This window comes from Amycolatopsis sp. cg9 (genome assembly GCF_041346945.1).
Classification (GTDB): domain Bacteria; phylum Actinomycetota; class Actinomycetes; order Mycobacteriales; family Pseudonocardiaceae; genus Amycolatopsis.
Map to the genome: position 1 here is coordinate 2,642,679 of NZ_CP166850.1, position 55,535 is coordinate 2,698,213.

The window sequence follows — 55,535 nt, forward strand, 5'->3', positions numbered from 1 at the left end:
CATGAAGCAGGTGGCGCGGCAGCTGAACACCGACGCCGCCGCGGACTGGCTCTTCCTGTTCCCCAACGTCATCGTGGCGAAGGCCAAGGTCGGCGGGTTCGTCCAGAACCAGGTGAGCGAGTCGTTCGACCTCACCGGACTGGCCCCGCGATGACCGCCAAGGTGCTGCGCAGGGTGGCGATCTTCGTGGTCAGCGTGCTGGTCGCGTCGATCGTGGTGTTCCTGTTCATGGCCGTGCTGCCGGGCGATCCGGCGCAGGTCGCGCTCGGCGTCAACGCGACACCGGAGCTGCTGGCCAAGACGCGCGCGGAGTTCGGCATCGACCGCCCGCTGGTCACGCAGTACTTCGACTGGATCGGTGGCGTGCTGCACGGCGACTTCGGCCGTTCCTACGTCACGCGCGACTCGATCGGCCCGCAGCTGCTCGACCGCCTCGGCGTCACGCTCTGGCTGGTCGGCGCGGGGATGCTGGTGGCGCTGGTGATCGCGATTCCCGCGGGCACGTTCGCCGCGGTGAAGCACCGGAAGGCGACCGGCGCCGGCGTTTCCGGGCTGTCGCAGATCGGCGTCGCGATCCCCGCGTTCCTGGCCGGGATCATCCTCGTGCAGATCTTCGCGGTGCAGCTGCGCTGGCTGCCGTCCGGCGGGTGGACGCCACCGGACCAGGACTTCGGCGAGTTCGTCCGCGGCCTGGTCCTCCCGGCGTTGTCGCTGGGGTTGGTGCAGGGCGCGGTGCTGACCCGGTACGTCCGGTCGGCCGTGCTCGACACGCTCGGCCAGGACTACCTGCGCACCGCGCGGTCCAAGGGCCTGCGGCCGGGACAAGCGCTGGTGCGCCACGGCTTGCGCAACGCGTCGGTCCCCGTGGTCACCGTGCTCGGCCTGCAGCTGGCGACGCTGCTGATCGGCGCGGTCGTCGTCGAGCGCGTGTTCGTGCTGCCGGGCCTGGGCTCGATGCTGCTGGACGCCGTCGCGTCCCGCGACCTGCTGACCGTGCAGGGGATCGTGCTGGTCCTGGTGGTCGGCGTGCTGCTGGTGAACTTCGTCGTCGACGTCCTCTACACCGTGCTCGATCCGCGATTGCGGGGTTCGTGATGCGCAATCTGGTGCTGGGCGGGGTGCTCGTCGGCTTGGTCGTGCTGGCCGCGGCGCTCTCGTTCGTCTGGACGCCGTTCGACCCGGTCAAGGTCGACGCGGCGAACCGGCTGCTCGGCTCGAGCGCGGCCCACTGGTTCGGCACCGACAAGTTCGGCCGCGACCTGCTGAGCCAGATCATGGTCGGCGCCCGCACGACGTTGTACGTCGGAGTCGTCGCGGTCGGCATCGCCGCCGTGATCGGCACGCCGCTGGGCATCCTCGCCGGGATGTCCCCGCGGTGGCTCGGCGAGTTCGTCATGCGGGTCAACGACCTCGTGCTCGCGTTCCCCGCGCTGCTGCTGGCGATCATGTTCGGCGCGGTGTTCGGGGCCGACACGCTGACCGCGATGGTCGCGATCGGCATCGCCACGATCCCGTCGTTCGCGCGGATCGCCAGGTCCGGGACACTGCAGGTGATGAGCACCGAGTTCGTGCTCGCCGCGCGGGCCGGCGGCCGGTCGCGGCCGAACATCGCCGTGCGGCACGTGCTGCCGAACATCTCCGGCCTGCTGATCGTCCAGTCTTCGGTGTCCTTCGCGATCGCCGTGCTCGCCGAAGCGGCGTTGTCGTTCCTGGGTTTCGGCACGCGGCCGCCGACGCCGTCGTGGGGCCGGATGCTGCAGGAGTCCCAAGAACTCCTGACCGTGCACCCGCGGCTGGCGCTGGTGCCGGGCATCGCGATCGCCGTCGCCGTGCTCGGCTTCAACCTCCTCGGCGACGGCCTGCGCGACCGCCTCGACCCCCGGTTGGCGGCCCGCGTATGACTCTTTCGGTGCGTGGCCTCAGCGTTTCTTCGCTGGTCCGTGACGTCTCGTTCGAGATCGGCGCGGGGGAGCGCGTCGGCCTGATCGGCGAGTCCGGGTCCGGGAAGTCGTTGACGGCGCTGTCGATCATGGGCCTGCTGCCGGAGGACCTCCGCGCGTCCGGCTCGATTTCCCTGGACGGCCGCGAACTGCTCGGAATGTCCGAAAAGGACTTTTCTCGCGTGCGCGGCGACGAGCTGGCCATGGTGTTCCAGGAGCCGATGACGGCGTTGAACCCGGCCATGCGCGTCGGCCGCCAGGTCACCGAGCCCGGCCGGATCCACGGCCGCCGCCACCGCGCCGAAGACCTGCTTTCCGCGGTGGGCCTGGCGGGGACGGCCCGCGCGTACCCGCACCAGCTCTCCGGCGGCCAACGGCAGCGGGTCGTACTGGCGATGGCGCTCGCCAACGAGCCGTCCCTGCTGATCTGCGACGAGCCGACGACCGCGCTCGACGTCACCGTGCAAGCCCAGATCCTCTCCCTGATCAAGACGGCACTTTCACGTGAAAGTGCGCTCCTGTTCATCACGCACGACCTCGCCGTGGTGGCGTCGGTGTGCGAGCGCGTGCTCGTGATGCTGGACGGCGAGATCGTCGAAGCGGGCTCGACGCGCGAAGTCCTGACGGCGCCGAAGCACGAGTACACCCGCAAGCTCCTGGCCGCTTCGGACCTGGAGGCCCGCCGATGAGCATCGTCGAAGTCCGCGACCTCGAACGCCGGTACGCCCGCCGGGACGTCCACGCGCTACGCGGCGTCAGCTTCGACGTCGAGGCGGGGCAGCGGTTCGGCATCGTCGGCGAGTCCGGCTCGGGCAAGTCGACGCTGGTCCGGCTGCTGGCCGCGCTCGACAAGCCGACCGCGGGCACGGTCTCGTTCCAGGGGCGACGTGTCGACAACCTGCCGGAGCGCCGGCTCGGTTTCCTGCGGTCGGAATTGCAGATCGTCTTCCAGGACCCGATGGGCTCGCTCGATCCCCGCATGCGCGTGCGCGACATCATTTCCGAACCGCTGGGCCGCCGCGAACCCGATCGCGTCGCCGAACTGCTCGCCGCCGTCGGCCTGCCCGTCGACGCGGCCCAGCGCTACCCGCACCAGTTCTCCGGCGGTCAGCGGCAGCGCATCTCCATCGCCCGCGCGCTGGCGCCCAACCCGAGCGTCCTGATCGCCGACGAGCCGGTCAGCGCGCTCGACGTCTCCGTGCGCGGCCAGATCCTCGACCTCCTGGCCGAGCTGGTCGAGCAGTTCGCGCTGACGCTGATCTTCGTGTCTCACGACCTCGGCGTCGTCCGGCACGTCTGCGACCGCGTCGCCGTGATGCGCCGCGGCGAGATCGTCGAGCTCGGCGCCGTCGAGGAGGTCTACGGGGCGCCACAGCACGAGTACACGCGGGAACTGCTGGCCGCCGCGCCGAACCTGCGCGCCGAGCTGGCCCGGCTGAGCGGAGGCGACGATGGCTGAGTACCCCGGCGGCCTGCCGGTCGGAGCGGGCTGGGTGTCCACTGTGGATGCCGAGGAAATCGTTTTCCCCTTCGACGGGAGCGTCATCGGCACCGCGCCGGTCGGCACTCCCGAGCTGGCTCGGCAGGCCGTCGACGAAGCTGTCGCCATCGCGCGTGAAGTGGCTTCACTGCCTTCGCGGGTCCGGCGTTCGCTGCTCAACGACGTCGCTTCGGCGGTGCGGGAGCGGCGCGAAGAGTTCGAGAACCTGCTCGTGCTGGAGACCGGCAAGCCACTGGTCGACTGCCGCGTCGAGGTCGCCCGCACGATCGTCACCTGGGAAGCCGCGGCCGAAGAGGTGTCGCGGCTGCACGGCGAGACCGTGCCGCTGGACCTCCTGCCCGCGGGCGACGGCCTGGTCGGGTTCTGGAAGCGCAAGCCGATCGGCGTGGTCGTCGGCATCGCGGGCTTCAACTACCCGCTGCTGCTGGCGTCGCACAAGATCGCGCCCGCGATCGCCGCGGGCTGCCCGGTGATCGTCAAGCCGGCGCCCCCGACGCCGCTGGCCACGCTGTGGCTGGTGCACCTGGTCCGGACGCTCGCGCCGGTGCCCGCCATGGTCCAGCTGGTCACCGGCGACGCGGCCGTCGGCGCGGCGCTGACGACCGACCGGCGGATCGGCGCGGTGTCCTTCACCGGCTCGGCCGCGGTCGGCCACCGGATCGCCCGCGACGCGGCGCCCACGAAGACGCTGCTGGAGCTGGGCTCGAACGCGGCCTTGGTCGTCGCCGGCGACGCCGACCTGGACGCGGCGGTGGACGCCGTGCTGCGCGGCGGGTTCTACGCGTCCGGCCAGGCGTGCATCTCGGTGCAGCGGGTCCTGGTCGTCGCGTCGGTCGCCGAGGAGTTCACCGAACGGCTGCTGGCGCGGCTCGACGAGGTCGTCGCCGGCGACCCGCGGGACGAGAAGACGCGGGTGTCCGCGCTGATCGACCCCGCTTCCACCGAGCGCGTCGCCGCGTGGATCGAGAAGTCCGGCGCCCGTCAGGTCGGCGGTGGCGTCGACGGGACGGTGCTGCGGCCGACCGTCCTGCTCGACGTCCCGGACGGCGTCGAAGCCTGGGACGAAGAGATCTTCGGCCCGGTCGTCTGCGTGCGCACGGTGTCCGATGTGGACGAAGCGTTCGCCGCGGTCAACGCGTCCCGCTACGGCCTCCACGCCAGCGTCTACAGCAAGTCCTTGAACACGGCGTTCCGCGCGCTCGACGAGCTGGAGGTCGGCGGCGTCGTCGTCAACGAGGTGCCCGGCTTCCGCTCGGACACCATGCCCTACGGCGGGGTGAAGGACTCGGGCATCGGCCGCGAAGGACCGCGGTTCGCCGTCGAAGAGCTGACCGTGACCAGGATGGCGGTGCTGCGCCCGTGAACTACTCGACGTTGTTCCGCTTGGACGGCCGCCGGGCCGTGGTGCTCGGCGCCGGCGGCATCGGCCGCGAAGCCGCCCGCGCGCTGGCCGCGCACGGCGCCGACGTGGTGTGCGCGGACCGCGACCTCGAAGCCGCGCGCGAGGCCGGCGTCGGCGAGGCGTACGAGCTCGACTTGCTCGCCCCCGGCGCCCTCGACCAGGCCGCGAGCGACCTCGGCCCGCTCGACGTCGTCGTGCTGACCGCCGCGACGAACGTCCGCAAGCGCCTGCTGGACTACACGCGCGAGGAGTTCGACCGCGTCATCGCGCTGAACCTCGGCGTGGCGTTCGAGGTCGTGCGCGTCTTCGGCGCCGACATGGTCGCGCGCGGGCGGGGGAGCATCATCGGCTTCTCGTCGATCCGCGGGACGACCGTCGAGCCCGGCCAGGGCCCGTACGCGGCCACGAAAGCGGGACTCGTCCAGCTGTTCCGGACGGCGGCGGCGGAGTTCGGCCCGGCCGGCGTGCGGGTCAACGCGATCGCGCCCGGCGTCGTCGAGACGCCGTTGACCGCGCAGATCAAGGCGAACCCGGAGTGGTACGACGCGTACGCGGCGAAGGGCGCGCTAGGGCGCTGGGCGCGTCCGGACGAGCTCGCCGGCGCGGTCGTGTACCTCGCCTCGGACGCTTCGTCGTTCGTCACCGGCTCCGTGCTCGCGGTGGACGGCGGCTGGACCGCCGTCGACGGCCGCTTCGAACCGCCTGCCTCGTAAGGAGCGCGCATGACCGAGTTGCCCGACCTGACCGCCGTCGAACTCGTCGCGCAATACCGCGCGAAGACGCTCTCGCCGGTCGAGGTGACCGAAGCGGTGTTGAACCGCATCGACGCGCGCGAGCCGGAGCTGCACGCGTTGTACGCGTACGACCCCTCAGGCGCTCTCGACGACGCGAAGGCGTCCGAAGCCCGATGGGCGTCCGACGAGCCGCTGGGTCCGATCGACGGCGTCCCGCTGACGCTCAAGGAGAACATCGCGACCCGCGGCACCCCGGTCCCGCTGGGCACGGCGGCGACCGCGCTGACCCCGGCCGTCGAAGACGCCCCGGCGGCCGCGCGGGTCCGCGAGTCCGGCGGCGTCCTGCTGGCCAAGACGACCATGCCGGACTACGGGATGCTGACGTCCGGGCTGTCGAGCTTCCACGAGACGGCCCGCAACCCGTGGCTGACCTCGGCGTCCCCGGGCGGCTCGAGCGCGGGTGCCGGCGCGGCGGCCGCGGCGGGCTACGGACCCCTGCACGTCGGCACGGATATCGGCGGCTCGATCCGGCTGCCCGCGGGCTGGTGCGGCCTGACCGGCCTGAAGCCGAGCTTCGGCCGCGTCCCGGTCGACCCGCCGTTCCTCGGGCGGGTGGCGGGCCCGATGACGCGGACGGTCGCGGACACGGCGTTGCTGATGAGCGTCCTGGCGGCGCCCGACGAGCGTGACCACCTGAGCCTGCCGCCGGCGGACCTGGACTGGTCACTCGAGGTCTCGTTGGCGGGGCTGCGCATCGGCCTGCACCTCGACCCCGGCGTCGGCCTCCCGGTCGACCCGGCCACCCGCGACGCCATCACCGCGGCGGCTCGTGCCTTCGAGGCCGCGGGCGCGGTGGTCGAGCCGGTCGGCCCGTTCCTGACCCGCGAAATGCTCGACGGCCTCGACGTCTTCTGGCGCACCCGCGCCTGGTCGGACCTGCAGGCCCTGCCGGAAGAGCGGCGCGCGAAGGTCCTCCCGTACATCGCGGACTGGGCCACCGGCGGCGCGGACGTGGCCGGCGTCGACGTCTACCGGGGCTTCGCCCAGATCGACGCGATCAGCGTCGCGGCGCTGCGCGCGACCGCGGCGTTCGACTTCGTGCTGTCCCCGGCCTGCCCGGTCGCGGCCCCGCCGGCGGAGTGGGCGTCCCCGACGAACGACCCGGCCCGCCCGTTCGAGCACATCGCGTTCACCGTCCCGTACAACATGTCCGGCCAGCCCGCGGTCTCGCTGAACTGCGGCTACACCGACGACGGCCGCCCGATCGGCCTCCAGATCGCGGGCCGCCGCTTCGACGACGTCGGCGTCCTGCGCGCCGCTGCCGCGTACGAAGGCCTTCGCGAGCCGCAGCGACCCTGGCCGATCGGGTAGGGAAGAAGATCCGGGCCCGCGGCGAAGTGGTGGTGAAGCTGTCGCCGAAGGGAAGGATCTCCATGACCGAGGCAGCCCCGGTGACCGGCGCCGACCAGTTCACCGAGGTGCACGACCGCCACTTCGCCGGGATCTACCGCTACGTCGCCGGTCGCCTCGGCGCCCAGGCCGCGGAAGACGTCGCGGCGGAGACGTTCCTCGTCGCCTACGACCGCCGGACGACGTTCGACCCCGCGCGCGGTGACCTGCGGGCCTGGCTGTTCGGCATCGCGACGAACCTCGTTTCACGCCACCGCCGCAAGGAGGCCCGCCACTACCGCGCCCTCACCCGGATCGAGCTGCCCCGGCCGGTCGAGGGCCACGAGAACCGCGTCGTCCTCAGCGGGCAACTGGCGAAAGCGCTGGCGCGGTTGACCACGGGCGAACGCGACGTCCTGCTGCTCGTGGCCCTCGCCGACCTCGGTTACGCCGAAGTCGCCGAAGCGCTCGGCATCTCTCCCGGCACGGTCGGCTCCCGGCTGACGCGTGCCCGCAAGAAGCTCGCCCCTGTTCTCGCCCCGGAGGCCTCCGATGGATGACCTGCAGACGCTGCGGGCCGCACTGCTGCCCGCCGAACCCGGCCAGGACGTCGTCGACCGCAGCCGCCACCGGCTGCGCAACCACGTGCTCGGCGGCCGCCGCAGGCGCGTCCGCCCGTTCGTGATCGGTGCCGGGCTCGCCGCCGCGACGGCCGCGGCCGCCGTCGTGGTCGCGACCCTGCCCGGCACCCCGGTCCCACCGCCGCCACCCCAGGCGGTGGCGCCGGTCGACACCCGCCCGGCGGTCCTGCTGGCCGCCGCCACGGTCGCCGAGCACGCCCAGGTCGGCACCGGCAAGTACTGGCACTCGACGACGAAGGTCGGCAAGGAGACCTGGGAGTACTGGACCACCACCGACGGACAGGAGTGGTACCGCGGCGAGAACACCCACGGCAAGGCGGTGCTCATGCCTCGCCCGCGGCCCATCCGGCTCAACGGCGACGACGACGTCACCCTCAGCCGGATCCTGACGCTCCCCGCCGACCCGGCGGCCCTGCGCGACTGGCTCGCGGAAGGGCTGACGCGGCACGGGATCCCCGCGAACCAGCGGGACACGGCGGTGCTCCAGTCCCTGATCGACCTGGTGTCGACCGTGCCATCGCCCCCGGCGGTGCGGGCGGCGGCATTCCGCGCGATCGCCGCGTACCCGGGCGTGCACGCGCTGGACAACCGGAGCGTCCACCTCCCCGGCGGCGGCCGCCTGGTCGTCGACCCGGCGACCGGCCAGGTCGACGGCTCATCGGTGTTCTTGGGCCCGGACGGCAAACCGGCCACGGACGCGAACGGTGCCACGTACGCGGTCAGTGCCGAGTGGACGGACGACCTGCCGAAGTGAGCCACCGGTGGCCGGGCGCACCACCCGGCCACCGGCGTGGCGGATCAAGGCTCGATGGTGTCCAACGTCGACAACCACTTGTCCAAGTGAGGGCATTGCGCGCGAAGGGGTTCGATGCCGAGGTCGGCGATCGCCAACGGACCGTCGTTCACCTTCGAGTAGGCCTCGCAGTAGGAGATCAGGCGCTTGGAAGGTGCTGTCGCCGGGTCGTCATTGACCAGCTCCGGACCACCCGCGTCTGTCGCGTCGGCTTTGAGCCGCTCGGTCAATCCGGGATCGGGCAGCAACCACCCCAATTGCTCGGCGGCCGCGAAGACCCAACGCGTAGAAATCGAACAAAGTGGTCAGAACGGCCAGGCCGGTGTCCTGGAGGAGGAGCCGGATCTCTCGTTCGAGCTTCGCCCAGCTGGTCACTCCACCGCGGTGGCTCGAACCAGACGCAGATCGCTTCGTGACGACGATCGACCACGTTTCGTACGACGATCTCTTCGCTCTGCCCCTCCACCAGGACGTGCATCCGCCGGTAGTGCGTCGTCATGCGCCGGCTGGCTCTTCCCGGCCGGGGCGTCCGCCGAGCAGGTTCTTCTCCCAAAGCTCACCCAGGGAATACTCGTCGAGCCACTCCTGCAGGGTGGCGAGATCGGGCCGCGTGAACTCGGAAGCGCCGGCCTTGCGTTCGACGACGATCAAGTCTTCGATCTCGAACTGGTTCATGAGTGTCACGGATTGCGTGGCGATCAGCACTTGGCTGCGTGCCGAGGCCTGCCGCAGCAGTCCCGCGAGCTGAACGATCGCGAACGGGTGCAGGCCGAGCTCGGGCTCGTCCAGCACGACCAGAGCAGGTAGCTCCGGCTGGAGCAGCAACGTCGCGAGGCAGACGAACCGGAGGGTGCCGTCCGACATCTGGTTGCCGGAGAAAACCGCGTCCGAATCTTGCTGCTGCCAGCGCAGCAGGATCCGGTCGTTGCTGTCGGGGCGCAGCACAAAATCTCGGAAGAAGGGCGCCACCAGTTGCCCGCGTCTTTGCGCAGTGTCAGGTTGTCGGCCGTCGGCACCAGCCGCTTCACCGGTGCGTCGGCACTGGTGTCGTGGAAGTGGAAGACCTCGCAGCCTTTGAGCAGCTGGATGACGTGCGCCGCGATCCGGCCCGGCCGGCGCTCGGCTTCTTCGACCAGCCGGGTCTCCCGGTGCCCGTGCCCGAGCACTTCCGTCGCCGGTGAGCAGGGCGGAAGCTCCGCCGTTGAGGCCGACGAAAAGGCCGAGTTCGCCATCGACGATCCTGCCGAGCAGTTCGAGCGCTTGGACGAAGTTGCTCTTTCCGGCGCCGTTGGCCCCGACGAGGATGTTGAGCTGACCGAGTGCAACGGTCGCCGATCGGATCGAGGTGAAACCCTCGATCCCGATCGACTTCAGCGGCTGCGTGGCCATGGCCTCACTCTACGGGCGACCACCGACATCCGCGTCAGCTCTTGACGGCCTCGGCCAGCGCCAGCACCCGCCGCGCGTTGTCGACGTGCAGGTTCTCGATCATCCGGCCGTCCACGGTGACCACCCCGCGGCCCGCGGCGCGCGCCTCCTCGTACGCCTCGATGATCCGCCGCGACCGGTCGATCTCCGCCTCGGACGGGGCGAAGATCCGGTTGCACGGCTCGACCTGCGCCGGGTGGATCAGCGTCTTCCCGTCGAACCCGTACTGCCGGCCCTGCTCGCACTCCGCTTCGAACCCCTCAAGGTCCTTCACGTCGTTGTAGACGCCGTCGAGGATCACCTTGCCGGTCGCGCGCGCGGCCAGCAGGCACAGCGAAAGCCCGCCCAGCAGCGGCCCGCGGCCCGGGACGAACTCCGCGTGCAGCTCCTTGGCCAGGTCGTTCGTGCCCAGCACCAGCACGGTCAGCCGGTCGGACGCCGCCGCGATGTCCGCCGCGTGCAGCATCGCGATCGGCGTCTCGAGCATCGCCCAGATCTTCGTGTGCTCGGGTGCGCCGCCGAGTTCCAGCGCGCGCTCGATGTTGTGCACCTCGGCCGCCGAATTCACCTTCGGCACGACCACCGCGGCCGGGCCGGCGGAGGCGGCCGCGCGCAGGTCGGCGTCGTGCCACTCGGTGTCCAGGCCGTTGACCCGGATCGTCACCTCGCGGGAGCCGTACGAACCGACCGCCGCGCACACGCGTTCGCGCGCGGCTTCCTTGGCGTCGGGGGCGACGGCGTCCTCGAGGTCGAGGATCAGCGCGTCGGCCGGGATGGTCTTGGCCTTCTCCAGCGCTCTCTCGTTCGCGCCGGGCATGTAGAGGACAGAGCGCCGAGGCGTGGTCATCCGAGGATCTCCTTGGTGGCCGCGTCGTACGCCGCGGCGAGTTCGGGGTCGTCCGCCGCGAGGGCGTCGGCCAGTTCGGCGACCACGCGGCACTGCTTCACCGACGCGTCGTCCTGCATCTTCCCGTCGATCATCACGGCGCCCGTGCCGTCGCCCATCTCCGCGATGACGCGCCGCGCCCAGGCCACATCGGACGGCGAAGGCGAGAACACCTTCTTCGCGATGGCGATCTGCACCGGGTGCAGGCTCCACGCGCCGACGCAGCCGAGCAGGAACGCGTTGCGGAACTGGTCCTCGCACGCGACGACGTCGCGGATGTCCCCGAACGGCCCGTAGTACGGCAGGATCCCGTGCATCGCGCAGGCGTCGACCATCCGCGCCACCGTGTAGTGCCAGAGGTCCTGCTGGTAGGTCGTCCGGCCCGCGGTCAGGTCCTCGCCGGTCGGGTCGGTCCGCACCAGGTAGCCCGGGTGGCCGCCGCCGACGCGGGTCGTCTTCATCCGGCGGCTCGCGGCCAGGTCGGCCGGGCCGAGGGAGATGCCCTGCATGCGCGGGCTCGCGCCGGCGATCTCCTCCACATTGGCCACGCCGCTCGCCGTTTCGAGGATCGCGTGCACCAGCAACGGCTTCGTCAGGCCGGCCCGCGCTTCGAGCTGGGCCAGCAGCCGGTCGACGTAGTGGATGTCCGGCGCGCCCTCGACCTTCGGCACCATGATCACGTCGAGCTTGTCGCCGATCTCGGTGACCAGGGTGACCAGGTCGTCGAGCACCCACGGCGAGTCGAGGCTGTTGACCCGCGTCCACAGCTGCGTCTTCCCGAAGTCGTTGGCCTTCGCGATCGAGACGAGCCCGGCGCGCGCGGCCTCCTTGCGGTCGGCGCGGACGGCGTCCTCGAGGTTCCCGAGCAGGACGTCGACCTTCTTGGCGATGTCCGGCACCTTCGCGGCCATCTTCTCGTTGCCCGGGTCGAAGAAGTGGATCATCCGGGACGGCGTCACCGGGATCTCGCGCACCGGGGCGGGCGCGCCCAGGGCGAGCGGGGCGAAGAAGTCCTTCGGGGAGCGCATCGGTCCTCCACGGCGACGACTAAGTGACTGATCGGTAACTTTAGTCGCGGGCGCCCGTCACCGCTGCGGCGTAGCTCACCGCCGGCCGGGTGACGGCGGACAACCGCAGCTCAGCGCCCTGCGTCCACTGTGGATTTTGCCGGGGTTGCGCCGAACGGGCTAGTCGGGCCGGACCGGGGTGTTCGGCCCCGGGTAGTCGGTCGCGGGCGGACGGTAATGCCACTCACCTCGCGATCACTCGGTTGGCCGCACCGTTCGACCGAAGTCGGATGACCGCCTACCGACCGGTCATCGACCGCTGAGCGCCGCCGATCGCAGCCACGCGCCTTACCCGGCGACGCCGCGCCGCCGCGCTGTTAGACAAGTGAGGTGCCGGTTTTCACCGGTCACGAAGCGGTGCAGGTAAGAAGGAGGCGGACTCGTGGCGGCTACACCTCAGAACACCGAGCGCTCGACGGTCGCCGGTGGCGCGAAGCGCAGCCGGTCGATGCCGAGCCGCGTGGTGCCGCCGATCGAGCTCCCCGCGAGCGTCGACGAACTCGCCCGCGCCGCCGCGGCCCAGCTGGGCTGGAACGGCGTCGTCCTGCCCGAGACCACGATCCTCGGCCGCAAGGTCTGCGTGGTCGCCAAACTCCGCACCGACGTGCACGCCGAGCGCATCGCGATGGGTGCCGGCCCGGTGGCCGACCGTGCCACCGTCGACACCTGGACCTGGCCGGAGCTGGCCGGAACCGCCCCCGCCCCGGCCGCCGAGATCGTCGGCGTCCTGGCCGTCGCGCGCCACTGGCGCACCGCGATGGCCTCCGCGGTTCCGTTCGCCCGCTACGGCGAGGCCGCGATGGTGCTCCCGTCGCCGGCCGTCCTCACCGAGGACTACGTCGGCAACTGTCTCCCGCGCGCTCGCGCGTACGGCCTCGCCGTCGTGACCGCCGACCCGAACGCGGTCGTCGACCTCGACCTCGAAGGCCGCACCGAGCGCGTGCTGCTCGCCGAGGACCCGGTCTCCCGCCTGGTGAACGAGCTGGTCTACGACCACCTGCTCCGGACCGCAGAGGCGCCCGCTTCGCACTAGGGTCGGCTCCATGCGAGTCGTCATTGCTGGTGGACACGGTCAGATCGCGCTGCGGCTGGAGCGGCTGCTCGCCGCGCGCGGTGACGAAGCGGTCGGCATCATCCGAAACCCCGCCCACGCGGCGGATCTCGAAGCCGCCGGCGCCCAAGGCGTGGTGCTGGACCTCGAGAACTCCGATGTGGACGCCGTCGCCGAAGTGCTGAAGGGCGCTGATGCTGCGGTGTTCTCCGCGGGCGCCGGGCCGGGTAGCGGCACCGCTCGCAAGGACACTGTGGACCGTGGTGCCGCCGCGCTGTTCGCCGAAGCGGCCGAGCGGGCCGGGGTCCGGCGGCACATCCAGGTCGGCTCGATCGGCGCCGACAACCCGGAGAACCCCGACGTCACCGAGGAATTCCGGCACTACCTGCGCGCCAAGCGGGCGGCGGAAGACGACCTCAAGGCTCGCGATCTCGACTGGACGATCCTCCGGCCGGGATCGCTCACGGACGACCCCGGCACCGGCCTGGTGCTGCTGGCCGAGCAGACGGGCCGCGGTCCGATCCCGCGCGACGACGTCGCCGCGGTGCTCGTCGCCCTGCTCGACGCGCCCGAGACCGCGCGGCGCACCCTGACCCTGATCTCGGGTGAGGACGCCATCGGCGAAGCGATCGCCGCGCTGTGATCAACGAGGCTTCGAGAGAGATCGCCGTCTTCAGCGGCAGCGCACACCCCGAACTGGCCGAAGAGATCTGCGCCCACCTCGGCGTCCCGCTGCGGCCGGCCGAGGTCCGGCGGTTCGCGAACGACTGTCTCGAGGTGCAGTTGCAGGCGAACTGCCGCGAACGGGACGTCTTCATCATCCAGCCGCTGGTCAAGCCGGTGCAGGAGCACCTGGTCGAGCTGCTGCTGATGCTCGACGCGGCGCGCGGCGCGTCGGCGTCGCGGATCACCGCCGTGATGCCGCACTACTCGTACGCGCGCTCGGACAAGAAGGACGCGCCGCGCATCTCCATCGGCGGCCGCCTGGTCGCCGACCTGCTGACGACGGCCGGCGCCGACCGCGTGCTCGCGATGACCCTGCACTCGCCGCAGGTGCACGGCTTCTTCAGCGTCCCGGTCGACCACCTGCACGCACTGCAGGAGCTGGCCAAGCACTTCCGCCAGTACGACCTCTCGCGGACCACCGTCGTCTCGCCCGACCTGGGCAACGCGAAAGAGGCGTCGCACTTCGCCCGGCTGCTCGGCGTCCAGGTCGCGGCCGGCGCGAAGGAGCGCTTCCCGGACGACCGCGTCCAGATCTCTTCGGTGATCGGTGAGATCACCGGCCGCGACGTCATCGTCCTCGACGACGAGATCGCCAAGGGCAGCACGGTCATCGAGCTGCTCGACAAGCTCGCCGAGCTGGAGCCGCGCTCGATCCGCGTCGCCTGCACGCACGGGCTGTTCGCGGCGAAGGCCATCGAGCGCATCGGCGGCCGGCCGGAGGTGCTGGAGATCGTCTGCACGAACACCGTGCCGGTGCCGGAGGAAGAGCGCACCGAAAAGCTGAAGATCCTCTCGATCGCGCCGGCCATGGCCGAGGCGATCCGCCGGATCCACAACGGCGAATCGGTGTCCGCCCTGTTTTAGGCGGAGCCCAGCACCCGGTCCAGGTAGGTGTTCGTGAAGACGCGGTTCGGGTCGGTTTCCTTGCGCACGCGCAGGAAGTCGTCGAAGTGCGGGTAGCGCGAGCGGAGGACGCCGGCGTCGAGGTCGTGCATCTTGCCCCAGTGCGGGCGGCCGCCGACCGCGCCGGCGATCTTCTCGAACGCGCTGAAGTACTCGCGGTACGGCATGCCGACGAACTGGTGGATGGCGATGTAGGCGGAGTCGCGGCCCTGCGCGGTCGACAGCCAGATGTCGTCGGCCGCGGCGACCCGCACCTCGACCGGGAACATCACCGGGTCCTTCAGCTTCGGCACCACGGACCGTAGCTCGGCGAGCACGTCGAGCACTGATTCACGTGGAACAGCGTATTCCGTTTCGGTGAAGCGGACGTTGCGCGCGGTGACGAAGACGCGGTGGGAAGTGTCGCTGTACTCGCGCGCGGAGAGCATGTTCGACGCGAAGTTGTTCAGCGGGCGCACGAGCCGCGGCATCAGCCGGCCGGTCCGGCAGAGTCCGCCGAAGGCGACGTTCTCCATGATCTGGTAGTCGACGAACTCGCGGACCTTGCTCAGCGGCTCGGCCGTCTCGCAGCGGTTGTTGCGCTTGACCAGCGCGTTCTTGCCGTACGGGAACCAGTAGAACTCGAAGTGCTCGTTCTCGTCGGCGAAGTCGTGGAAGCCTTCGAGGACCTGCTCCAGCGGCTCGGGCCGTTCCTGCGCGCGCAGCACGAACGACGGCTCGCACTGGAGCGTCACGGTGGTGATCACGCCGAGCGCGCCGAGGCCGACGCGGGCGGCGGCGAAGAGGTCCGGTTTTTCGGCCGCCGAGCAGGTGACGACCGAGCCGTCCGCGAGGACGAGCTCGAGCGCGGCGATCTGGGTGGCGATGCCGCCGAGCTTCGCGCCGGTGCCGTGGGTACCGGTGGAAATCGCGCCGGCGATGGTCTGCGCGTCGATGTCCCCGAGGTTGGTCATGGCCAGCCCGACTGCGTCGAGGGCGGCGTTGAGCTGCTTGATCGTCGTTCCGGAGCGGACGGTGACGAGCCCGGTTTCGAGGTCGACGCGCTCGATGCCGGTCCAGTACCGCAGGTCGAGGGCGTCGGAGTCGGCGACGGCGATCGCGGTGAAGGAGTGCCCGCTGCCCCAGGGGCGCACGGTCCGGCCGGCCGCGGCGACACCTTCGACGGCTGCGGCGATCTCGGCCACGCTGCGCGGCTGGTGAACGTGCTGCGGCGAGGCGGACGCCGTGCCCGCCCAGTTGGTCCACCGGGTCATCCGCGCGCCCTCCATCGGTCGAGTGCTCGAAACAGTAAGTGAATAGTATTCGCGTTTCAAGCCTTCGTGTCGTACTTTAGACCTCGTGACCAGTGCGACGGTGTACGACTTGGCGACCAAGGACCTCGATCCGCCCTTGGCCGTCGTCGACTTGGCGGCCTTCGACGCGAACGCCGACGACCTCCGCCGCCGCGCGGCGGGCAAGCCGATCCGCGTGGTCAGCAAGTCGGTCCGCTGCCGGGCGCTGCTGGAGCGCGTGCTCGCGATGCCGGGCTTCGAAGGCCTGATGTGCTACTCGCTCGCCGAAGCCGTCTGGCACGTCGAGCAGGGCACGACCGATGACATCGTCGTCGCCTACCCGACGGCCGACCACGAAGCCCTCCGCCGCCTGGCCGCCTCCGACGAAGCCCGCGCGGCGATCGCGATCATGGTCGACTCGCCCGAGCACCTGGACCTGGTGGACGCGGCCCTCGGCCACGGCCACCCGGAAATCCGCGTCTGCCTGGAACTGGACGCGTCCTGGCGCCCGCTGCCGGGCGTCCACGTCGGCACGCGCCGCTCGCCGGTGTTCACCCCGAAGCAGGCGTCGGCGCTGGCCCGCCGGATCCTCGCCCGCCCGGGCTTCCGCCTGGTGGGCGTGATGGCGTACGAAGGCCAGATCGCCGGCCTCGGCGACGCGGCGGGCGCCCGCCTCAACCGGGCGGTGATCGGCTGGATGCAACGCCGCTCGGCGGCCGAGCTGAACCGCCGCCGCGGCGAAGCGGTCCGAGCGGTCCAGGCCGTGACCGCGCTGGAGTTCGTCAACGGCGGCGGCACCGGCAGCATCGAGTCGACGGGCGCGGACGCGGTCGTCACGGAGATCGCGGCCGGCTCGGGCCTGATCGGCCCGACGCTCTTCGACGGCTACACGAAGTTCACACCCCGCCCGGCCGCGCTGTTCGCCCTCCCGGTCGTCCGCCGCCCGACCCGCACCATCGCCACCCTCTTTTCCGGCGGCTACATCGCTTCCGGGCCGACAGGCGCTTCGCGAGTCCCGCAGCCGTACCTGCCGACGGGCCTGAAGCTGCTCGGCTTCGAAGGCGCGGGCGAGGTCCAGACCCCGGTCACGGGCCGAGCGGCCCGCACCCTGAAGCTCGGCGACCGGGTGTGGCTGCGCCACGCGAAGGCGGGCGAGCTGGCCGAGCGCTTCACGCACTACCACCTGGTGCAGGGCGACCGGGTCGAGCGCACCGTCCCGACGTACCGGGGCGAGCACCAGAACTTCGGCTGACGCCGGTACCGCGTCCGCGCGGCAGAACACCGGCCTCGCCGCCGCGGTCGCCGTGTTGTCCCAACCCCGGACGGGTGAGTTCCCGCCCGAATCAGCCCGGATGTGTCGTGGCCGCGCGGTCTGTCCGGCGGCGCGGCGATGTCATGAAAGGGTCGTTCATGACGTCTGGTGAGGTGAACGACCCCTTCATGACGTGCGGGCGGCCGGATCGTTCACGGCGTCGGCGCGGAGACAATGCGGTCCGGTCGAGGCCCTTGCGCCTGACAACCGGCCCCCGCGCGCGCCCCGCCCTTCCCTGGGGGAACCCCCGCTTCCAGTCTATCGGCGCCCACCGACGACCCGGGCCCGAACCACGGGGTTGTCCACAGCCGTGCATACCTGTGGACAACTTCTGTGGACAACTACGACTGTTCCCCGAACCGGGCCGCCAGGTACCCCTTCACCACGTACTTGGCCTCCGCGACGATCTTCTCGTCCCCGCTCGGTTCCTTCCGGAAGGCCAGCTTCAGCAGCGCGTCGGCCACCTCGTTGGCGATGCCGATCGCGAACCGCAGGTCCTCGACCGGCCGGTCCACCTGCGTGGACACCAGGTCCGTCAGCGAATCCACGATCACCGCGTTGTTGTCACGGGTCTCGTCCAGGAGCTGGCGGTCGATGATGTCGCCGAAGTGGACCTTCGAGAAGCCCGGGACCGAGCGGTGCATCTCGAGGTAGATGTCGAGGATCGAGTCGACGACGTCCCACCAGTGTTCGGGGCCGAGCTGCTTGAGGCGCTCGTTCACCGCGCCCACGAACCGTTCCAGGTTCCGGGCGGTGAGCGCTTGCACCACCGCGCGCTTGTCGGGGAAGAACTGGTACAGCGACCCCACGGCGACCCCGGCGCGCTTGGCGATCAGGGTGGTCGTCAGCGCGTCGTAACCGAGCTCGTCGATCAACGCCGCGCTCGCGTCGAGCATCTGCTCGACGCGCTTGGCGCTGCGTTGCTGAACCGGCTGCCGGCGCAAAGGGGTGGCTTCTGCCGGCACCTTCGCGGCCTGGATGTCGGACACGGCGCTCCTCCTCGTCTGATCTGGGACTTTATCGTGCCGACGGGGTTCCCCACGGACGAGTGAAGACCTAGTATATGAGAACTTTTCATGTTCACCCGTACGGGTGTCCTGACGAAGGGGTCAGCAGCCGGTGCAGAACCCGAACTTCCCGCCCGACTTCCTCTGGGGCGTTTCGACCTCGGCGTTCCAGATCGAGGGCGCCACCAGCGAAGGTGGGCGCGGACCGTCCATCTGGGACACGTTCACCGCGACCGAGGGCAAGATCGCCCGCGATGAGACCGCCAACGTAGCCGCCGACCACTACCACCGCTACCCCGAAGACATCGCGCTGATGGCGGAACTCGGGGTCGGCGCGTACCGGATGTCCATCGCCTGGCCCCGCATCCAGCCCGACGGCAAGGGCGCGCCCAACCCCGAAGGCCTCGGCTTCTACGACAAGCTGCTCGACGCCTTGTGCGAGGCGGGCATCGCTCCCGCCGTCACGCTCTACCACTGGGACACCCCGCAGGCGGTCGAAGACGACGGCGGCTGGCTCTCCCGGGACACCGCTGAGCGCTTCGCCGAGTACGCCCGCATCCTCGGAGAGCGCTTCGCCGATCGGGTGAAGCTGTGGATTCCGCTCAACGAGCCCATGGTCATGTCGATCTACGGCTACGCGATCGGGGAGTACGCGCCCGGGCAGACCCTCCTCCTCGACGCCATTCCGACCGCGCACCACCAGAACCTCGCCCACGGCCTCGCCGTCCAAGCCCTGCGCGCGGCCGGGGCGACGAACATCGGCACCGCCAACAACCACTCGCCGATCTGGCCCGGCGACGACGGTGACCGCGACGCCGCCGAGTGGCTCGACGCGCTCATCAACCGGCTCTACGCCGATCCCGTGCTGCTCGGCAGCTACCCCGAGCAGCTCCACGCGCACCTGCCCGCCGGGTTTGCCGACGACCTGCCGACGATCGCGCAGCCGCTCGACTTCTACGGCGTCAACTACTACGAGCCGCAGGGGGTCGCGAAGCCCAGCCCGGGGAACCCGCTGCCGTTCGACCTTCGCCCGATCGAGGGCTACCCGATGACGACGAACGACTCGCCGATCGTCCCGCACGCGTTGCGCGAGCTGCTGCTCGGCTTCCACGCCCGCTACCGCGACAAGCTGCCGCCGATCCACATCACCGAAAACGGCTGCAGTTTCGCGGACGAGGTCGCCGAAGACGGGGGCGTGCACGACCCCGAGCGGATCGACTTCCTGCACAGCCACCTGGTTGCGCTGCGCGAGGCGATGGACGCCGGCGTCGACGTCCGCGGCTACTTCTGCTGGTCCCTGCTGGACAATTTCGAGTGGTCCAAGGGTTACGCGCCGCGCTTCGGCCTGGTGCACGTCGACTACGAGACCCTGCGGCGGACGCCGAAGGACTCGTTCCACTGGTACCGGAAGCTGGTGCGCCATGAGTGAAACGACCCGAGCCGTCCCGGAGGCGCTCGCCGAACCCGTCGTGCGGGTGCGGCCCGGCTGGATGAGCCTGCTGTTCTTCGCGAACATCGCGCTCTGGCTGGGGATCTACGCGCCGATCCAGGTGCTGCTGCCGCAGCAGGCCGAGCTGCTCGACCAGGTGAACAAGGAGTTCGTGCTCGGCCTGGTGATGGGCGTCGGCGCGATCGTCGCGCTGGTCGTCAACCCGGCGGTCGGGCTGCTGTCGGACCGGACGTGCTCGCGGTTCGGCCGCCGCCACCCGTGGACGGTGATCGGGGCGGCGGTCGCGGCCGTCGGGCTGCTGGTGCTGGCGTTCGCGCCCGACGTCGCCCTGATGATCACCGGCTGGTGCCTGGTGCAGGCCGGGCTCAACGGCATGCTCGCCACCCTGATGTCCGCCATCGCCGACCGCGTCCCGGTCGGCCAGCGCGCGCAGGTCGGCGGGCTCGTCGGCATCGCGCAGATGCTGGGCACCGTGCTGGGCGCGGTCGTGGTCGTCGTCATGCTCGGCATCGCCGGGCTGCCGCTGGCCTACGCGGCCTGCGCGGGGATCGTCCTGGTGGGGGCCGCGTTCTTCGTGCTCCGGACGCCGGACGCGCGCCTGCCGGTCGAGTTCCGGCCGTCGTCCGACGCCGGTGAGGTCCTCCGCAACCTCTGGGTCTCGCCGCGGCGGCACCCGGACTTCGCGTGGGCGTGGTCGTGCCACTTCATGATCAACCTCGGCAACGCGTTCGGGACGCTCTACCTGCTGTTCTTCCTCAAGGACGCGGTGCACTACCCGGACCCGGACACCGGGCTGCTCATCATGATGGCGCTCTACGGTGTCGCGCTCGTGTTCGGCGCGGTGCTCGCCGGCCACTTCTCCGACAGGTCCGGACGGCGCAAGCCGTACGTCCTGGCGGCCTCCGGCGTGATGGCGTTGGCCGCTTTGCTGCTGGTGCTGTGGCAGAGCTGGCCGGTGGCGCTCGCCGCGTCCCCGCTGCTGGGCGTCGGGTTCGGCGCGTACATGGCGGTCGCGCTGGCGATGCTGACGCAGGTGCTGCCGACGGCGCAGGACCGCGCGAAGGACCTGGGCGTCATCAACATCGCGAACTCGCTGCCGCAGGTGGTGGCTCCGCTGGTGACGCCGCTGGTGCTGTCCTACCTGGGCGGCTACCCGGGCCTGTTCGCGGCTTCGGCAGTCGCGACGCTGCTGGCCGCGGTGCTCGTGCTGCGCGTGAAGGCGGTTCGCTGAGAGAAGTTTGGAACCGCGGGCCGGTGCCGGTCGGGGGAGGGGAGTGCAACGGCACCGGCCCGCGGAATTCAGGGACCGCCCGAGCGGGCGGATCGCCGCGGTCGAACCAGTGGTCCATACCGCAGCTTGATGATCAATCTAGCGGGGGATTACCGCCCCGGCTAGGGCTAACGCGTAATTTTTTCGATTAATCGCGGTGGGGACCGGGATGATGGCCGAGGGCTGGTTCGCACTGCTCGGGGGTGCGGGCGAAACAGCCCTCGGCCGGGCGAGTGCCGGCACGGGTCCGATGGGGCGATCGGCCGGCCGCGCTCGCCGGATCGAGGTGGGCCGCCGGAGTGGCACTTTCCCTATGAAAGTGCCGTCTCTTCACGTCGGTTTCACGTGGCGACGGCCCGGGTGGCTCAGGCGGTGACCGCTCGGCGCGGGTTCACGAGCGCGTGGCGACCGGTGGTCTCGGCCGCGGTGGGGGCCGGGTGGACCGGGACCGGGCTCTTGCGGCGGCCCTGGAGGCGGCGGTCCGACGGGGCCTGCTGCTGCGGGGCCAGTCCGCCGGCTACCAAGTGTTCGTGCGCGACCTGCCAGACCGAGCACGGCGCCTTGCAGCGGTGCCACCGGGTCGAGCAGGTCGGGCAGTCGCCGCGCTCGTCGGGCTCGTGCATCTTCAGCATCGCGCGCCACGCCTCCGTCAACCGGGGCAGTTCGCTGCGCGCCACCGAGACGAGCGACTGGGCGTCGGCGCGGTTCGCCAGGTCGGTCAGCATGTCGAGGCGTTCCCAAACCGCGTTGCGGAGGACCTGCCCGAGTACCTGATCCATGTCAGCTCACCGTTACCTTTCCGCCATCTTGGCGGCTTCGTTGAGCGCGGCGCGCAGCTGGCCGAGCTGGCCGGACGTCAGCCGCGCGGTCTCGCCGGGGGGCGAGACCAGTACCACCTGGTTGTCTTCGACGAACACCGTCACCGCGCGTTCCCGGCTGATCAGGTCGCCGCACTGCACCCGCCACACGAGCTGACCGCCCTCGTAGTGGCGGACGCTCGCGGTGCGGGGGTCCACCGCGGCGGCCGGGGTGACGGGACGGACGGCGGAGACGGGAGAGACCGTCGCGATCGCCGGCCGCACGGCGCGGGTGGCCGTGCCGGCATGTCCTCCTGCGAACGAGTCCACGAACTCCACGCCCTTCTCCGCTCTGTCGAAAGTCCTTCGAAGATGCCTTCTGCAACATCCCTGCGGTTTTCGTAGCTCTCCGTGATCGCTGCCGGTGTCCGGGCGGTGACGGAGATCTGACAACTACAGTGAGGTGCAACCGGCTGCGATAGAAGGTCGAAATGGCGTCATAGCGGTGACCGGACTCGGTTCCACGGTAAGCGGTCAACGGACTTCGCCCGGGCCGATCAGGGCGCCAGTTCGGCAGTTCACACGGTTCACCAGGTTTGCCTACGCTGTTTCACAGACGCCCGACCGGACAGTGGAGGGGGCGCGATGGACGCCAGTAACGGTGGCAGTGCCGACGCCCGGCAGAGCCACGCAGTTCCCGCTGACGCGTGGGAGCAGCCCGAGATGAGAGCTGCTCTCGCGTCGCGCGAGATCAGCGGTGTCTACCGCCTCTTGCGCAAGCACGGTGTCTCGCAGCGCCAGATCGCCGCGATGACCGGCCAGTCCCAGTCCGAGGTGTCGGAGATCCTCAAGGGTCGCCAGGTCATGGCCTACGACGTCCTCACGAGGATCGCCGACGGCCTGGGTGTCCCACGTGGATACATGGGCCTCGCCTACGACGAGGCCACGGCGATACGCGTCGTCGGCTCCGCCGACGGCCAGCAGGCTGAGGAGGACGAGTCCGTGAAGCGACGGAGGTTCCTCGCGCACGCCGCCCAGGTCACGATGGGTGCGGCGGTGTTCGGTCCGGAATCGGGCACCTGGTCGGCGGGACCGGCGCGCACGCCGGCGCCGGGCCGGATCGGCATGACCGACGTGCGCCAGGTGGAGGCCGCGACGCGCGCGCTCCGGGCGCTGGACTACCAGTACGGCGGCGGGTTCTGCCGCGACGCCGTCGTGGCGCAGCTGTCCTGGGGGCAGCAGATGCTCGAGGCGCACGGCACCGACATCGTCAAGAACCGCCTGTACGTGGCACTGGCCGACCTTCACTCGCTGGCCGGCTGGACCTCCTTCGACACCGGCCTGATGGACTCCGCCCGCGGGCACTTCGCGAACGCGCTGGACCTGGCCAAGCAGGGCGAGAACCACCCGCTGGTGGCCAACGTCCTCTACCGCATGGGCCGCGTCTACCTGCACCAGGACGCCCCGAACGACGCGCTGAAGCTGTTCCAGCTCGGCCAGATCGCCGCCCAGGAAAGCGGTTCCGAGCTGGCGGTTTCCGTGCTGTGCGCGAACGAGGCCTGGGCCTACGCGATGATGGGCAACGAAGAGCAGGCGGTGAAGCTGCTCGGCCGGAGCAAGGACGAGTTCGAGCGCGCCAACCTGGCCGAGGCCGAGTCCTGGGTGAAGTTCTTCACCGAGACCGACGTCTACGCCATGGTCGGCACCGTCCACACGGTCCTCGCGCAGAAGAACGCCGAGCACACCAAGTACGCGATCCCGGCGCTGACCAGGGCCGTCGACTCCTACGACGACGAAATGGCCCGGTCCAAGACGTTCATGCTGAGCGCGCTGGCCACCAACCACCTGCTGGACGGCGACCTCGACCACGGCGCCAAGGTCGGCGGCAAGGCCATCGACTGCGCCGAGGGCATCAAGTCCGAGCGGGTCAAGGACCGGATGCGGCCGCTGCAGGAAGAGGCGGAGCGCCGCCGCAACAACGCCGACGCGCGTGACCTCGCCGATCGCCTCCACGCTTTCTACGCCGCATAACGCCGGGGGCGGCGGGGGCACCGGGGCTGTCTTGGCCGGCCGGTTCACAGCCGGGAAACTGCGCGGCGTGCTGGCGGAGACGTGCGCCCTGCTGGGGGTCGACCCGGCGGGCGCGCGGCTGCTGCGGTTCACGAACAACGCGGTGTACGCGCTGGTCACGGCCCCGCTCGTGATCCGGATCGTCGGGTCCACGCAGCTGCGGCACCGGGTCGGGACCGTCGTGCGCGTCGCCCGGCACTTCGAACGCCACGGCGTCCCCGCGATCCGGCTCCTCGGCGACGTCGAGCAGCCCTTGTCGGTCGGCGGGCACCTGGTGACCGTGTGGCACCAGGTGCCGAGCATCGGCCGGCCGGCGACCGCGACCGACCTGGCCCGGCTGCTGCGCCAGGTGCACGCGCTGCCCGCGCCCGACGGCCTCGCCGAGTGGGCGCCGTTCGCCGCGGTGCGGGCCCGGGTGTCCGACGCCGAAGAGCTCGGCGACGCCGACCGCGAGTTCCTGCTCGAGCGCTGCGCCGACCTCGAAGACCGGCTGGCCGGGCTGGAGTTCCCGCTGCCCAGGGGCCTGGTCCACGGCGACGCGTACCCCGGCAACGTCATCCCCGGCCCGCACGGCCCGGTGCTCTGCGACTTCGATTCGTCGTGCGTCGGCCCGCCGGAGTGGGACCTGACGCCGCTGGCCGTCGGCCGCGAGCGGTTCGGGGACCCGCCGGTGCACTACCGGACGTTCGCCGCGGCGTACGGCTTCGACGTGACGTCGTGGTCCGGGTTCGCGGTGCTCCGCGGCATCCGCGAGCTGAAGCTGACGACGAGCGTGCTGCCGATCCTGCGCAGCCGGCCGCAGGTGCGGCCCGAGCTGTTCCGCCGGTTGGCCGACCTCCGCAGCGGCCGGACGGACGTGCGCTGGACGCGTTACCGCTGAGCCGGGACTGTCACATGATGTGACCGGCACCACAACCTGCACGTGCATTCGCCGACTGCAAATGACCGTTCGTCGCTTCGGAAATGCGGTCCGCTCAGGGTAGAAAGTTCGGCCCGACCGGTCGCCCCCAATGGTCTACCCGTCATCCCAATGCGCAAGTTGCAGCTACTCGCCGTGACTCCGCAGCGGTCTCACCTGCGGGGAAGGGCTTTCAAGACGCGACGACCGGCGCCCGCGTCAGCACGACGGCGAACCCGAAGGCCAGCCCCATCACGGTCAGCTCCAGCGTCGCCCACGCGGCGAGCGCGGTCCGCTGGTGCCGGACGATCTGCGGCATCAGCCGCCAGCGGACGTTCGCGCCCAGCAGCGCGATGACGCCGGTGCACACCGTCTTCAGGATGAGCAGCTGCCCGTACGGCGTCGTGAAGATCGCCGCCCAGAACCCGATGGTCGGGTTGAGCGAGATCTCGACCAGACCGTTGAACAGGCCGGTCGCCGCGGAGATGACCAGGCAGAGCGTCGCGAGCTTCGAGAACCGGGGCAGCGCGTGCGCCAGCAGCGTCCGGTTCGCCAGGAGGAGCACGGCCATCGCGCCGAGGCCGCCGGTCCAGGCGACGGCGCTCATGACGTGCAGCTCCATCGAGATCATCGTGTAGTCGTGGTAGTTCCAGTTCGACGCGTGCCCGGTGACCGGCAGCGGCAGCAGCGCGAACAGGCCGAGCCCGACGCGCACCTCCGCCGGCACCTTCTCGCCGAACCGCAGTGCCAGCGCGCCGATCCCGGCGTGGGCGAGCGCGAGCACGGCGACGATGACGAGCGCCTTCCCGGCGCCGACGTCGACGATGTACTGCCCGATGTCCGACGGCGAGAGCGTCGACGAGCCCGGCTTGTACTCCGCGGTCTGCAGGATCAGCGCGACGACCGCGGTCGTGGCCCAGACGAGCGCGGCCGCGACGCCGGCCGGGCGGGCCAGCCGCAGGATCGGCTCGGTGAGCTTCGGCCGGTCGTAGCCGACGAGCACGGACAGCAGCGCGAGCCCGATGGTCGTGACCGCGGCCAGGTCGAGCAGGACCCGCACGACCGGGATGCCGGCCGAGACCACCGCGTCGGGCTGCACCACGCCGGGGACCGGCGCGGTGGCGGTGAGCGCGACGCCGATGAGGGCGCCGAGCAGTCCCGCCGTGACGACGCACAGCAGCGTCGAATAGCGGACGTTCGTGGTGGTCTCGGCCTGCGTCATCAGTTCTTCTCTTCGACTTTGCCGCCCGAGCGCAGGGCGACGGTCAGCCCGATGGCCAGCAGCACGACGGCGCCGGCGATCCAGACCCAGATCGGCACCCCGGTGGACGACGACTGCTGCGGCGACGCCGAGGACGAGCCGCCCGGCGAGCGGGCCGCGTCGACGGTCGCCGGCGTGCCGGTGCCCGCCGCGGTCAGGGTGAAGGTGAGCTCACCGGTCACCGGGTGGCCGTCCGCGGAGAGCACCCGGTAGCCGACGGTGTACTTCCCCGCCGGGCCGAGCGGCCGCAGCGGCGCGCTGATGACGTTGTTCACCACGCTGATCGGTCCCTCGGCCCACTGGCCGCCGCCGGGGCCGGTCACCGCGATCTGGTTGACGTCCGCGCCCTGCACGTACTGGTCGAACGTCAGGCTGATCTTCTGCGGGCCGGCGGCGACGGACGAGCCGTTCGCCGGGTCCGAGGAGATCAGCACGTTGTGCGCCAGCGCCGGGGTGGCCGTGCCGAGCACGGCCACCACCGTCAACGCCAGCGCGACGAGCGCCTTCCGCATTTAGCTGTTGCCTCCCGACTTGGCCGTGGCCTTGCGCGCCCGGATGGTCGCGCCGGCCCCGACGCCGAGGCCGACGGCACCGACCAGCAGGCCGGCACCGCCGAGCCAGCGGGCCGTGCTGTCGGACGACGCCGCGGCTTCAGTCTGCTCGCCGGTGGTGGACGCCGTGTTCGCGCCCATCGCGGCGTGGTCGTCACCCTCGGCCGCCTTCGCGGCCAGCTTCACGACCGGGGCCGGGTGCTCCGGCTCCTCGCCGCCCGCGGGGGTCGGCTGGTTCCAGTCGACGACCTTGCCGTCGCTGTAGGTCTGGTGCGCCGGGAACTCCACCTGGTCCACGTTGGTGGGCAGCGGGCCGAAGCTGACGGAGAACTCCTGGTAGTCGGTGGCCTTCAGCTCGCTGCCCGGCTGGGCGGTCCACGTCACCGCGGTGACGGCTTCGGTGACCTGCGTGCCGTTGTCCTTGGTGATCGGGGCCGGCAGCTTCGACTTGGTGACCTCGGCGGTCCAGCCGGGGAGCGGCTTCGTCCGCACCGAGCCGATGCCGTAGTCCGCCTTGAAGTCGACGACGACCTTCGTGGTCTTGACGGGGTCCTTCTCCTCGCTCGGCACCCGGAACACGATCGCCGCGTAGCCGCCCTTCGTGGGCTGCGGGCCGTAGACGTTGGCGGTGACGTGCGCGGACGCGACGCCGGCGCCGAGGAAACCGGCGAAACCGACGGTGGCGGCGAGGAAACCGGCGCGCTTGAAGACGTGCTGGGACATGGGTTCACTCCTGATGAACTCAAGAAGGGGCAGCGGACTCGGGGGTCCGCTGTGTCGGGGATGAGCTGGGGTTCAGGAGTGGGTGGGCGGGCCGCGCCGCCCGCGGATCCGGCGCAGGTCGACGCCGACGAGGTGGTCCGGGCCGCCCACGCGGGCGGGGACGGGGGCGGGAGCCGCGGCCGGTACCGGCAGCGGGGTGAGCAGCCGCGGCAGGATCGCGCGCAGCACGGCCAGCACCGTGAGCAGCGTCGCGTCCGCGCGGGCGAGCAGGAGCGCGGTGAGCAGGGTCGCGATCGCGTGCGCGGCGATCATGCCGGTCCCGGTCCGGTCCGGCATCGCGTACATGTCGTGGTGCCCGGCGAGCGTGGTGAGCAGCAGGTGCATCACCAGCTGGGCGGCCCCGAGCAGGGTGATCGTGGCGACCGGGCCGCGGGCCTTGCGGGTGAGCGCGGTCGCGGTCCAGCCGAACAGGCCGGTGAGCAGCAGGGTCATCGCCGGGTCGGGCAGGCCGCCGTCGGCGAGCCGGTGCGCGGTGACGGACAGCGCCGCCGCGCTCACGGCGAGCAACGCGCCCCGGGTAGCGCCGAGCACGACGGGTCGTCGTGCCGGAACGCTCATGAGCAGCAGCCTAAGGGACCTGCCCCGGGGTGAGCGTGTGATCCCGTGAAGTGAGCACACACCGAGTTCACGTCCCACGCCACGCCGTGGTTCAGGCCATTTCTTGCCGATCAGCACGGCTTGGGCCACGGTGGGCGGAACCGGTAGCCGACGACGGGGGTTTGGACCGGCTGTGCCCTGGGTACTGAGCCGTCGGTCAGGAACTAGCCCGTTCGGGTGAAGTCCGGCGCGAAGGGCGGGAGAGCGGACACGGATGAACCTCTTCGACTACATCTCCGACCGGGCGAGCAAGCTCTGGCTGGAGGCCTACCTGCACACCAGCATGGTCGTGCAGTGCACCATCCTCGCCGCGGTCCTCGGCGTGCTGATCGGGATCGCGGTCTACCGCAGCCCGATCGGTTCGGCGGTGGCCACGGCGCTGGCGAGCACGATCTTGACGGTCCCGTCGTTCGCCCTCCTGGGGCTGCTGATCCCGCTTTCCGGGCTCGGACCGACGACGGCCGTGATCGCGCTGGTGCTCTACGGCCTCCTGCCGATCGTCCGGAACACCATCGTCGGGCTCGACGGTGTCGACCCGGCCATCACCGACGCCGCGCGCGGGATCGGGATGAGCCGCTTCGGCGTGCTCACCCGGGTCGAGTTGCGGCTGGCGTGGCCGGCCATCCTCACCGGCATGCGGGTGGCGACGCAGATGCTGATGGGCATCGCGGTGATCGCCGCCTACGCGAAGGGTCCCGGCTTCGGCGCCGAGGTCTTTTCCGGGCTCACGAACGCGGGGAGCACCAACTCCCTGAACCAAGCCGTCACGGGCACGGTCGGGGTGGTCATCCTCGCCCTGATCCTCGACGGCGTCTACGTCCTGATCAAGCGTTTCACCGTCTCTAGGGGTGTCCGTGGCTGAGAACGAGGAAGTCTCCGGGGTCGAGATCGAGCTGGAGCACGTGACGAAGCGGTACCCCGGCACCCGCGAAGCCGCGGTCGACGACTTCTCCATGGTCGTGCCCGCCGGCAAGATCGTGGTCTTCGTCGGCCCGTCCGGCTGCGGCAAGACGACGACGATGCGGATGATCAACCGCCTGGTCCAGCCGACCTCCGGCAAGATCACCATCGGCGGCGAAGACGCGCTCAAGCTCGACGTCGACACCCTGCGCCGCCGGATCGGCTACGCGATCCAGCAGGCCGGGCTGTTCCCGCACTTCACCGTCGCGCAGAACATCGGCGTGGTGCCCGGCCTGCTCGGCTGGGACAAGAAGAAGGTCAACGACCGGGTCGAGGAGATGATGGACCTGGTCGGGCTCGACCCGGCCGACTTCCGCGACCGCTTCCCGCGCCAGCTCTCCGGCGGGCAGCAGCAGCGCGTCGGCGTCGCGCGCGCGCTCGCCGCGGACCCGCCGGTGCTGCTGATGGACGAGCCGTTCGGCGCGGTCGACCCGATCACCCGCGGCAACCTGCAGGACGAGCTGCTGCGGCTGCAGGACGAGCTCAAGAAGACGATCGTGTTCGTCACGCACGACTTCGACGAGGCCGTGAAGCTCGGCGACAAGATCGCGGTGCTCGGCAACCAGTCGTCGATCATGCAGTACGACACCCCCGAGGCGATCCTGGCCAACCCGGCGAACGACACCGTCGCCGGGTTCGTCGGCGCGGGCGCGTCGCTGAAGCAGCTGACGCTGCTGCGGGTCCGCGACGTCGAGCTGGCGCAGGACGCGCTGACCGCGACGGTGTCCGACGACCCGGCCGACATCCGCAAGAAGCTCGAAGACCAGCGCAAGCACTTCGCGCTGGTGCTGGACGCCCGTCGCCGCCCGACGCGCTGGGTGCACGTCCGCGACCTGACCCCGGGGGCCTCGCTGGCCAGCGCGGGCAAGCCGCTGCGCGACATCGTCAGCCTGCAGTCGACGCTGCAGGACGCGCTCGAGGCGATGCTCGCCGAAGGCGGCTCGGTGCCGGTGACCGGCGCGCGCGGCGAGTACGCGGGCACCATCCAGCTCGACACCGTGATCGCGACCATCCAGCAGCTGCGGGACGAGCACACGAACGGTGAAGAGGTGTCCGCATGACGGCTGCCGTCGACACCGGTTTCAGCACCGAGTCCGGTTCGAAGCGCGCGGAACGCGTCCGGCTGCTCGCCCAGCCCGTCGCGGTCCTGGTGATCGTCGCCGTCACGCTGATCTGGGTGTTCTCCAGCGGCCTGAACGCGACGGAGAAGGAAACGCTCAACGCGACGACCCTGTTCACGGCGTTGTGGGACCACCTGCTGATGACGCTCGTGGTGACCGCGATCGTCGTGCTGGTCGCCGTGCCGCTCGGGGTGATCGTGACCCGGCCGTGGGCGCGCTTCCTCGCCCCGATCTTCCTGGCGATCGCCAACATCGGCCAGGCCGCGCCCGCGCTCGGCGTGCTGGTGCTGTGGTTCATCGTCACCGGCGCGACCGGCGGGATCTGGGTGGCCGCGCTGCCGCTGGCGTTCTACTCGCTGCTGCCGGTGCTGCGGAACACGATGGTCGGCATCCAGCAGGTGGACCCGGCGCTGATCGACGCGGGCCGCGGCATCGGGATGTCCGCGACCGCGGTGCTCTGGCGGGTCGAGCTGCCGCTGGCCGTCCCGCTGATCCTGGCCGGCCTGCGCACGTCGCTGGTGCTGGCGGTCGGCACGGCGACGTTCGGCATGTTCGTCAACGCCGGCGGGTTCGGCCTGCTCATCGACACCGGCTACAAGCTGAACCTGACGTCGGTGCTGGTCACCGGTTCGGTGCTGGCGGTCGCGCTGGCGCTGCTGGTGGACTGGCTGGGCGCGGTCGCCGAACAGTTCTTCGGACCGAAGGGGCTGCGATGAAACTCGGGCGACTGAAAGCCCTCTTCGGGGTGGCGGTGCTCGGCGCGACGCTCTCGGCGTGCGGCCTGACCGTCAACCAGGCGGTGCCGTACGACATCCAGCCGGGCACGATCCAGCCGATCCCCTCGCTGCAGGGGCTGAAGGTGACGGTGGGGTCGAAGGACTTCACCGAGAACATCATCCTGGCGTACATGGCCGAGATGGCCTTGACCGCGGCGGGCGCGGAAGTCGTCGACCTGTCCGACATCAAGGGCTCCAACTCGTCGCGGCAGGCGCTGCTGTCCGGCCAGACCGACGTCACGTGGGAGTACACCGGCACCGGCTGGATCAACTACCAGGGCAACGAGCTCCCGGTGCCCGGCGGCGAGAAGGCCCAGTACGAGGCGACGGCCAAGGCGGACGAAGAGAAGTTCGGCGTCACGTGGCTGAACTACTCGCCGCTCAACGACCAGTACGCCTTCGCCGTCACCGAGGCGTACGGCGCGCAGAACAACCTGAAGACGACGTCGGACCTGGCGGCGTTCATCAAGCAGAAGCCGGACCAGGCCGTGTTCTGCCTGGAGACGGAGTTCACCAGCCGTCAGGACGGGTTCCCGGCCGCGGTCAAGGCGTACGGCTTCCAGAACCCGACGGTGAAGAACTTCGGCATCGGCACGATCTACTCGGCGGTGGCGAGCGGCACGTGCCCGGTCGGCGAGGTCTTCACCACCGACGGCCGAATCTCGGGGCTCAACCTGCGGGTGCTGGAGGACGACAAGAAGGCGTTCCCGCAGTACAACGCGGTGGCCACGCTGCGCACCGAGTTCATCAAGGCCCACCCGGAGCTGCGCGGGCCGTTGGAGAAGGTGAGCGCGGCGATCGACAACGAGCAGATGGTCGAGCTGTGCAAGCAGGTCGACGTCGACGGCCAGGACGCGGGCAAGGTCGCCCACGACTGGATGGTCAAGAAGGGCTTCATCAAGTAGGCCCGAAGCCGCTGTAGGCCACCATCAGGGCACTGAACGCCCTGATGGTGGCCTTCAGGTCTCGTGCGGAGCGGGCATGATCGACCCGTGAAGGACTCCGATCTCGAACCGGCCCAGCGCGCTGTGGCCGCGCTCGTGGGAAAGCATGGAACGGCTATAGAAGCGTTGGTGTGGGCTCGTGGTCTCGATGACTGGTGCGGAAGCCGCAGTGCCGGCTACGGCGCCGCTCGCGATGCCGTAGCCGGCACGCTCGCCGGCGCGCGGTACGTGGTCAACCGATCGGTCCACCAGCTCGCTCAGATCACTCCGGCTTTCGGCGTAATGCGGTTCCCACTCGACTTCAGATCCGGCGTTGGGATCTTCAACACCTTCGGTGGGACTCGCTGGGCAGCTGAAGGGTATCTGCCCGCTCGCGACGAGGAGCGGGACGAAGCACAACGCAGGCTCCGCGACCACTACCTCGAGTACCTTGCCGGGCGAGACGTCGGCTCGACCCTGACCCTGGTACGGGACTGGTTCGAGCGGCAGCTCGCCGAGCCGACGCCTTCTGGCTGACGGGTCAGAGCCCGAGGCGGTGCAGCAGCTGGCCTTCCAGCCGCTCCAGCTCGCCGGCCACCGCGCGGTGCACGGACTTGCGCCGCGCCGCCGGCATCCGCTCCGCGGCGCGGACCGACGCCGACAGCTGCTCCAGCGTGCCCAGCGCGTCCTTCGCGAACTCCTGGTCCGCGTTCGAAGCCTTCTCGGACTTCTGCAGTTCCCGGCAGCCGTCGGCGATGCCCGCGATGCGGGCGTGCAGGGCCGCGCCGCGGCCGGTGTACTCGCCCAGCTTGTCGACCGAGACGCCGAGCTTGCGTGCCTGGTACCGGTCGTACAGCTCCCGGGCGGAGCCCGCCGCGCGCACCGCGAACGGCGCGACCACCGGGATCACGACGGGGCCGAGCACCTTCGCCACCGCGACCGCGTTCTTCGCCTTCTTGGGGGTGAACCTGGCTTCACCCTCGACCTTGGCCTTGCGCGCCATGGCACCTCCCTGCGACGTGTCGAGGTCGAACTTACTGGTAGCCAGGGTGGCGGGCATGTCGGCTCGGCGGTGGGAAACTAGAGTGATCTCCATGCAAGGTGAGGTGGTGCTCGACGCGGGCGCGGTCAGCCGCTGCCGTCGCCGCGTGCACCTCGAGCACGACCCGGCGATGCGGGAGGTACCGCTTTCCCCGCCGGACCCGACGGCGCAGCAGCGGATCGCCGACGCCACCGCGCACCGCGAGGACATCGTCAGCAGGCTGATGGCCGCGAACCCCGGCCACTGGGTCAAGATCGACCGCGACCTGCCCGCCCACGAGCGCGTCGAACGCACTGAGCAGGCCTTCGCCGCCGAAGCCGCCTACATCTGGGGTGCGCTCCTGCCGGTCGACCCGGCCGGGCACCGGCGCGGCGGCATCGACCTGCTCGTGCGCACCGGCCGCGGCTACGTCCCGGTGCTCGTCGTGCGCCACCGCATCACCGACCGCGGCACCGGCGCGATCGTCACCGAACTGACCGACCTCGAGCCCGCGCACCGCAAGGCCGACGACGCCCGCAAGGTCCGCTCGCAGCCGCGCGACCAGCTGCGGCTGGTGCACATCCGCCGCATGCTGCAGACGCTCGGGCAGGCCGACGAGGGCCTCACCACCGGCGGCGTGATCGGCCTCGACGCCGACGTCGTCGTCTGGCACGACCTCACCGCGGGCACCTGGCCCGGCGGCCGCAGCGCGCTGACCGAGTACCAGGTCCGGTTCGCCGACCGGCTCGCCATCGCCACCGCGGCCGCGAACGGCGAGGAGCCGCTGGCCGAGCCGTCGCGCGTGCTGGAGTGCCGCCGCTGCCCGTGGTGGCCGACGTGCGAGGTGGTGCTCACCGAGAGCCGGGACGTCAGCCTCGTCGTCCGCGGCGAGGACGCGGTGGAGCTGCGCCGCGCCGGCGTGTCCACTGTGGACAAGCTGGCCGCGCTCGACCCGGCAGGCGAGCCGCCCGCGGTGAACTGGACGGGCGTCACCTTCCCGGACGCGGTCGTGCTCGCCCGCGCCTGGCTGGCCGACCTGACGCTGGTGCGCCGCGTCGAGGCGGTCGACGTGCCGCGCGGCGACGTCGAGGTCGACGTCGACATGGAGAGCTTCGGCGACGCCGGCGCGTACCTCTGGGGTTGCCTGCTGACCGGCGCCGACATCGGCGTGCCGCAGGGCTACCGCGCCTTCGCGACGTGGGACCCGCTGCCGACCGACGACGAAGCCCGCTCGTTCGCCGAGTTCTGGGCCTGGCTCACCGACGTCCGCCTGCGCACCGAAGCGGCGGGGCTGACCTTCCGCGCCTACTGCTACAACGCGCTCGCCGAGAACCGCTGGCTCTTCGGGTCCGTCGAGCGCTTCGGCGAGTACCCCGGCGTCCCCGCGAAGAAGACCATCCAGTCCTTTGTGGACTCCGAGGAGTGGGTCGACCTCTTCCGCAGCGTCACCGACCAGTTCCTGTGCTCCCACGGCAAGGGCCTGAAGGTGATCGCGCCGGTGGCCGGGTTCTCGTGGCGCGACCCCGAGGCGGGCGGCGAGGCGTCGATGCGCTGGTACCGCGACGCCGTGGGCATGGACGGCGAGCAGCCGGACGACGAGCAGCGCGAGCGGCTCCTGCGCTACAACGAAGACGACGTCCTCGCGACGCGGGCGCTGCGGGAGTGGATCAGTGCGCGCGCCCAGGCCGAAGTCCCGTACATGTTCGACCTCTGAGTGGTTCAGTCGCCAAGACACTTGCCCCCTGACGTGTCCCCGTGGATACTCGTCCACGAATACTCGTAGACGAGGAGTCGGGATGAAGCGGCGGAAGGTCGGCAACCTGCTCGGGCTCGCCGTGCTGTCCGCGCTGGTCGACGGCCCCAAACACCCATACGAGATGGCCGCCGTGCTCAAGCAGCGCGGCAAGGAGGGCGACCTGCCGATCAAGTGGGGCTCGCTCTACACCGTCGTCGCGAACCTGGACAAGCACGGCTTCATCGAGGCCGTCGAGAGCGTGAAGGACGGGGGACGGCCCGAGCGCACCGTCTACCGGATCACCCCGGCCGGGCACGAGGAGTTCGAGGACTGGGTCCGCGAGCTCGTCGGCACCGTCGACCGCGAGCCGCCGCGGTTCAAGGCCGGGCTGTCGATGCTGGGGGTGCTCGGCCCGGACCAGACCGCGCGGCAGCTGCGGCTCCGGCTCACCGGGCTCGCCGAACGCGCGGCGGCCCTGCGGGCTTCTCTCGAGCAACTGAGCGGGCAGATGCCGCGGCTGTTCCTGGTCGAAGTCGAGTACGACCTGGCGATGGTGGAAGCCGAAGCGCGCTGGGTGCGCGGCTTCCTCGACGAACTGACCAGCGGCGCCGTGCCCGGCACGGACGCGTGGCGGCGCTGGTACGAGACCGGCGAACTCCCGGCTGACCTGGGGGAGTTCGTGGCAGGGAAATAGCACGGACCCCGGGTGGTGCTGGCACACCGCCCGGGGTCCTCGACCCCGAACCGAGCACGCCCGGCCCCGAGGTGGCACGAAGAGGATAACCGGGCGGCTCTTCGGTTCGGCTCAACCGAAGAGGAGAGATCCATGGAAACGACCCGCAAGCACCGGGTGCCCGAGATGGAGGGCTTCCAGGCGCGCTGGTACGCCAAGAACCGCGGCACGGACGCCCAGCTCAGGCAGTACCGGAAGCAGGCCGCCGAGGTCACGTCCGGGCTGGAAGAGGGGGCCGAGATCCTGGAGGTGGCACCCGGGCCGGGCTTCTTCGCCATCGAAGTGGCGAAACGCGGCTTCCGCGTCACCGGGCTCGACATCAGCCACACGATGGTCGAGATCGCCCGGGAAAACAGCGCGGACCTGGACATCGACTTCCGCCAGGGCGACATCGCGCACGCGCCGTTCGCGGCCGAGGCGTTCGACTTCGTCGTCTGCCAGGCCGCGTTCAAGAACTTCCGGCGGCCGGTGGCGGCGCTGGACGAGATGCACCGGGTGCTGCGCCCGGGCGGCTGCGCGGTGATCCAAGACCTCAACCACGAAGCCACCAGCGCGGACATCGGCCGTGAGGTCGCGTCGATGAACGTCGGCGTGGTCAGCGGCTTCACGATCCGGCAGACGCTCGGCTGGCTGCGACGCCGGGCGTTCACGCGGGAGCAGTTCGAGGAACTGGCGGCGGAGAGCGCTTTCGGCGGCTGCTCGGTCACCGCGGACGGCGTCGGCCTGGAGGTCCGCCTCACCCGCTGACCACCCCAGGGCGGCACTTTCCCCATGAAAGTGCCGCCCTCGGGGTCAGCGCGGGGCCATCCGGAGCGAGCCGTCCATGCGGACGACCTCGCCGTTCAGGTAGTCGTGGTCGATCAGCGAGAGCGCGAGCTGCGCGTACTCGTCCGGCCGCGCGAGGCGCTTCGGGAACGGGATCCCGGCGGCCAGCGCCGCGCGGAACTCGTCGCTCACCGTGGCCAGCATCGGGGTGTCCACGATGCCCGGCGCGATGGTCAGCACGCGGATGCCGTGCGAGGCCAGGTCCCGCGCGGCCGGCAGGGTCATGCCGACGACGCCGCCCTTGGACGACGAGTAGGCGACCTGCCCGATCTGGCCGTCGAACGCGGCGATCGACGCGGTGTTGATGATGACGCCGCGGGCGTCGTCCGCGAGCGGCTCGGTCTTGGCGATCGCCTCGGCCGCGACGGTCAGCACGTTGAACGTGCCGACCAGGTTGATCTGGATGACCTTCGCGTACAGCGCGAGGTCGTGGCGGCCCTTCTTGGACAGGATCCGCGCGGACGGCCCGATGCCGGCGCAGTTCACCACGGTCCGCAGCGGCACACCGGCGCCCGAAGCGGTCGCGACGGCCGCCTCGACCTGCTCGACGTCGGTGACGTCGGCCTCGACGTAGGTGATGCCGTCGACCTGCTCGGCCTTCTCGATCGACTGCGCCAGGTCGAGCGCGAACACCTTCGCGCCCTTGGCGGCGAGCGCCTTCGCCGTGGCTCCGCCGAGGCCCGACGCGCCACCCGTGACGAGCGCCGCGGTGTCCGTGATCTGCATCTGTGCCGTTCCCTTCGCTGCTCCGGTTCGCGGACTCAGGTTAACGCTCGTTCGCACGCACGGTTCGTGTCTTCGCTCACCGCTCTCGGAGGCGACTGTTTCCGTTAGCGTCGTGGTCAACTCCGGCTGTCACCTTCAGCACCATGACGCCAGCTCGGATCGTGGTGGTAGGTACCGGTTACGTCGGCTTGACCACGGGGGCCTGCCTGGCCAGTCTGGGGCATTCCGTCACCTGCGTGGACGTCGACCGCGCGAAGGTGTCCCGGCTGAGCGCGGGCCGCGTCGACATCCTCGAACCCGGGCTAGCCGACCTGGTCACCCGCGGCATCGCCGCCGGGCGGCTCCAGTTCGTCGTCGGCGCGCGGGAAGCGGTCCGCACCGCGGAGGCGGTGTTCCTCTGCGTGCCGACGCCGATGGGGGCCGGCGGCTCCGCGGACCTGCGCGCGGTCGAGGCGGTGACCACCGAAATCGGGGCCGTCCTGCCCGCCGGGTGCGCGCTGGTCACCAAGTCGACCGTGCCGGTCGGGACGTCCGAGCGGATCCAGGCGATGCTCGGCCGGGCCGACGTGCCGGTCGTGTCGAACCCCGAGTTCCTCCGCGAAGGCACGGCGGTCGCGGACTTCCTCGGCCCGGACCGGATCGTCGTCGGGTCGGCCGACCTCGCCGCCGCGCGCTGGGTCGGCGACCTGTACGCCGAGCTGGACGCGCCGGTCGTCGTCTCCGACGCGGCGAGCGCGGAGCTCGTGAAGTACGCCGCGAACTGCTACCTCGCGCTCAAGCTGTCCTACGTCAACTCGATCGCCGAGCTGTGCGAACGCCTCGGCGCGGACATCACCCTGGTCACCGAGGGCATGGGCTACGACCGGCGGATCGGCCGGACGTTCCTCAAGCCGGGCCCGGGCTGGGGCGGCTCGTGCCTGCCGAAGGACACCAGCGCGCTGGTCAAGGTGGCCGAGTCGGTGAACTACGACTTCAAGATGCTGACCTCGGCCATCGACGAGAACATCGCCCAGCGCGACCGGATCGTCGCGAAGATCGCCGGCGCGGTCGGCGGCACGCTGGCCGGTGCCCGGATCGGCGTGCTGGGCCTGGCGTTCAAGGCGGGCACCAACGACCTGCGCGACTCGCCCGCGCTCGCCGTGGCGTCGGTGCTGGGCGCGCTCGGCGCCGAACTGACCGCCTACGACCCGGCGATCGACGGCGGGATCGACGGGATGACCGTCGTCGACGACGCCTACCAGGTCGCGAAGGACGCGGACGTCGTCGTCGTGCTGACCGAGTGGGCCGAGTTCAAGCACCTCGACTGGGCCGCGATGGCCGAGCTCATGGACGGCATCGACGTCGTCGACACGCGCAACCTGCTGGACCCGCGGGTGCTCGTGGCCGCCGGGCTGTCCTGGCAGGGCGTCGGACGGCCGCGGGCGGCGGCGCGGATCAAGGTTTCTTGAGGCGTCGATCTTGGCTAAGGTGATCGGCACGGCATCGCGTGTCGGTCACCGGCTGGGTGAGGCATGGAGGTGGCGGGAGTGCCCCGGAGGCATTTCAACCGTGTCAGTATCCGTTTCCGTTGAATTGAACCACCTGATCGTCCCGTCCCGGAACAACCGGGAATCCGCCGAATTCCTGGCGAACCTGCTCGGCCTCGAAGTCGGGGAGGAGTGGGGCCCCTTCGTCCCCGTCGAGATGCGCAACGGCGTCCGGCTGGACTTCGCGAGCGTCCCCGAACAGGACCTTCGCCTGCAGCACTACTGCTTCCTGATCCCGGAGGACGACTTCGACGCCGTCTTCGCGCGGCTCGTCGAGACCGGCGTGACGTACCACGCCGACCCGATGGGGAAGCAGGTCGGCGAAATCAACCACAACCACGGCGGGCGTGGGGTCTATTTCCTCGACCCCGGCGGCAACGGGATGGAAATCATCACGCAGCCGTACGAGCCGGAGCGGACGCGCCCGTCGTCCTGGTAGTAGTTCCTTAGCTTTGCGTACTATCGGGGCATGTTCACGACGAGGCCGGAGCTGGCCGGCACCTTCGGGATGGTGGCATCGACGCACTGGCTGGCCTCGGCCACCGGGATGGCGGTGCTGGAAGACGGCGGCAACGCGTTCGACGCGGCGGTCGCCGCCGGGTTCGTCCTGCAGGTCGCCGAGCCGCACCTGTGCGGCCCGGCGGGCCAGGTGCCCGGCCTCTTCGTGACCTCGGACGACCCGACCCCGCGGGCGCTGGCCGGTCAAGGCCCGTCGCCCGCGGGGGCCACGCCGTCGCATTTCGCTTCTCTCGGACTGGACCTGATCCCGGGCAGCGGCCTGCTCCCGGCGACCATCCCGGGTGCCTGGGACGGCTGGCTCCTGCTCCTTCGCGACTACGGCACGAAGTCGCTTCGCACGGTGCTGTCGTACGCGATCGGCTACGCGCGCAACGGAGTTCCGCTGGTGTCGCGGGTCTCGGACACGATCAGCGCGGTGGCCGGCTTGTTCACCGAGCACTGGCCGACGTCGGCGGCGCTGTGGCTGCCGGACGGCAAGCCGGCTTCGGGCCTGCACAAGAACCCGGCGCTGGCGGACACCTGGGAACGGCTGCTGCGTGAAGCCGAAGCCGTCTCGGGTCGCGAAGCGCAGATCGACGCGGGACGCCGTGCCTGGTCACAGGGTTTCGTCGCGGAGGAGATCGAGGCGTTCAGCCGCCAGGCGTTCCGCGACGACTCCGGCCGCGACCACGCGGGCCTGCTGACCGGCGACGACCTGGCGTCGTGGTCGGCGTCGTACGAGGAGCCGGCGTTCGTCGACGTCGGCGACCGGCGCCTGGTCAAGATGGGCGGCTGGACGCAGGGCCCGGCGCTGCTCCAGCAGGCGCTGCTCCTGCACGGCTTCCGCGACGAGTTGTCCTTTGTGGACGGCATCGCGTCGGAGCGCACGGTGCACCTGGCGACCGAAGCGGCGAAGCTGGCCTTCGCCGACCGCGAGGCGTGGTACGGCGACACCGACGTGCCGCTCGACGTACTGCTGTCGGCGTCGTACACGGACTCCCGGCGGGCGTTGATCACCGACACGGCGTCCGATTCCCTCCGCCCCGGCGACGCACGTGGTCCCGCCCGCCTCCCGGCGATCCTCGACTCGCTGCAGGGCATCACGGCCGAGGGCGGCGCGACCGGCGAGCCGACGGTCGGCCCCCAGGGCCAGACCCGCGGCGACACCGTGCACCTGGACGTCGTCGACGCGGCGGGCAACCTGGTGTCCCTGACCCCGTCCGGCGGCTGGCTGCAGTCCAGCCCGACGATCCCGTCGCTGGGCTTCTGCCTGGATTCCCGCGGCCAGATGTTCTGGCTGGAGCAGGGCCTCCCGAATTCACTGGCTCCGCGCAAGCGCCCCCGGATCACGCTGTCCCCGTCCCTGGCCCTGCGCGACGGCGTCCCGACCCTGGCGTTCGGCACCCCGGGCGGCGACCAGCAGGACCAGTGGCAGCTGTGCTTCTGGCTCGCCCACGTCTACGGCGGCCTGAACCTCCAGGAGTCGATCGACGCGCCGGCCTGGCACACGACGGCGTTCCCCAGCTCGTTCTACCCGCGCTCCTGGAACCCCCGCGAGCTGGTGGTGGAGTCCCGCCTCGGCAAGTCCACTTTGGACGGCCTGCGTGCCCGCGGCCACGAGGTGGTGAACGCGGGCGACTGGGCCCTCGGCCGCTTGTCGGCGGTCTCCCGCACCGACGGCCTCCTCCGAGCGGCGGCCAACGCCCGCGGCATGCAGGGCTACGCCGCGGGGCGTTAGAGCGCGAGCGACGCCCAGCCGCCACCCTCGGCGAGCAGCGTGCGCACGCCCTCGGCGTGGCCGGCGAACCCGGCGAGATCGTTGTGCAGCAGAGCCATCCGCTCCGCGTCGAGCGGAGTGGTGTCGCCCTGCCACAGCTCGCAGATCCAGCTGGCGGACAGGTGCATCGACCGCACGAGCCCCGCCACGTCGGTCCCCGCGGCCGTGGACACGATTTCGTCGCAGGCGTTCACCAGCTCCCGCAGGCCGCGCACGGCTTCGTCCGGGCTGCCGTCCCAGCCGGGCCGGGGCCACGCAGACGAGCTCAGTTCGAGCCACAGCCGCCACCCGGCGGTCAGCTCTTCGTGGTCACGCGGCACCCATTGCCCGGCCATGCCTTCGAGTGTGCGCCCGAACGCACGGCCCGGCGGATGGGATTGCTCACTTCCCGGGCTTCTCCCACAGCCAGAACTCGATGCCCTGGTTGTCGACGCAGTCCGCGGTGGTCCCGTACGGGTGGTTCTCCACCTCGCCCGCCCGGCCGCCCTGCTCGCGCACCCGCGTCAACGCCGCTTCGAGGTCGTCGACCGCGTACATCAGCTTCCAGCCGACCTGCCGGTCGCCGGCCCACAGCCCGCCCTCGAGGCCCGGGCCCGAGAAGCCCCATGCGTCGGACACCGAGCCCGGCGTGAACTGCCAGCCCAGCACCGCGCCGTAGAACGACTTCGCGGGCTCGGCTTCCGGGACCTGGAACGTGAAGTACATGGCCGCGCCCGGGGAAGGCGCGGGAGGGGAGACGGTCGCCTGGGAGACCAGCCAGCGCTGGCCGAACGGGTCGCGGAACGAGCCGCCCCGGCCGTACGGCGAGTCGGTCACCTCGCGGATCAGCGTCGCGCCGCGCTCCAGGGCCCGGGCCACCGACACGTCCGGGTCCGGGACCTCGACCCGCACCGACGCGCCGCCCTCGCGGGGGGCGACGTGGCCGATCTCGGGGTACTCCTCGGCGAGCATCAGCACGGCGTCGCCGATGGCCAGCTCGGCGTGGCCGATGCGGCCGTCGTCCATCAGGATCGGGTCGCCGCGGCGCACGGCGCCGAAGACCTCGACGTAGAAGTCGAGGGCGGCGCGGGCGTCGGACACCGCGAGGTACGGCGTCAGCGAGCGCAGTTCGGCGGCGGTGGCCGGCGCTTCCGAGGTGGTCGTCATATCGGCTCCGTTCAAGATCGAGCGGCGCAGGTTGTCGCGCAGCTCGGCGGCGAAGTCCGGGTCGGGTTCGACCCGTGCGGAGGGACGGCGGAGCGCGTCGAACGGCTCAGGCATCGCGACCCTCCTTCTCTTCGTAGGCGCGCCGGAACGCGGCGCGGGCCCGCACGAGCAACGCCTCGGTGGCGTGCACGCTGCGGCCCAGGTGGCCGGCGACCTCGGGCACCCCGAGGCCGTCGACGTACCGGAGGGTCAGCGCGGCCCGGTGGTGCGGGCCGAGCGAGTCGAGCACCTGTCTCGCGCGCAGGGCGTCGAGCTGCTCGTCCCAGGGGTCTTCGACGTCCGGCTCGCTGTCGTGCACGAGCCGCAACCCGCGTTCCTCGCGTTCTTTGCGCCGCCAGTGGTCGGCGAGCTTGTGCCGGGCGACGCCGATCAGCCACCCGGTGCTCACTGGCGGTGCGTACTCCTTGCGACAGGCGGCGACCGCGCCGAGGAACGTCTCGGACGTCAGCTCCTCGGCGAGCGTGCGGTCGCCGCAGCGGGACAGCAGGTACCCGTAGACCTCCGGCAGCGCGGTCTCGTAGAGGCCGAGCAGCGCGAAGGCCGGGTCCGGTCGTACCCGAGGTTCCGTCACACCCCCATAGTCGTCCGGCGGACCGGTTTTCCGACGGGTGAATCCGGAATTTCTAAACCCGCGGGTCCGGCAGCCGCCGCCCGGTGATCGCGACGATCGCCGCCAGCAGCGCCACCACCCCGATCACCAGCGCGAACGCGTCCCGGCTGCCCAGTGAACCGGCGAGGGCCGCGTACAGGCTCCCCAGCGTCGCGACCCCCAGCGCCAGCGACGTCTGCTGGTTCGTCGTCATCACGCCGCTGCCCACGCCGGCCAGGTCGGTCGGCACGTGCGACAGGACGATCCGGAACAGCGTCGTCATCGCCAGCGCGTTGCCGACGCCGATCGCGACCATCGACGGCGCCAGGTCGAGCACGGTCAGGTGCGGCCACTGCGCCAGCGTCGTGCACAGCAGCGCCACCATCCCGAGCGCCGTGACCGCGCCGCCGACCGGGACGACCCGCTGGCCGTAGCGGGCCACCAGCCGGCTGCTCAGCATCGACACCGTGAAGTACGCGACCGCCAGCGGCGTCAGCGCGACACCGGCGCCGAGCGGCCCGAAGTGCAGGCCCTCCTGCAGCGTCATCGCGTAGACGAACATGAACGAACCGAACGCGGCGAAGAACGGGATCGCCACCATCAGCCCGCGCCGGACGCTCGGCAGCCGCAGCACCGACGGCGGCAGCAGCGGCGTGCCGCCGGTCCGCTCCAGGCGGCGTTCGACGTGGACCAGCGCCGCGGCCGAGAACGGGAACACGGCCAGCAGCGCGATCGTCCACGCCGGCCAGCCCAGCGCCCGGCCTTCCATCAGCGGGACCAGCAACGACAGCAGCGTCACGGCGAGGAGCAGCGTGCCGAGCCGGTCGACGCCCAGCGGGTTGTGCGCGCGGCTCTCCGGCAGCCGGCGGGCCAGTACCAGTACCACCAGGCCGATGGGCACGTTCACCAGGAAGATCGGCCGCCAGCCGCTGCCGAACAGGTCCGCGGCCACCAGGCCGCCGCCGAGGAGCTGGCCGACGACGGTGGAAAGGCCGCCGGTCGCGCCGAACAGGCCCAGCGCGCGCGAGCGCTCTTCGCCGGACGTCGTCGCCTGGATGATCGAGAGCACCTGCGGCAGCAGCAACGCCGACGCCGCCCCCTGCGCGGCGCGGGCGATCACCAGCGTGGTCGCCGTCGGAGCGATTCCGCAGGCCAGGGACGTCAGCGTGAACAGCCACAGCCCGGCGAAGAACAACCGGCGACGGCCGAACGAGTCGCCGAGGCGGCCGCCGACCACCAGCAGCACCGCGTACGCGATGCCGTAGGCGGCGACCACCAGTTCCAGGGTGGCGGTGGAGGCGTGCAGGTCGGCATCGATCGTCGGCAGCGCGACGTTGACGATGAAGAAGTCGATGATCGGCAGCGCCGCCCCCAGCAGCACCGTGACCAGGCCGGCGGGGGTCAACCCAGGCCGGGCGGGTGCGCCGGTCGTGTTCGGCGCGAGTTCAGTCGTGGTCATGGGTACTACGATCGGCCTCGATTTAAACTGGTACCAGTTGTTGTTCATCCTGGTACTGCCACTACCTGGTACCAGGTTCGCGGGCGTGCCATCCTGGCACCATGACCACCGCCGTCGAATCCGAACTGCGCCGCCAGGAACTGGCGAGGTTCCTGCGCAGCCGGCGCGAGCGGATCACGCCCGAGCAGGTCGGGCTCCCGATCCTGGGCCGCCGCCGGACGCCGGGGCTGCGCCGCGAAGAGGTCGCGCAGCTCGCCGGTGTCGGGGTCACCTGGTACACGTGGCTGGAGCAGGGCCGCGACATCAACGCGTCCGAGCAGGTCCTGCAGGCGATCGCCCGCACGCTGCGGCTCGACCCGCACGAGCACACGCACCTCTTCCGCCTGGCCGGCGCGCCCGAGCCCGAAGGCGAGAAGGACTGCCAGGTCATCACGCCGGCCATGGAGCTGATGCTCGAGAAGCTGGAGCCGTACCCGGTCGCCGTCCGCAACGCGCGCTGCGACCTGCTCGCCTACAACCGCGGCTACACCTGGCTGATGGGCGACGTCGACGCGATCCCGTTCGCCGACCGCAACACCCTGGTCCAGTGCCTGCTCAACCCCGAGTGGCGCGCCCGGATGCTGGACTGGGAGACGAACATCCCGCGCGTGATCGCGTCCTTCCGCGCGGCGATGGCCGACCACGTCGCCGAGCCCGCGTGGAAGCAGCTGGTGAAGCGCCTCAAGGCGGAGTCGCCGCTGTTCGCCGAGCTCTGGCCGCACCACGACGTCAACTCGGAGCCGATCCGCACCAAGCGCTACCTGCACCCGGACGTCGGGCTGCTGCAGTTCAACTTCACCTACCTCCACTACGGCCGCCGCTCGGAGATCACCGTGTCGACCTACACCCCGGCCGACGCGGAGACCGCGGCGAAGCTGCCGCTCGTGTTCTGACTACGGCGTACGGCGTACGGCGTACGCGGGGAGTCGCTCCGGGACGGACGCGGCCCGGCCCCGCGACCGGTAGTTTTCGCGGCATGAGATGGCCGCCGTGGGTGGGGCGCGTGGTGCGCACCGTCGTCGTCACCGGGTTCGTGCTCGGGGCGACCAGCGGTGCGTCGCGCTGGCAGCCCGGCGCGCCGCCGATGTCCCCGCTGGCGGCCGCGTGGCTCGCCGCCACCGGGCTGACGCTGCTGCTCGTCCACCGCTTCCCGCTGACGATCTTCCTGGTCACGACGGCGTCGGCGTTCGGCTACTACGCCTCCGGGCTGCCCGGCGGGCCGGTGATCCTCGTCCCGACCGTCGCGTTGTTCCTGCTCACCCGGCAGCGCGGGCCGCTGACCGCCGGGATCACCGGGTCCGCCGCGCTGGCCGTGCTCTACCTGGTCCACATCGTGACCTCGGGGTCGTTCGCGCTGGAGTTCGGCGCCGGGTTCCTCGTCGTCTGGCTGGTCGCGGTGATCGGGGTCGGCACCGCCGTCCGGTACCAGCTCGACGCGCTCGCCGCCCGCCGCGAGCAGGCCGACGAGCACCGCCACCGGCTGGCCGAGCAGGAACGGCTGCGCATCGCCCGCGAGGTCCACGACGTCGTCGCGCACAGCCTCGCCATGATCAACGTCCAGGCGGGCGTCGCCGCGCACGTCGCCGACCGGCGGCCCGAGCAGGCGAAGGAGGCGCTGCTGAACATCAAGGCGGCCAGCGCCTCGGCGCTCAAGGACCTGCGCGCGACACTGGCCGTGCTGCGTTCCGGCGAGGACAAGGCACCCGCGCCGAGCCTCGCGCAGGCCGGTGAGCTGCTGGAACACGCGCGCGACGCCGGGTTGGCGGTCGACGTCCACGGCGAGCCGGGCGACCTCCCGGCGCCGGTCGACGCGGCGGCGTACCGGATCCTGCAGGAGTCGCTGACCAACGTCGTCCGGCACGCCGACCGGCCGGAACACGTCGACGTGCGGTTCGAACGGCGCACCGGGAGCTTCGCGATGAAAGTCCGTGACGACGGCCGCGGCACCGCCCAGCCGACGCCCGGCCACGGCCTGCGGGGCATGGGCGAGCGTGCTTCGGCGCTCGGCGGCCGGTGCACCGCCGGGCCGGTCGACGGCGGGTTCGAAGTGTGCGTCGAGCTACCGATCGAGGGGGAAGCATGATCCGCGTCCTGCTGGCCGACGACCAGGTCCTGGTCCGCGCCGGGTTCCGCGTGCTGCTGGAGACCGAGGACGGCTTCGAGGTGTGCGGCGAGGCCGGCGACGGCGAGCAGGCCGTCGCGCTCGCCATCGAGCACCACCCGGACATCGTCGTGATGGACGTCCGGATGCCCGGCGTCGACGGCCTCGAAGCGACCCGGCGGATCACCGCGGACCCCGACCTCGCCGGGACGAAGGTGCTGGTCCTGACCACCTTCGACGTCGACGAGTACGTCTACGAAGCCCTGCGCGCCGGCGCGAGCGGGTTCCTGCTGAAGGACACCGAGCCGGTCGAGCTGCTGCGCGCGCTGCGAGTGGTCGCGAGCGGCGAGGCGCTGCTGGCGCCGACGGTCACGCGCCGGCTGATCCAGGAGTTCGTCGGCCGCCCGGAGAACCGGCGCGTCGACACCAGCGCCGTCCGCGAGATCACCGACCGCGAACGCGAGGTCCTCGCGCTCGTCGCGGGCGGGATGTCGAACGACGAAATCGCCGCCCACCTGGTGATCTCGACGGCTACGGCCCGCACCCACGTCAGCCGCATCATGACGAAGATCGGCGCGCGGGACCGGGCCCAGCTGGTGGTGCTGGCCTACGAGTCCGGCCTGGTCAGCCCGCGCCGGCCCGCCTGACCCGGCGCACCACCCGCACGGCCCGCACCAGGAACACCACGGCGAGGACCGAGACCAAGCAGATCCAGATCACGGCGCCTCCTCTCCCGGCCGACTCTCTGCTCAAGAGGCGTCCGGGAGTGGGACGGCGTTCACCGACACGGTCGAACTCACCCTTTCGGGTGAGCCGTCAGTTGTTCGTGCGCTCCGTCGGCGGCGCCTTCTGGACCTGCGCGGTCAGCAGCGTCTTGAACGAGCTGAGCGTCGCGTCCTTGGACGGGCCGAACGAGTCGATGATGATCACGCGGTTGTAGAGCACGTAGACCGCGCGGTAGACCTGCTGGTTCGCGTCCGCCGCCGAGAACACCTGGACGCCGTGCAGCGACAGGTTGCGGTTGACGGTCAGGCCGCCTTCCTGCTCCGCGTTGCCGTACTCGGCGGCCACCGCGGAGGCGGCCTGCGCGTTCGGCAGCTCCAGCGCGAACAGGCCCAGCGTGACGTCGCCGTCCTTGGTCGTCTTGAGCAGGCCTTCGGTCATGCCGCTCTGCTTGAGCTTCTCGATGACCGTCGTCGGCAGGTACTTGGCCGACTGCAGCTTGTCGAGGTCGAACTCGCCACCGCCGGCGCGGGTCGTGCCCGCCGGGGTGATCAGCGCGGCGGAGTTGTCGGCCGGCTCCGGCTTGGCCGCGGGCGGCTCCGGGAGCGGCTTGACGGTCGGCGCGGGCGGCGGCTGCTGCTGGCTCGAGCTCTGGGCGACCGGCGGGTTCTGGCCGCCGCCGTCCTTGATGAACAGCGCCCAGACGCCGAAGCCGAGGCCGGCCACCACGAGCACCGCGATGACGGCGAACGCGATCTTCTTTCCCTTGCCCGACGACGGCTGGGTCTGGAAGCTCTCCGGGCCCTGGCTGATCCAGTCCGCGTTGTTCGACGGCGCCAGCGGCGGGAACTCCGAGCCGCCCCATGGCGGGCTGACGTCCTGCTGCTGTGCGCCCCACGGGTTCTGCTGCTGCATCGGCTGGGCGAACCCGCCGGCCGGGGAGTGCTGGCCGTACTGCGGGGGCGGCTGCTGCTGCGGGAACCCGCCGGACGGCGAGTGCGGGTGCTGCTGCTGCCACTGCGGGACGACCTGGGTCCGCTCGCCACCGCCGGCGTCGGCCGCCGAGACGACCTGCGTCGCTTCCGCGGAGTTCTCCTGCGACTGCTGCTGGGGCGGGGCCACCGGCGGGATGATCTGGGTCTCGGCGGCGTTCCCGGCCGGCTGCGACTGCGCGGGCTGCGCGGGGGCCGCCGACTGGCTCTCACCGGTCGACACGGCCATGGACAGCACCCGGTCCCGCCGGGCCCGGTATTCGTCGGCCGTCAGGTTGCCTGCCGCGAGCTCCTCGTCAAGCCTGCGCAGCTCTTCCTGCCAGGTCACCCCGGTACCCCCTTGGGTATATCGCCTGCGAGTGCGAACTGAGGGTTCGCACGGAGTCATTGTGCACGGGTGTGCTCACCTGTTCGTCGCCCACCACCCCGTCGTTACCTTCGCGTGGCGGAGGTCAGCGCGGGTGCGCCGCGAGCACCTGGCCGAGCAGGTCGATCGTCTGGTCGCGCAGCAGCGCCGAGGACCCGCCGATGACGCTCCGCTCGACCAGTTCGAAGGTCACGATGTCGCGGTCGGCGAACAGGCCGGCCATCTCCTGCGCGGTGCTCTGCGCCACCGTCTCGGCGTGCACGATGGTGACGTCCTGGCAGCTCGCGGCCAGGAACGGGCTCGCGAACTGGGTGAACGAGTCGGCGACCACCGCCATGTTCGGAGCTATCGAGCCCTTCGGCTTGGCGCCGTCCGGCTGGCTCAGGTGCAGCGGCGTCTTGAAGTCGCTGGCGATGTAGCGGGTCCGGTCGGCGCCGCCGTCGGTGGCGAGGCTGTACGTCGTCAGCGAGCGCTGCTCGTTCTTGCCGAGCACCCGGGCCAGGTCGGCGGGCCACGGCCGGACGCCGTTCGGCGCCGCCTGCCAGTTCGCCGTGCTGCCGGGCTGGATGGCCGAGCCCAGCGCGTACGTCATGACCAGGCCGCCGTCGAACGACCAGTGCGTGTCGTTGCGGTCGTACAGCGAATGCCCGACCCGCTTTTCGGCGTCGGCGAGCGCGGGCCGCAGGTCGATCGCGCCGGACTCGCGCGGCACGCGGTTCCAGAACTCGGCGGTCCGCGCCAGCGCGCACGGCTTGCCGACGTAGGTGTCGGGCAGGTGCGTCGGCTCTTCGCTGTACTTGTCCGGCGCGATGACCAGCTCGAACTTCCGCCCGGACCGCTCGACGACGCCGCGCAGCTTCCGCAGGGCGGCGACGACGTGGTCGGTGTCCATCACCGGGCGGCACCGCGCGTTGACGTCCTCGCCGAGGTACAGCCAGCCGTCCTTGCCCGGGAGCACGGTCGGGTAGACGTACCCCGGGACGTCGCCGGTGTTCGGCTGCCCCTGGTCGACGCCGACGGTGCCGCCGTCGTGGCTGGTGCCCTGGCCGGACCCGGGCGGGTCGCCGAAGACGCCGGTGCCGACCGCGTCGGCGGCCTGGACCCCGGCCTGGCGCAGCGGCAGGTGGTCGGTCGCCCAGCCGGACAGGCCGGTGAAGAACCCGAAGCCGTCGGACAGGCTGGGGAAGTCGCGCAGCGGCCGGTTCTCGAACGCCTCGGGCCGCACGCCGACCGCGGACAGGAACAGCGGCGTGACGAAGAAGAAGGCCGCGCAGGCCAGCGCGGTGCGCTGGCGCTTGCTGTGCCGGGGCCGGTAGAGGTTGTGCTCCTTGGGCAGGAACGACTCCGGGGTCCTCGGCAGCACCGGCTGGGTGGGCAACTGCGACGGAGGACGGGAGGACACGGCCGTATCCTAGCGCCGGGCCGGTGACGGGCGGTCCGGAACGGTGATCCCGGAGGGACGTGCGATGAGCGGTGGCCGAGGGCCGGGCTACGACCAGCGGCTGGCCAGGGAGCGCGAGACCTTCGCCGGCCAGGAGGAGATCCACGGCAACCTGCCGCCGTCGGCGCACCGGTGGTCCAACCGGCACGTGCGCCCGAAGCTCGAAGCGCTCGGCGTACCCGGTCTCGACGAGCTGATCGTCGGGCAGATCGCCGAACGCGCGCAGGCGCTTTCGCGCGACGCCGTCGTGCTCTCCCTCGGCAGCGGCAACGGCGACCAGGAGCTCGGCTGGCTGCGCGGCCTGGCCGCCGCCGGTCTGGACAACGTCCGGCTGCGGCTGCTGGAGCTCAACCCCGAGATGCAGGCCCGCGCCGAGGCGTCGGCCCGCGAGCAGGGCGTCGCCGACCGGGTCGAGCTGATCACCGCGGACTTCAACACCTGGCGCGCCGACGCCGAGCACGACGTCGTCGTCGGGTTCCAGGCGCTGCACCACGTGCTGGACCTCGAGCACCTCTACGGCGAGATCAAGCGCAGCCTCACCGCGGACGGCGTCCTGGTCGTGCACGACATGATCGGCCGCAACGGGCACCGCCGGTGGCCCGAAGCGCACGAGGTCGTCGACCGGATCTGGGCGACGCTGCCACCCGAGCTGCGCCACAACTCGCTGACCGGGCGGACCGACGAGCGGTTCGAGGACGTCGACTGCGCCGCCGACGGGTTCGAGGGCATCCGCGCCCAGGACGTCCTGCCGGTGCTGCTCGACCACCTGCACCCGAGCCTGTTCCTGCCCTACGGCAACGTGATCGACCCGTTCGTCGACCGCATCTACGGCCACAACTTCGACATGGACAACGCGGCGCACGTCGCCCTGATCGACGAGATCGGCGTGCTCGACGACAGCCTGCTCGACCTCGGGCTGGTCACCGGCACGCGGCTGACCGCGCTGTTCCACCCCACCCCGCGGCCGCTGCGCGTGCACGGCAACCGGACGCCCGAGCGGTCGGTGCGCGACACCCGCGCCGTCGACCCGGCGGGCCGCGTCTCGTTCCGGCCCGGTGGCACCAACGGCGAACGGCTGGTGGGCGGCGCGGGCGTCGTGACCGGGCGGCTGAACGGCATCGCCCACGACGACTGGGCGGCGCCCTCGGTCGAGTTCCCGGTGCTCACGACGGCCCCGGTCGAGGCGCTCGAACTCAAGACCTACCTGCCGGACGACGCCACCGAGCACGGCAGCGTCACGGTGTCCGTGGACGGCGTCCCGGTCGCGAAGGCCGACGTCGGGGCCGGGCTGACCGAGCAGGTGCTGCCGGTCCGGCTCGACGCCCACCGGCAGGTGCGGCTCTCGCTCGACGCGGACTGGTCGATCACGGCCGGGCTGGGTGGCGACCGCCGCACACTGGCGTATGTCCTGGTCGGACTGAGCCTCCGCTAATCTGCCCGCCATGGGCAAGGGGACGAGCGGTGAGCGCCTGATCGAGTGGACCGGCGAGCGGTGCGTGCCGTGGACCGACGACCTCCAGGTGATCTACGAGCACTACCACCGCTACGCGTTCGCGAGCCGGTTCACCGCCGGCAAGCGCGTCCTCGACCTGGCCAGCGGCGAGGGCTACGGCGCCGCCCTGGTCGCCGGGCCGGCCGCCGAGGTGGTCGGGCTCGAGATCGACCCGCGGACCGTCGAGCACGCCCGGGCCCGCTACCCGCACGTCCGGTTCGAGGTCGGCTCGATCACCGACCCGGACGCGCTCGACGGCGAAGTCTTCGACGTCATCACGTGCTTCGAGGCTATCGAGCACGTCGACGAGCAGGACCGGCTGATGGCGCTGGTCCGCAACCGGCTCGCGCCGGGCGGGGTGTTCCTCTGCAGCACCCCGGACATCGAGGTCTACACGCACGACCACGGGAACGAGAACCCGTACCACGTGCACGAGCTGACCGAATCGGCGTTCCGCTCGCTGCTGGCCGGCAGCTTCGAGCACGTCGTCGTGCTGCGGCAGAACGTCGCCGTCGGGTCGCTGATCCACGACAACGGCGCGGGCACCGGGGCCGAGGTCTTCGCGCTCCGGGCCGACGACGCCGACGGCTGGGTCATCGAACCGGGCGCGCCTCACACGTACTTCGTCTCCGTCGCCTCGGCCGCGCCGCTCGACGTGCCCTCGACGTCGGCGATGATCGACCCGAAGCTGACGCTGGTCGCGCGCGCCGCCGCCGAGGCGGGCCGCCTGCGTGACGGACTGGGCCGCGCGGAAGCCGAGCGCGACCAGGCGACGGCGTCGGTCACCCGGCTCACCGGTGAGCTGGCCCAGGTCACCGCGGCCGAGCAGCGGGCCGCGACCGAGCGCGACGAGGCGCTCCGGCAGGCCGAGCGCGCCCGCGAGGACCGGCAGCGCGCCGCCGACGAGCTGAACCGCCTGCAGCGCAAGGCGGGCTACGACCGCGAACGCCTGGAGTGGCTGGCGAGCAACAACACCGGCCTCAGCGAAACCATCGGCAGGCTCGCCGCGGAGAACGAGAAGCTGCGTGCCGAGACGTCCGCGCTCGTCCAGCGTGCGATCGGGAAGTACCGCGGCACGATCGAGAAGTACGCGCCCCGCGGCACCCGCCGCCGCGACTTCTACGAGACGGCGCTCGGCCGCCCGGCCGGGGTGCTGCCCGGCGAACCCGCCGGCGTGCCGGGCCCGGTCGCGGTGACCACCAGCGACCAGCCGATCGTCAGCGTCGTCATCCCGGTGTACGGCAACTGGAACTACACGCGCGGCTGCCTCGATTCGATCCAGCGGCACCTGCCGTCGACGCCGTTCGAGGTGATCGTCGTCGACGACAAGTCGCCGGACGACTCCGCCGACCGCGTGGCCGGCTGCGCGGGGGTCCGGCTGGTCCGCGCGCCGAAGAACCTGGGCTTCGTCGGTGCCTGCAACCTGGGCGCGGAGAACGCGCGCGGCGACTTCGTCTTCTTCCTCAACAACGACACCGAGGTGAAGGCGGGCTGGCTGGACGAGCTGGTCGCCGTGGTCGAGACGCGCCCGGACGTCGGGCTCGTCGGGTCCAAGCTGGTCTACCCGGACGGCCGCCTCCAGGAGTGCGGCGGCATCATCTGGGCCGACGGCACCGGCTGGAACTACGGCAGGCTGCAGAACCCGGACGCCCCCTGGTACCAGGCGCTGCGCGACGTGGACTACTGCTCGGGCGCGGCCCTGCTCGTCCGCCGCGAGCTGTTCGAGCGCATCGGCGGCTTCGACCAGCGCTTCGCCCCCGCGTACTACGAGGACACCGACCTCGCGTTCGCCGTGCGGGCGGCCGGCTACCGGACGATGGTCCAGCCCGCGTCGGTCGTCGTGCACCACGAAGGCATCACCAACGGCACGGACGTCTCCTCCGGCGTGAAGCGCCACCAGGAGCTCAACCGCGGCGTCTTCGTCGACAAGTGGAGCGTCCAGCTGCGCGACCACTTCCCCGAGGCGAGCCCGCGCGCGGTCTGGGCCGGGCGGCAGCGCACGGCGGACGGCCACCGCGGCGGCACCGTGCTGGTCGCCGACCACCAGGTGCCGATGCCGGACAAGGACTCCGGCTCGGTGCGGATGTTCCGCATCCTCGAACTGCTCGTCGGACTCGGGCAGCGCGTCGTCTTCATGCCGCTCAACAACGCGCTCCCGGAGCCGTACGCCGACGCGCTGTACCGCGCGGGCGTCACGGTCGTGACCGGGCTCGGCGAGCAGCTGGAGTTCCTGCGCGACGCCGGCGCCGACCTGAGCCTGGCCGTGCTGTCCCGGCCGCACGTCGCTTGGCAGCTGCTGGAGCAGGTCCGCGAGCACGCGCCCGACTGCGTCATCGCCTACGACACGGTCGACCTGCACTTCGTCCGGCTCAACCGGCAGGCCGACCTGGCCGCGCAGCTCGGCGAAACGCGCGAGGAGCTGACGCTGCGCCGACGCGCCGAAGTGCTGCGGGAGTCGGAGCTCGGCTTGACCCGCGCCACCGACGTCACCTTCGTCGTGTCCGATGTGGAGCGCGCGCTGCTGGGCGAGCTCGTGCCGTCGGCGCGCGTCGAGGTGCTGTCCAACGTGCACCACGCGGACGGCTCGGTCGCGGTCCCCGAAGGCCGCTCCGGCGTGCTGTTCGTCGGCAGCTTCGACCACCTGCCCAACCGGGACGCGGCGCGCTGGCTGGCGGAGGAGATCATGCCGCTCGTGCGCCGCCGCCGTCCGGACGCGGTCGCGCAGATCGTCGGCAGCAACCCGCCGCAGGAGGTGTTCGACCTCGAACGCGACGGCGTCGTCGTCCGCGGCTGGGTCCCGAACCTCGACAGCGCCTACGGCGAGGCCCGGGTCGTCGTCGCGCCGCTGCGCTTCGGCGCGGGCGTGAAGGGGAAGCTGGGCGAGAGCCTCGGCTACGGCGTGCCCGTGGTCGCCACCCCGCTGGCCGCCGAGGGCATGCACCTGACGCACGGCCAGGACGTCCTCGTCGGCGCTTCGGCACCGGAGCTCGCCGACGAGATCGTCACCCTGCTCGAGGACGACAAGCTGTGGCAGCGGCTGTCCGAAGAGGGCAAGACGGTGGTGGACCGCCTGTTCGGCGCCGACGTCGCCCGCCGCACGCTGGCCGGGGTGCTCGACCGGCGCGGCTGATCAGCTGGGCGGCAGCGCTTTCTTGAACACGGCGACGGCGTTGTCGAGGCTGGTCTTCAGCTCGTTCTTGTCCTTTTCGAACGGCTGGGACGCCCAGAGCACGATGGCCACCTTGCCCGAGGTGTACCAGGTGCCGTCCAGCCGCTGGTCGTCGTTGCGGCCGGTGACCGACGCCGGGTCGGCCGCGATCGGGGTGAACCCGCCGGCCGCGGCGGCGTCGCGCAAGTAGTCGACGATCGCCTTCGCGCCCTCGGCGTTCTCCGCGGGGATCGCGTAGCCGAGGAACCCGGTGTCCCCGGCCGACGAAGCGCGGTAGACGAGCTGCGTGACGCCGTGCTGCGAGAAGACCTGCGCGGCTTCCTTGGGGTACAGCTTCAGGTCGAGCCCGCGGGCCAGCGACATCGTCGAGCTCTCCGGGTGCTGCATCCCGGGCAGCGGCGGCACCTGGTCCTCCAGCTGCGGCTGGGTCGCGGCGGCGGGCGGCTGCGTCACGGCGGGCGTGAACGACGAGAGGGCGCTGGGCGCCGGGTCGTCGTTGCCCAGCCACATCGTGGCGCCGACGACCATGCCGACCACGACCAGCACGCCGAGCGCGATGAACGGCCAGGTCGGCCGGCCCGAGGAGCCGCCGTCGGTGTCCCACCGGTGCTTGCCCGCCGAGCCGTCCGGTTCGAGCTGCGGCGGGCGCGATTCGCCGCCCGGCGGCGTGATCGGCGGGAACCGGCTGCCCGGGCCCTGCTCGGCCGGTCCGTCGACGCGCAGGTAGCGGGTCGGGGTGATGTCGGCCGGGCTCGGGGCGGTCGTCATGTGGTCGGGGATGGCGGGCACGTGGCTCGTCGAGACCGTCTTCGGCAGCCCGGTCCGCTGCCACGGCGGTGGCGGCAGCGGGACCGCCGGCCGGGGCGACTCCATGCGCTGCGGCGGCGGCACCGGGTGGACGGGCGTGGGGTGGCTCGCGGGGTTCGCGCTCCGCCAGGTTTCACCCGGACGGCGTAGCGGCGAAGGCACCGGTGACGGCACCGTCGAACCGGAGGCCTGCGCGAGCAGCTCATCCCGCTGTTTGCGGTGGTCAGCGGGCTCGATGCGACCCTCGGCAAGCTCCGCGTCGAGACGGCGAAGCTCTTCCTGCCAGCTCATCCAAGGACCCCCATCCACCGTTCGGGGCATCAGTCTGGCACGCGCTGCCGACCTGCGAGGTTGCGGTTTGAGGTTGATCGGCAACGTAGCGCAAGTCGGCCGGTTTCGGGAGTCCCCTCCGCCGTCACCCGTCGAGCGGCCGAAAACTGTCGTACATATGTTCTAAAATTGGCGTTGTCCAGGGGAGATGCCGCCCGCGTCCGCGGGTGGCGTGATGGAGGAAGGCAGGGCCATGGCCTACATCACCCTGTCCACGTTCGTGGGCTACAGCGCGAGTTCCGGTCCGTCGCGGTCGTCGTTCGTCCGGCGGCAGCGGAGGCAGTACGAAGACCCGGCGCGAGCGGCGTTCAACTACTACCGGCGGGCGGCCAACGCGGTGCGGTCCGGCCGGGCGGCGAACCAGGACGAGGTGGCGCTGCGCGCGCTCGTCAACGCCGCCGACGACCGGACGAAGCCGCACTACGCGGCGATAGCCGAGGGCTGGCTGCGGTACCTCGGCCGGAAGACGCC

56 protein-coding genes (2 of these 56 cut by a window edge) are annotated in these 55,535 nt (G+C 71.3%); 35 read left to right on the forward strand and 21 right to left on the reverse strand.

All coding sequences use genetic code 11. The features are described from left to right. The 10 genes from AB5J73_RS12410 to AB5J73_RS12455 all read left to right on the forward strand — a co-directional run. A protein-coding gene (locus tag AB5J73_RS12410) for an ABC transporter substrate-binding protein (protein ID WP_370969848.1) crosses the window boundary here: on the forward strand, positions 1-154 show its 3' portion. 1,337 nt of this gene lie to the left of the window's left edge; only the last 154 of its 1,491 coding nucleotides appear in the window; its start codon lies off the left edge, out of view; its stop codon occupies positions 152-154. Next, on the forward strand, positions 151-1,095 hold the full coding sequence (locus AB5J73_RS12415; protein WP_370969850.1) for an ABC transporter permease: 945 nt from the start codon (positions 151-153) through the stop codon (positions 1,093-1,095). Before AB5J73_RS12410 ends, AB5J73_RS12415 begins: the two co-directional genes overlap by 4 nt. After that, positions 1,095-1,901 (forward strand): ABC transporter permease, encoded by an 807-nt coding sequence (locus AB5J73_RS12420; RefSeq protein WP_370969851.1) that lies wholly within the window; start codon positions 1,095-1,097, stop codon positions 1,899-1,901. Before AB5J73_RS12415 ends, AB5J73_RS12420 begins: the two co-directional genes overlap by 1 nt. Beyond that, positions 1,898-2,629 carry an ABC transporter ATP-binding protein gene (locus AB5J73_RS12425; RefSeq protein ID WP_370969852.1) on the forward strand — a complete coding sequence of 244 codons (732 nt, stop codon included), beginning with the start codon at positions 1,898-1,900 and terminating at the stop codon, positions 2,627-2,629. The genes AB5J73_RS12420 and AB5J73_RS12425 overlap by 4 nt, the downstream gene beginning before the upstream one ends. Continuing rightward, the gene (locus AB5J73_RS12430) at positions 2,626-3,399 is read left to right on the forward strand and encodes an ABC transporter ATP-binding protein (RefSeq protein ID WP_370969853.1); all 774 of its coding nucleotides are present in this window, start codon (positions 2,626-2,628) and stop codon (positions 3,397-3,399) included. The genes AB5J73_RS12425 and AB5J73_RS12430 overlap by 4 nt, the downstream gene beginning before the upstream one ends. Continuing rightward, the gene (locus AB5J73_RS12435) at positions 3,392-4,804 is read left to right on the forward strand and encodes an aldehyde dehydrogenase family protein (protein WP_370969854.1); all 1,413 of its coding nucleotides are present in this window, start codon (positions 3,392-3,394) and stop codon (positions 4,802-4,804) included. The genes AB5J73_RS12430 and AB5J73_RS12435 overlap by 8 nt, the downstream gene beginning before the upstream one ends. Then, positions 4,801-5,556, forward strand: coding sequence for an SDR family NAD(P)-dependent oxidoreductase (locus AB5J73_RS12440; protein ID WP_370969855.1), 756 nt, complete (start codon positions 4,801-4,803; stop codon positions 5,554-5,556). The genes AB5J73_RS12435 and AB5J73_RS12440 overlap by 4 nt, the downstream gene beginning before the upstream one ends. Before the next feature lie 9 nt (positions 5,557-5,565). After that, a complete protein-coding gene (locus tag AB5J73_RS12445; protein ID WP_370969856.1) occupies positions 5,566-6,948 on the forward strand; it encodes an amidase in 1,383 nt (460 codons plus the stop codon). A gap of 62 nt (positions 6,949-7,010) precedes the next feature. Continuing rightward, on the forward strand, positions 7,011-7,526 hold the full coding sequence (locus tag AB5J73_RS12450; protein ID WP_370969857.1) for an RNA polymerase sigma factor: 516 nt from the start codon (positions 7,011-7,013) through the stop codon (positions 7,524-7,526). Continuing rightward, positions 7,519-8,361, forward strand: coding sequence for a CU044_5270 family protein (locus tag AB5J73_RS12455; RefSeq protein ID WP_370969858.1), 843 nt, complete (start codon positions 7,519-7,521; stop codon positions 8,359-8,361). Before AB5J73_RS12450 ends, AB5J73_RS12455 begins: the two co-directional genes overlap by 8 nt. A 44-nt stretch (positions 8,362-8,405) precedes the next feature. On the opposite strand, the gene AB5J73_RS12460 is transcribed toward AB5J73_RS12455, so the two are convergent. The 4 genes from AB5J73_RS12460 to AB5J73_RS12475 form a co-directional block, all read right to left on the reverse strand. Beyond that, positions 8,406-8,630, reverse strand: coding sequence for a DUF4276 family protein (locus tag AB5J73_RS12460; RefSeq protein ID WP_370969860.1), 225 nt, complete (start codon positions 8,628-8,630; stop codon positions 8,406-8,408). A gap of 265 nt (positions 8,631-8,895) precedes the next feature. Further along, the gene (locus AB5J73_RS12465) at positions 8,896-9,789 is read right to left on the reverse strand and encodes an AAA family ATPase (RefSeq protein WP_370969861.1); all 894 of its coding nucleotides are present in this window, start codon (positions 9,787-9,789) and stop codon (positions 8,896-8,898) included. Between the two features lie 34 nt (positions 9,790-9,823). Then, positions 9,824-10,675: a CoA ester lyase gene (locus AB5J73_RS12470; RefSeq protein ID WP_370969862.1), complete on the reverse strand. Its 852-nt coding sequence runs from the start codon at positions 10,673-10,675 to the stop codon at positions 9,824-9,826. After that, a complete protein-coding gene (locus AB5J73_RS12475; RefSeq protein WP_370969863.1) occupies positions 10,672-11,742 on the reverse strand; it encodes a CoA ester lyase in 1,071 nt (356 codons plus the stop codon). The genes AB5J73_RS12470 and AB5J73_RS12475 overlap by 4 nt, the downstream gene beginning before the upstream one ends. A gap of 421 nt (positions 11,743-12,163) precedes the next feature. On the opposite strand from AB5J73_RS12475, the gene AB5J73_RS12480 reads away from it, so the two are divergent. The 3 genes from AB5J73_RS12480 to AB5J73_RS12490 are packed head-to-tail and all read left to right on the forward strand — an operon-like array spanning position 12,164 to position 14,422. Continuing rightward, complete coding sequence (locus tag AB5J73_RS12480; RefSeq protein WP_370969864.1) at positions 12,164-12,814, forward strand: hypothetical protein; 651 nt, start codon at positions 12,164-12,166, stop codon at positions 12,812-12,814. 10 nt (positions 12,815-12,824) lie between these two features. Continuing rightward, positions 12,825-13,475 (forward strand): SDR family oxidoreductase, encoded by a 651-nt coding sequence (locus AB5J73_RS12485; RefSeq protein ID WP_370969865.1) that lies wholly within the window; start codon positions 12,825-12,827, stop codon positions 13,473-13,475. Then, complete coding sequence (locus AB5J73_RS12490; protein ID WP_370969866.1) at positions 13,472-14,422, forward strand: ribose-phosphate diphosphokinase; 951 nt, start codon at positions 13,472-13,474, stop codon at positions 14,420-14,422. The genes AB5J73_RS12485 and AB5J73_RS12490 overlap by 4 nt, the downstream gene beginning before the upstream one ends. Here AB5J73_RS12490 and AB5J73_RS12495 read toward each other — a convergent pair. Continuing rightward, positions 14,419-15,714, reverse strand: a complete 1,296-nt coding sequence (locus tag AB5J73_RS12495; RefSeq protein ID WP_370969867.1) for a D-arabinono-1,4-lactone oxidase — start codon at positions 15,712-15,714, stop codon at positions 14,419-14,421. The genes AB5J73_RS12490 and AB5J73_RS12495 overlap by 4 nt on opposite strands. A gap of 85 nt (positions 15,715-15,799) precedes the next feature. Between AB5J73_RS12495 and AB5J73_RS12500 the strand changes: the two genes are divergently transcribed. Continuing rightward, positions 15,800-16,984, forward strand: coding sequence for an amino acid deaminase/aldolase (locus AB5J73_RS12500; protein ID WP_370969868.1), 1,185 nt, complete (start codon positions 15,800-15,802; stop codon positions 16,982-16,984). A 401-nt stretch (positions 16,985-17,385) separates the two neighbouring features. On the opposite strand, the gene AB5J73_RS12505 is transcribed toward AB5J73_RS12500, so the two are convergent. Further along, entirely contained in the window at positions 17,386-18,033 is a 648-nt protein-coding gene (locus AB5J73_RS12505) for a TetR/AcrR family transcriptional regulator (RefSeq protein WP_155548365.1), read from the reverse strand. A gap of 130 nt (positions 18,034-18,163) precedes the next feature. Here AB5J73_RS12505 and AB5J73_RS12510 point away from each other — a divergent pair, with 130 nt between their 5' ends. Both AB5J73_RS12510 and AB5J73_RS12515 read left to right on the forward strand, forming a co-directional pair. Continuing rightward, on the forward strand, positions 18,164-19,480 hold the full coding sequence (locus tag AB5J73_RS12510; protein WP_370969869.1) for a GH1 family beta-glucosidase: 1,317 nt from the start codon (positions 18,164-18,166) through the stop codon (positions 19,478-19,480). After that, positions 19,473-20,732, forward strand: coding sequence for an MFS transporter (locus tag AB5J73_RS12515; protein ID WP_370969870.1), 1,260 nt, complete (start codon positions 19,473-19,475; stop codon positions 20,730-20,732). The genes AB5J73_RS12510 and AB5J73_RS12515 overlap by 8 nt, the downstream gene beginning before the upstream one ends. Positions 20,733-21,136: 404 nt before the next feature. On the opposite strand, the gene AB5J73_RS12520 is transcribed toward AB5J73_RS12515, so the two are convergent. Beyond that, positions 21,137-21,550, reverse strand: coding sequence for a hypothetical protein (locus tag AB5J73_RS12520; protein WP_086860450.1), 414 nt, complete (start codon positions 21,548-21,550; stop codon positions 21,137-21,139). A gap of 12 nt (positions 21,551-21,562) precedes the next feature. Further along, on the reverse strand, positions 21,563-21,907 hold the full coding sequence (locus AB5J73_RS12525; protein WP_086860447.1) for a hypothetical protein: 345 nt from the start codon (positions 21,905-21,907) through the stop codon (positions 21,563-21,565). A 306-nt stretch (positions 21,908-22,213) separates the two neighbouring features. On the opposite strand from AB5J73_RS12525, the gene AB5J73_RS12530 reads away from it, so the two are divergent. Then, positions 22,214-23,599: a tetratricopeptide repeat protein gene (locus AB5J73_RS12530; RefSeq protein ID WP_370969871.1), complete on the forward strand. Its 1,386-nt coding sequence runs from the start codon at positions 22,214-22,216 to the stop codon at positions 23,597-23,599. A 31-nt stretch (positions 23,600-23,630) separates the two neighbouring features. Then, on the forward strand, positions 23,631-24,518 hold the full coding sequence (locus tag AB5J73_RS12535; protein WP_370969872.1) for a phosphotransferase family protein: 888 nt from the start codon (positions 23,631-23,633) through the stop codon (positions 24,516-24,518). A 211-nt stretch (positions 24,519-24,729) separates the two neighbouring features. Here AB5J73_RS12535 and AB5J73_RS12540 read toward each other — a convergent pair whose 3' ends face one another. The 4 genes from AB5J73_RS12540 to AB5J73_RS12555 all read right to left on the reverse strand — a co-directional run bounded on the left by AB5J73_RS12540 (position 24,730) and on the right by AB5J73_RS12555 (position 27,638). After that, the gene (locus AB5J73_RS12540) at positions 24,730-25,758 is read right to left on the reverse strand and encodes a copper resistance D family protein (protein ID WP_370969874.1); all 1,029 of its coding nucleotides are present in this window, start codon (positions 25,756-25,758) and stop codon (positions 24,730-24,732) included. After that, complete coding sequence (locus AB5J73_RS12545) at positions 25,758-26,309, reverse strand: copper resistance protein CopC (RefSeq protein WP_370969876.1); 552 nt, start codon at positions 26,307-26,309, stop codon at positions 25,758-25,760. Before AB5J73_RS12545 ends, AB5J73_RS12540 begins: the two co-directional genes overlap by 1 nt. Then, a complete protein-coding gene (locus AB5J73_RS12550; protein ID WP_370969877.1) occupies positions 26,310-27,071 on the reverse strand; it encodes a YcnI family protein in 762 nt (253 codons plus the stop codon). Between the two features lie 72 nt (positions 27,072-27,143). Beyond that, the gene (locus AB5J73_RS12555; RefSeq protein ID WP_370973113.1) at positions 27,144-27,638 is read right to left on the reverse strand and encodes a hypothetical protein; all 495 of its coding nucleotides are present in this window, start codon (positions 27,636-27,638) and stop codon (positions 27,144-27,146) included. 304 nt (positions 27,639-27,942) lie between these two features. On the opposite strand from AB5J73_RS12555, the gene AB5J73_RS12560 reads away from it, so the two are divergent. The 5 genes from AB5J73_RS12560 (at position 27,943) to AB5J73_RS12580 (ending at position 32,045) form a co-directional block, all read left to right on the forward strand. Beyond that, complete coding sequence (locus AB5J73_RS12560) at positions 27,943-28,590, forward strand: ABC transporter permease (RefSeq protein ID WP_125309535.1); 648 nt, start codon at positions 27,943-27,945, stop codon at positions 28,588-28,590. Beyond that, positions 28,583-29,749: an ATP-binding cassette domain-containing protein gene (locus tag AB5J73_RS12565; protein ID WP_370969878.1), complete on the forward strand. Its 1,167-nt coding sequence runs from the start codon at positions 28,583-28,585 to the stop codon at positions 29,747-29,749. The genes AB5J73_RS12560 and AB5J73_RS12565 overlap by 8 nt, the downstream gene beginning before the upstream one ends. Then, complete coding sequence (locus AB5J73_RS12570) at positions 29,746-30,525, forward strand: ABC transporter permease (RefSeq protein ID WP_370969879.1); 780 nt, start codon at positions 29,746-29,748, stop codon at positions 30,523-30,525. The genes AB5J73_RS12565 and AB5J73_RS12570 overlap by 4 nt, the downstream gene beginning before the upstream one ends. Further along, on the forward strand, positions 30,522-31,490 hold the full coding sequence (locus AB5J73_RS12575; protein WP_370969881.1) for a glycine betaine ABC transporter substrate-binding protein: 969 nt from the start codon (positions 30,522-30,524) through the stop codon (positions 31,488-31,490). Before AB5J73_RS12570 ends, AB5J73_RS12575 begins: the two co-directional genes overlap by 4 nt. Before the next feature lie 87 nt (positions 31,491-31,577). Further along, entirely contained in the window at positions 31,578-32,045 is a 468-nt protein-coding gene (locus AB5J73_RS12580) for a hypothetical protein (protein WP_370969883.1), read from the forward strand. A gap of 4 nt (positions 32,046-32,049) precedes the next feature. On the opposite strand, the gene AB5J73_RS12585 is transcribed toward AB5J73_RS12580, so the two are convergent. Next, complete coding sequence (locus AB5J73_RS12585) at positions 32,050-32,511, reverse strand: DUF6474 family protein (protein WP_370969884.1); 462 nt, start codon at positions 32,509-32,511, stop codon at positions 32,050-32,052. A 91-nt stretch (positions 32,512-32,602) separates the two neighbouring features. Here AB5J73_RS12585 and AB5J73_RS12590 point away from each other — a divergent pair, with 91 nt between their 5' ends. The 3 genes from AB5J73_RS12590 to AB5J73_RS12600 all read left to right on the forward strand — a co-directional run bounded on the left by AB5J73_RS12590 (position 32,603) and on the right by AB5J73_RS12600 (position 35,744). Next, positions 32,603-34,243, forward strand: a complete 1,641-nt coding sequence (locus AB5J73_RS12590; RefSeq protein WP_370969886.1) for a TM0106 family RecB-like putative nuclease — start codon at positions 32,603-32,605, stop codon at positions 34,241-34,243. A gap of 82 nt (positions 34,244-34,325) precedes the next feature. Further along, positions 34,326-34,958: a PadR family transcriptional regulator gene (locus AB5J73_RS12595; protein WP_370969887.1), complete on the forward strand. Its 633-nt coding sequence runs from the start codon at positions 34,326-34,328 to the stop codon at positions 34,956-34,958. A gap of 132 nt (positions 34,959-35,090) precedes the next feature. Further along, positions 35,091-35,744, forward strand: coding sequence for a class I SAM-dependent methyltransferase (locus AB5J73_RS12600; RefSeq protein ID WP_370969888.1), 654 nt, complete (start codon positions 35,091-35,093; stop codon positions 35,742-35,744). Between the two features lie 45 nt (positions 35,745-35,789). On the opposite strand, the gene AB5J73_RS12605 is transcribed toward AB5J73_RS12600, so the two are convergent. After that, positions 35,790-36,548, reverse strand: coding sequence for an SDR family NAD(P)-dependent oxidoreductase (locus AB5J73_RS12605; RefSeq protein WP_370969889.1), 759 nt, complete (start codon positions 36,546-36,548; stop codon positions 35,790-35,792). A 143-nt stretch (positions 36,549-36,691) separates the two neighbouring features. Here AB5J73_RS12605 and AB5J73_RS12610 point away from each other — a divergent pair, with 143 nt between their 5' ends. The 3 genes from AB5J73_RS12610 (at position 36,692) to AB5J73_RS12620 (ending at position 40,310) form a co-directional block, all read left to right on the forward strand. Then, positions 36,692-37,996 (forward strand): UDP-glucose/GDP-mannose dehydrogenase family protein, encoded by a 1,305-nt coding sequence (locus AB5J73_RS12610; RefSeq protein WP_370969890.1) that lies wholly within the window; start codon positions 36,692-36,694, stop codon positions 37,994-37,996. 124 nt (positions 37,997-38,120) lie between these two features. Further along, entirely contained in the window at positions 38,121-38,513 is a 393-nt protein-coding gene (locus AB5J73_RS12615; protein ID WP_370969891.1) for a VOC family protein, read from the forward strand. Between the two features lie 30 nt (positions 38,514-38,543). Continuing rightward, complete coding sequence (locus tag AB5J73_RS12620; protein ID WP_370969892.1) at positions 38,544-40,310, forward strand: gamma-glutamyltransferase family protein; 1,767 nt, start codon at positions 38,544-38,546, stop codon at positions 40,308-40,310. Here AB5J73_RS12620 and AB5J73_RS12625 read toward each other — a convergent pair. Genes AB5J73_RS12625 through AB5J73_RS12640 form a run of 4 tightly spaced genes read right to left on the reverse strand, consistent with a single transcriptional unit; the run spans position 40,307 to position 43,603 of the window. Then, on the reverse strand, positions 40,307-40,684 hold the full coding sequence (locus tag AB5J73_RS12625; RefSeq protein ID WP_370969893.1) for a hypothetical protein: 378 nt from the start codon (positions 40,682-40,684) through the stop codon (positions 40,307-40,309). The two genes, AB5J73_RS12620 and AB5J73_RS12625, sit on opposite strands and share 4 nt — an antisense overlap. Positions 40,685-40,730: 46 nt before the next feature. Beyond that, positions 40,731-41,609, reverse strand: a complete 879-nt coding sequence (locus tag AB5J73_RS12630; protein ID WP_370969894.1) for a VOC family protein — start codon at positions 41,607-41,609, stop codon at positions 40,731-40,733. Further along, entirely contained in the window at positions 41,602-42,126 is a 525-nt protein-coding gene (locus AB5J73_RS12635) for an RNA polymerase sigma factor (protein ID WP_086858133.1), read from the reverse strand. Before AB5J73_RS12635 ends, AB5J73_RS12630 begins: the two co-directional genes overlap by 8 nt. Positions 42,127-42,178: 52 nt before the next feature. Then, positions 42,179-43,603 (reverse strand): MFS transporter, encoded by a 1,425-nt coding sequence (locus AB5J73_RS12640; protein ID WP_370969896.1) that lies wholly within the window; start codon positions 43,601-43,603, stop codon positions 42,179-42,181. A gap of 101 nt (positions 43,604-43,704) precedes the next feature. On the opposite strand from AB5J73_RS12640, the gene AB5J73_RS12645 reads away from it, so the two are divergent. From AB5J73_RS12645 to AB5J73_RS12655, 3 genes are all read left to right on the forward strand, one after another. Continuing rightward, complete coding sequence (locus AB5J73_RS12645; RefSeq protein ID WP_370969898.1) at positions 43,705-44,535, forward strand: helix-turn-helix transcriptional regulator; 831 nt, start codon at positions 43,705-43,707, stop codon at positions 44,533-44,535. 83 nt (positions 44,536-44,618) lie between these two features. Next, positions 44,619-45,725 (forward strand): sensor histidine kinase, encoded by a 1,107-nt coding sequence (locus AB5J73_RS12650; RefSeq protein WP_370969899.1) that lies wholly within the window; start codon positions 44,619-44,621, stop codon positions 45,723-45,725. Next, positions 45,722-46,390, forward strand: a complete 669-nt coding sequence (locus tag AB5J73_RS12655; RefSeq protein ID WP_370969900.1) for a response regulator — start codon at positions 45,722-45,724, stop codon at positions 46,388-46,390. The genes AB5J73_RS12650 and AB5J73_RS12655 overlap by 4 nt, the downstream gene beginning before the upstream one ends. Before the next feature lie 169 nt (positions 46,391-46,559). Here AB5J73_RS12655 and AB5J73_RS12660 read toward each other — a convergent pair whose 3' ends face one another. Both AB5J73_RS12660 and AB5J73_RS12665 read right to left on the reverse strand, forming a co-directional pair. After that, on the reverse strand, positions 46,560-47,786 hold the full coding sequence (locus AB5J73_RS12660; RefSeq protein WP_370969901.1) for a DUF1707 domain-containing protein: 1,227 nt from the start codon (positions 47,784-47,786) through the stop codon (positions 46,560-46,562). A 124-nt stretch (positions 47,787-47,910) separates the two neighbouring features. After that, positions 47,911-49,203 carry a hypothetical protein gene (locus tag AB5J73_RS12665; RefSeq protein WP_370973116.1) on the reverse strand — a complete coding sequence of 431 codons (1,293 nt, stop codon included), beginning with the start codon at positions 49,201-49,203 and terminating at the stop codon, positions 47,911-47,913. Positions 49,204-49,291: 88 nt separating this feature from the next. On the opposite strand from AB5J73_RS12665, the gene AB5J73_RS12670 reads away from it, so the two are divergent. Further along, on the forward strand, positions 49,292-50,698 hold the full coding sequence (locus AB5J73_RS12670; RefSeq protein ID WP_370969903.1) for a cyclopropane-fatty-acyl-phospholipid synthase family protein: 1,407 nt from the start codon (positions 49,292-49,294) through the stop codon (positions 50,696-50,698). Between the two features lie 10 nt (positions 50,699-50,708). After that, positions 50,709-53,888 carry a glycosyltransferase gene (locus tag AB5J73_RS12675; RefSeq protein WP_370969905.1) on the forward strand — a complete coding sequence of 1,060 codons (3,180 nt, stop codon included), beginning with the start codon at positions 50,709-50,711 and terminating at the stop codon, positions 53,886-53,888. On the opposite strand, the gene AB5J73_RS12680 is transcribed toward AB5J73_RS12675, so the two are convergent. Beyond that, positions 53,889-55,025 (reverse strand): hypothetical protein, encoded by a 1,137-nt coding sequence (locus tag AB5J73_RS12680; RefSeq protein WP_370969906.1) that lies wholly within the window; start codon positions 55,023-55,025, stop codon positions 53,889-53,891. A gap of 232 nt (positions 55,026-55,257) precedes the next feature. Here AB5J73_RS12680 and AB5J73_RS12685 point away from each other — a divergent pair, with 232 nt between their 5' ends. Further along, positions 55,258-55,535 carry the 5' portion of a hypothetical protein gene (locus AB5J73_RS12685; protein ID WP_370973118.1) on the forward strand. It continues 328 nt past the right edge of the window, so 278 of the gene's 606 nt are visible here — the first part of the coding sequence; the start codon lies at positions 55,258-55,260; its stop codon lies beyond the right edge, outside the window.

Coding starts and splice junctions, on each gene's coding strand:
- AB5J73_RS12560 (WP_125309535.1), top strand. CDS start 27,943: ATGAACCTCTTCGACTACATCTCCGACCGGGCGAGCAAGCTCTGGCTG.
- AB5J73_RS12540 (WP_370969874.1), bottom strand. CDS start 25,758: ATGACGCAGGCCGAGACCACCACGAACGTCCGCTATTCGACGCTGCTG.
- AB5J73_RS12430 (WP_370969853.1), top strand. CDS start 2,626: ATGAGCATCGTCGAAGTCCGCGACCTCGAACGCCGGTACGCCCGCCGG.
- AB5J73_RS12650 (WP_370969899.1), top strand. CDS start 44,619: ATGAGATGGCCGCCGTGGGTGGGGCGCGTGGTGCGCACCGTCGTCGTC.
- AB5J73_RS12420 (WP_370969851.1), top strand. CDS start 1,095: ATGCGCAATCTGGTGCTGGGCGGGGTGCTCGTCGGCTTGGTCGTGCTG.
- AB5J73_RS12575 (WP_370969881.1), top strand. CDS start 30,522: ATGAAACTCGGGCGACTGAAAGCCCTCTTCGGGGTGGCGGTGCTCGGC.
- AB5J73_RS12530 (WP_370969871.1), top strand. CDS start 22,214: ATGGACGCCAGTAACGGTGGCAGTGCCGACGCCCGGCAGAGCCACGCA.
- AB5J73_RS12605 (WP_370969889.1), bottom strand. CDS start 36,548: ATGCAGATCACGGACACCGCGGCGCTCGTCACGGGTGGCGCGTCGGGC.
- AB5J73_RS12675 (WP_370969905.1), top strand. CDS start 50,709: ATGGGCAAGGGGACGAGCGGTGAGCGCCTGATCGAGTGGACCGGCGAG.
- AB5J73_RS12680 (WP_370969906.1), bottom strand. CDS start 55,025: ATGAGCTGGCAGGAAGAGCTTCGCCGTCTCGACGCGGAGCTTGCCGAG.
- AB5J73_RS12640 (WP_370969896.1), bottom strand. CDS start 43,603: ATGACCACGACTGAACTCGCGCCGAACACGACCGGCGCACCCGCCCGG.
- AB5J73_RS12465 (WP_370969861.1), bottom strand. CDS start 9,789: ATGGCCACGCAGCCGCTGAAGTCGATCGGGATCGAGGGTTTCACCTCG.
- AB5J73_RS12495 (WP_370969867.1), bottom strand. CDS start 15,714: ATGACCCGGTGGACCAACTGGGCGGGCACGGCGTCCGCCTCGCCGCAG.
- AB5J73_RS12585 (WP_370969884.1), bottom strand. CDS start 32,511: ATGGCGCGCAAGGCCAAGGTCGAGGGTGAAGCCAGGTTCACCCCCAAG.
- AB5J73_RS12545 (WP_370969876.1), bottom strand. CDS start 26,309: ATGCGGAAGGCGCTCGTCGCGCTGGCGTTGACGGTGGTGGCCGTGCTC.
- AB5J73_RS12415 (WP_370969850.1), top strand. CDS start 151: ATGACCGCCAAGGTGCTGCGCAGGGTGGCGATCTTCGTGGTCAGCGTG.
- AB5J73_RS12425 (WP_370969852.1), top strand. CDS start 1,898: ATGACTCTTTCGGTGCGTGGCCTCAGCGTTTCTTCGCTGGTCCGTGAC.
- AB5J73_RS12620 (WP_370969892.1), top strand. CDS start 38,544: ATGTTCACGACGAGGCCGGAGCTGGCCGGCACCTTCGGGATGGTGGCA.
- AB5J73_RS12475 (WP_370969863.1), bottom strand. CDS start 11,742: ATGCGCTCCCCGAAGGACTTCTTCGCCCCGCTCGCCCTGGGCGCGCCC.
- AB5J73_RS12570 (WP_370969879.1), top strand. CDS start 29,746: ATGACGGCTGCCGTCGACACCGGTTTCAGCACCGAGTCCGGTTCGAAG.
- AB5J73_RS12590 (WP_370969886.1), top strand. CDS start 32,603: ATGCAAGGTGAGGTGGTGCTCGACGCGGGCGCGGTCAGCCGCTGCCGT.
- AB5J73_RS12610 (WP_370969890.1), top strand. CDS start 36,692: ATGACGCCAGCTCGGATCGTGGTGGTAGGTACCGGTTACGTCGGCTTG.
- AB5J73_RS12520 (WP_086860450.1), bottom strand. CDS start 21,550: ATGGATCAGGTACTCGGGCAGGTCCTCCGCAACGCGGTTTGGGAACGC.
- AB5J73_RS12595 (WP_370969887.1), top strand. CDS start 34,326: ATGAAGCGGCGGAAGGTCGGCAACCTGCTCGGGCTCGCCGTGCTGTCC.
- AB5J73_RS12550 (WP_370969877.1), bottom strand. CDS start 27,071: ATGTCCCAGCACGTCTTCAAGCGCGCCGGTTTCCTCGCCGCCACCGTC.
- AB5J73_RS12670 (WP_370969903.1), top strand. CDS start 49,292: ATGAGCGGTGGCCGAGGGCCGGGCTACGACCAGCGGCTGGCCAGGGAG.
- AB5J73_RS12435 (WP_370969854.1), top strand. CDS start 3,392: ATGGCTGAGTACCCCGGCGGCCTGCCGGTCGGAGCGGGCTGGGTGTCC.
- AB5J73_RS12645 (WP_370969898.1), top strand. CDS start 43,705: ATGACCACCGCCGTCGAATCCGAACTGCGCCGCCAGGAACTGGCGAGG.
- AB5J73_RS12625 (WP_370969893.1), bottom strand. CDS start 40,684: ATGGCCGGGCAATGGGTGCCGCGTGACCACGAAGAGCTGACCGCCGGG.
- AB5J73_RS12450 (WP_370969857.1), top strand. CDS start 7,011: ATGACCGAGGCAGCCCCGGTGACCGGCGCCGACCAGTTCACCGAGGTG.
- AB5J73_RS12470 (WP_370969862.1), bottom strand. CDS start 10,675: ATGACCACGCCTCGGCGCTCTGTCCTCTACATGCCCGGCGCGAACGAG.
- AB5J73_RS12655 (WP_370969900.1), top strand. CDS start 45,722: ATGATCCGCGTCCTGCTGGCCGACGACCAGGTCCTGGTCCGCGCCGGG.
- AB5J73_RS12485 (WP_370969865.1), top strand. CDS start 12,825: ATGCGAGTCGTCATTGCTGGTGGACACGGTCAGATCGCGCTGCGGCTG.
- AB5J73_RS12455 (WP_370969858.1), top strand. CDS start 7,519: ATGGATGACCTGCAGACGCTGCGGGCCGCACTGCTGCCCGCCGAACCC.
- AB5J73_RS12630 (WP_370969894.1), bottom strand. CDS start 41,609: ATGCCTGAGCCGTTCGACGCGCTCCGCCGTCCCTCCGCACGGGTCGAA.
- AB5J73_RS12515 (WP_370969870.1), top strand. CDS start 19,473: ATGAGTGAAACGACCCGAGCCGTCCCGGAGGCGCTCGCCGAACCCGTC.
- AB5J73_RS12445 (WP_370969856.1), top strand. CDS start 5,566: ATGACCGAGTTGCCCGACCTGACCGCCGTCGAACTCGTCGCGCAATAC.
- AB5J73_RS12600 (WP_370969888.1), top strand. CDS start 35,091: ATGGAAACGACCCGCAAGCACCGGGTGCCCGAGATGGAGGGCTTCCAG.